The organism is Prochlorococcus marinus (genome assembly GCF_001180245.1).
In the GTDB taxonomy this organism is placed as follows: Bacteria; Cyanobacteriota; Cyanobacteriia; order PCC-6307; family Cyanobiaceae; genus Prochlorococcus_A; species Prochlorococcus_A marinus_F.
In genome coordinates this window covers 1-57,303 of sequence record NZ_CVSV01000109.1, presented here as the reverse complement: position 1 = coordinate 57,303, position 57,303 = coordinate 1, and the positions used below count along the sequence as shown (strand labels likewise).

Here is a 57,303-nt window from a genome sequence, read left to right as displayed (position 1 = left end):
TTTGTCTGGTGGAAAACTAAATACAGTGATGGCTAATTTTTTATCCTTTCTTTGCTTAACTCTTAAAGTTGACCATTTTATTGCTCTTTCAGCTATTACATCAACTCGATCTTGGAGCGTGTGCGCTTTACCTGTAGCATCATCCCGACCTGAGAGAATAATAGGTTCAATAGCACCATCAAGCTCTGGAATCGCAATCTGAAGTGCTACCTGAACAGGGTGTAGACCTAAATCACTATCTTCCCATTCTTGTGTGGTTTGGAAAACTAATGGAAGTGCAACCATATAAGGTCTGTTTAACCTTTTTAGGGCTTCAATAGCTTTAGGATGATCTTGTCTTGCTGGCCCACCAACTAGTGCAAATCCTGTTAGAGATACAACTCCATCGACTATAGGTTGATCCTTATTTATGGAATCATAATAAAATTCATTAACTGGTTTAGAAAAATCTAGACCCCCACAGAAGATAGGTAGAACTCTCGCACCTCTATATTCCAATTCTTGAATAACAGCAACATAATGAGCATCATCTCCCGTAACGATATGACTCCTTTGAAGCACTAAACCTATTGTTGGAGTTTTGTCATCTTTTGGGTTTATATCTTTTCTATTATTTTCCCAATTTTGATATTCTTTAAGACTTTCAAACATGCAAGGAGCAAGAGGATGCCAAATTCCTAAATCTGGGAATGTTTCAGGGTCTTGAATTTTGAATTCTTCTATTTGATCTTTAATGATCTCTGAAACAGCGTATTTTTCAGAAATCATTAACAAGAAGTTTTTTAAATTCTCAGTAGTCCCACCTAACCAGTACTGAAAACTCAGAATAAATGTTCTAGCATCTTGAGCTTTTTCTACTGGTAGATATTTGAGTATTGAAGGTAATGTATTTAATAACTTCAACATTGAATCTTGGAAACTTGCTCCATCAGATTCTTTTTTCTTTTTTATTAAATCTCCAATAATACTTTTAGATTGACCAAGTTGGGCCATACTAAATGAACCCAGCTTATTTAATCTCATTACCTCTGGCATGGAGGGGAAAACAATTGATGCTTTAAGTTTGTCTTTAAATGGAGATACTGCATCAACCACTTTTTGTGCAAGGTCTTCTATGAAAATTAGAGAAGCAACGAATATATCTGCATTAGCTATATCTTCTTTAAAATCTTCAAAATTACTATCATTCCTAAGTTCTTCGATAAGATAGCCGCTAAGATCTATACCTATTGGCCCATTCATCTTATTTATTGACTTTGCAGCTTCCGTTAGGGAATTTTGGTATTGTGGCTCAAGGACAACATAAACTGCTTTTATTACAACTTTGTGTTTGTTATCCTCAACAGGAGATACTCTGCGGTTTGCTGAGCGGACCTGCGTAAACATTGATTTTCTTAAGTATTTCTACCAGCCTACGAATGAAAAGACGTTATTGTGTGCAATATAAATAGCGTGTAACAACCTTTAAAAAAAAATTTTTTAAAAAAATGATTGAAAATTCTAAAAAACCCATACCAGTACTAGTATCCGGAGCTTTAGGCAGAATGGGTAGCGAGGTTGTTAATTCTGTATTAAATTCTACAGATTGTGAACTTGTTGCAGCAATCGACATAAACAAAAAGAACAATGGCTCAAATATTTCTGAATTATTAAAGGTAAAAAAATGTGATGTATTTGTTTCAAATGATTTTGAAGGAACCTTATGTTCTGTTAGTCAAAATTATAGAAATGAAAAAATCAAACCTGTGCTGGTTGATTTCACACATCCTGATTCTGTATATGAAAATACCAGATCAGCCATTGCATATGGTGTATCACCAGTAGTAGGAACAACAGGTCTAAGCCCTTCGCAAATACAAGATTTGTCTGTTTTTGCTCAGAAAGCATCAGTTGGTTGTGCAATAATTCCTAATTTTTCAGTAGGTATGGTTCTTCTTCAGCAGGCAGCATCGGTAGCTGCAAAGTTTTATGACAATATTGAATTAATAGAGATGCATCATAATCAAAAAGCTGATTCTCCTAGTGGGACGTGTATCAAAACTGCAGAAATGATTGAAGAATATCCAAAGAAATTTAATCAGAATTTAGTAAAAGAGTCTGAATCATTAAAAGGTGTAAGGGGTGGGCTCAGAGATTCAGGAATTAATATACATTCTGTACGATTACCAGGATTACTCGCTCATCAGTTAGTAATTATGGGATCTCCAGGTGAAACTTACACAATTAAGCATGACACTATTGATAGAAAAGCATATATGCCAGGAGTTTTACAGGCTATTAAAAAAATTGGTAATTATGAAACCTTAGTTTACGGACTTGAAAAATTGATTTTTTAAAATGTTAATTCCAATTAATTCAAGTCAAATTTCAAAACTTGTTCCTGCAGTTGGTACAGGAAGTCAATTTAAGTACGCGTTGGGTAATCCGAGAAAAATTCTTCAAAGAGTAATAGTTTCTTCAATTGGTGGATTTATCTCACTAATAATAAGTTCGACTGGAGATCAAACTAATAATTTCTGGTTATTCCTCTGTGTGGGTTTCTTTTTGTATATCATCTGGGGCCCAATTCTTGAATCAAGTAGGAAAAATTTGCAATTAAGAAAATATAAATTTTTTTCTATATTTGATGGCTATGTATCAGATATCTATAAAACAGAAAAGATTGAAAGTTCAAGAGAACAATCTAATAGGCAAGGTCGATTAGAAGTTATCGAAAACAAAAGGACTTGGTTAGTACTTGAATTAGAAGATGAAGATGGTTATTTAGAAAAATTAAGTTTTCCTATGGAAAATAAGCACAGCCAAATTAGAGTCGGTTCGAGTATTAGATGTTTAATAACATCTGATAACCGCAATTTTGACAGAGATTTTTATTTGACCGATGCTTGGCTTCCTGAAATTAACCTATGGGTTGGTGAGTATCCTTATTTATTAAGACCAGCATTTGAGGAAATTTGCTATATTTATTTGAATAGATAGTTGATGCTTATATAATCTCATGAAATATAAATTCAATTTTAAAATTGTTGGATCAGGTCCCACAGGTTTATTACTTTCAATTGCACTTTCAAAATTTGATTGCAATATTTTTTTAACTGATTTATTAACAAAAGATAGATTAATTGATAAAGATAAAACTTATGCAATTACTCACTCAACAAGAAAAATCTTATCTAAATTTAGACTTTGGGAAAAATTAGAACCATTTTTATTTGGCTTTGATACCCTTTCAATTTCAGATAGTGTAACTACTGCTTTTACCAATTTATCAACTTCTGACTTAGATGATGATATAAGTTCTGCTGAAAATATAGGCTGGGTAGTTAAACATTCGGATCTCATGAACGTATTTTTTCAAGAGATTGAAAATTATGAAAATATTTTTTTTATGACTCCAAAGAGATTGTTACGTAAAAAAATATTATTTGATTATCAATTCTTTTCAACAGGAGCAAAATCACTTGATAAAAAATCTTTAGATTTTGTTGATATAAAAAAATCTTATAATCAGTCTTGTTTAACTTTTAAAGTTTCTCTTAGAGGTCATTGTGAAAAGTGTGCTTATGAAATTTTTAGAAAAGAAGGCCCACTAGCATTATTACCTTTAGAAAAAAACTTATATCAAGTAATTTGGACTTCAAGTACATTAAAGGCAATTGAAAGATTAAATTCTGACAAGAATTTTATTATGGATAATTTATCAACAATCTTGCCAGATGAATTTAAGTTGGACCAAATAATTGGTGAATTTAATATATTTCCTGTTTCATTATCCTTAAATTTACCAATTTTAAATTTAAAAAAATTAGTTTTTGTAGGAGATGCATTTCATACATTTCATCCCGTTGGTGGTCAGGGTCTAAATACTTGTTGGAGAGATGTTAATACTATTTATAATCTTTTTAATAAAAATTCTGCTATCACTAAAACGCAATTGATATTATTTAAATTTAAGTATTTTTCTAACAGGATTTTAGACATTATCGTCACTATCTTTATAACTGACTCATTGATATCAATTTTTGCAAATAGAAACGTTTTTTTGTTTCCAATAAGGAAATTTTCATTTTTACTTTTAAATAAATTTCTTTTTACAAGAAAATTAATCTTAAATCAAATGACTAAATCTCTCATTTACTCAAGTATTAAATAGAATTCATGAATAATTATGTATCTAAAGAAATGATTTTATATTTATTTAATGAATTAGGTTTAGAGCCGTCTTCTATTGAACTTGGTATAAAATTATCTAAAAAAAATAACACCCCATTACCAATATTATTATGGAGTTATGGAATGCTAACTATTGATGAGCTTGATAAGTTATATTCATTTTTATTTAAAAAAATGGATTAATAATTCTGTTATAATTTCTTGTAACTCTAATAAAGAAAATTACAGTTTTAACTAGCGGAAAACAGGTATCAAGAAGATCTATAGAGAAGCTTGATTTATTATTATTAATACTAGAAACTATTGACTTAAATGGTATTCAATCTCTTTATGCCTTATCGAATAGCCTTAATTTAAATAATGTACTACCAAATAAAGTAACTATTTGGAAATTAAGGAACAATAATCCATTGAGAAAATCTTATGTTACTAACAATATTAAACTTAACGAGTTCGATGCCTTAACAAGAATTACAGTTGAAATGTCTAAATATTTATATCCTTATATCAGAGAGATACTGAAATCTAAAGAAGGTATTGAAGAGAATTCAATTATTTGGAATGATTTTAATAAGAGATTTATTGAGTTAATAAAAGAGAGATTTAATGTAGATAGTATGAGAGTGAAAAAGCTTTTAAATCAACCTGAAAATGATGAGATTATAATAAAATCTTTGCTTATTTTATCTTTTTGCATTTCAAATCAGGGTTATCAAAAGTTGAAGAATTTTTTATACGATCTTTAATATGATGCAAAATAAATTGTCATTTCATCAATCTTCAGCAAGTCTAGAAATAATCGGGTTGCCAGATTATTCCAATAATGAAAAAAAAGATCAAATATCTATAATTTCTCAGTGGAAATTAACTATAGTTGATAAACCACTTATTGAAGGCAAAGTTGAACATTTAGGTCCTATTATGGATGCTTTTTATATTTATTCAAATCTTTTAATAAAAAACGATATTCCAATATATGAGTCTAAATTAATCGATATAAAAGCCGATAATCTCCACATACATAATATTGTTCTTAAGAGCTCTAAACCAAATGTAAAGCCTTTAGTTTTAAAGATTGGTAATTCATTGCTTTCAGATACCATAAATTGTTTTGATCAGTTAAATGAGTCGCCAAAAGTAAGAATAAAAAAAACAGATATATCCACTAACATTCCTAAAAAATTAAGATTTGGTTTAAATAAAAAAGTTAAATTTTTAAATTTCTTTATTCCACCATTTATCGCAATTTGCTCTTTAATTTTATTCTCTTCTTCTTTTATTTATTTTTATAGTCCTTTTGAAAATATAGAAAAAAAAGAACAAGTAAATCCAGAATAAAGATGCATTAGCATGTTAGATACAAACACGATACTATAGGTTAATTTCTTTTCAGAGTAATTCAAACTTATACTTTGAGGTTTGATGTATGGCAGATTTAAACATCCCAAATTTGAATATTAAATCTGATAAATATATTTTTAAAAAAAAATTAAATTTAAGAAGAAAATCTAAAAAGCGATTGTTTACTGAATCTTTCTTTTTATTTATTTTGAGTTTTTTACTAATATTTATTAATTATTTAATCCCTAATAAAAATTTGCTTTTACAAAATTTACCATCGACATTAAATAAATCTTTTTTATTATTGATTGATCTATTTTCATATCTCTTTGAAATATTATTGGTGATTTTTATATTTGTATCTTCTTTTACTGCTCTTATTTTAATTTTAGGTTCCTTTAATAGGTTATTTAAAGTCTATAAGAGAAAGTCAAAACAAATAGCTTATAAATAATTTCAAATAGGTTGCATTAAACCACCACTTCCTGAATCAGAGTCGTCATCATCATTTTCTGTTTCTTCTCCAAATAATGCAAATATGCCTAGTAAAATTGATGAAAGAATAATTGATAAGGGTAAAATCGAAGTTTGGATTCCGACGTCTATATATTCACCCATAAAATAAATAAATTTTTATAAACCTAACCGAAATCAAACTGTTTCGCGGATTTTAAATAATTATTTAATAATTTATTCTCTTTTAATAAGTTCTTTATCGAAATTTTTTATTTCTCTCTCAAAAGAGCTGAACCACAAAATTAGTTGATCAATTTGATTTTGAATTTCAGTTGCACCTAAACCCCTTATAGTGATGGTAGAAAATTGTTCGCCTTCACTAAAATTAAATTTATTTTGAACACTACTTGCTAAAGAATTTTTAAGGATTTTAAAAGTAGAATTTTTTAATTTTGTTTCAATCAAGATGTTTGGCTTTTTGAGCTTGATCTTATTAAAACCACATTTTTTAGCTAGTAATTTTAGTCTCATTATCAAAATTAGGGACTCAACAGGTTTGGGTAAGTTTCCATATCTATTTACCCAGTCTGTAGCTAATTCAGTTAATTCATCATTATTTGAACATTCAGTTGCAGATTTGTAAGCCTCAAGCTTCTCTTCTCTGTTTAATATCCATGTTGCAGGTATAAATGCATTTATTGGCAGATCAATTTGAGTGTCGTTAACTTCAGGTATTTCTTGCCCGCTGATTTCTGAAATAGCCTCATGGAGCATTTCTATATATAAATCATATCCAATAGCATTAACCTTTCCACTTTGTTCTTCTCCTAGTAAAGTACCAACACCTCTTATTTCCATATCTTTCATTGCAAGTTGATATCCACTACCCAGTTCTGAAAAGTCTTTTATCGCTTTCAATCTTTGTTTTGCAGCATCATTAATTTTATTTATATTTGGATAAAATAACCAAGCATGTGCTTGTACACCGCTTCTCCCAACTCTTCCTCTAAGTTGATAAAGTTGTGAAAGGCCAAATTTGTGAGAATCTTCAATAATAATTGTATTTACTTTAGGGATGTCTAATCCACTTTCAATTATCGTTGTGCAAATCATTAGATCTACTTCTCCATTATTAAAAGCAATCATTGCATTTTCAAGATCTGTTTCATTCATTTGCCCATGAGCAACAATAAATTTTAAGCTGGGAAACATATTTTTTAATTTGTTTACAGCTTGATCTATATCAGAAATTCTTGGAAGAACATAAAAAATTTGACCTCCCCTATCAAGTTCTTGATTAATTGCAGTTCTTATAACATCCATATCTATTTCAGATAAATATGTTTTTATTGATCTTCTTGATGGTGGAGGAGTATTTAGTAAGCTCATTTGTCTTAGTCCAGATAAGCTCATGTAAAGAGTTCTTGGAATTGGAGTTGCCGAGAGAGTTAGAACGTCTATGTTGGTTTTGATTTTTTTTATTTTCTCCTTTTGCCTTACTCCAAATCTTTGTTCTTCATCAATAACTAGTAGTCCTAAGTTTTTAATTTCTATTTCTTTTCCTAAAATTTGGTGTGTTGCTACAACTAAATCAATTTTGTTATTTTTCAAACCTGCATAGATTTCCTTTCTTTCATTAACGGTTTTGAATCTATTAAGCAGTGATACTTTTATTGGGTAAGGTGAAAATCTATTATTTATTGTTCTCCAATGTTGCTGAGCTAGGATTGTTGTGGGTGCCAGTAATATTACCTGTTTGCCTGATGTAATAGCCTTAAAAATAGCCCTAACAGCTACTTCTGTTTTTCCAAACCCTACATCTCCACAAACTAACCTGTCCATTGGCTTATCGCTCTCCATATCAGATTTTATTTCTTCTACAGCAGTAATTTGGTCAGGTGTTGGTTGATAAGGGAATGATTCCTCTAATTCATCTTGCCAAGGACCATCTTCTGGGTAAATATAACCCTTTAATTGTTCTCTTTTTGCATAAAGTTTTAAAATATCAACAGCAACTTTTTTGATTTGTTTCTTATTTTTTTCTTTAATTTTTTCCCATTCTGTCCCTCCTAATTTATTTATTTTCGGCTTTATTTTTCCGTTTGATCTATATCTGTTAACACTACCAAGTTGATCAGCGGCAACACTTATCTTCCCATCTTGATACTGAATGACTAAGTAATCTCTTGAATCTCCAGTTATATTTATTTTTTCTATTTTTAAAAATTTTCCTATTCCATGATTTTTATGAACTATAAAATCACCGGGACTAATCTTATTTACATTTATATTTGAATTGACACTTCTTTTTTTTCTTCTTATGAATACATTATTAAAAAGAGATTGTTGTGAATATAATTCTTTATCTGTTATCAGGACAACTTTCCATATCGGAAGATAAAAGCCCTCGATTTCATAATTGTTCTTATTTTTTAAAATTAAAGGAGTTGAATTATTAATTGACTCAAATGCTTTATCAATATCATTAGGATTGTTTAAGAAGTTTGTATTACATTCGTGCTCAAAAAGTAAAGTCCTTGTTCTCAATGGTTGTGCTGATAATATCCATACTTTTTCATTATTTTTTATATTTTTATTTATATCATTTGATAGCTTTCCTATATTTTTAGAGTATGAATTTAATCTTTTATCGTTTAACAAAAACCTATTATTAATATTGACTTTAGATTCAAATTCATAAAATTTTATTAAATTAAAATTTCCTAGTGAATTTAATATTTCGTCAAACTTTAAATGCAAATTAGGTTTTGCTTCTAAATAAATGTCATTATTTTTGAGGTTTTCATTTAATTCATACGCACAATTATCAAAATTGCTTTCTGAATCTAGATACCAATTATTAGCAAATTTTTTACAATCTTCTAATTCATCAATAACTAGAATTGTTTCCCTATTTATAAAATCTATTATGTTTGAGGGCGCTCTTTCAATTATTCCTAAATAACGATCAAGATTATTTTTATTTGTATCTTCTGAATTAAAAATACCGCGTTTAGATAAATTATTTAACTTATCTTTTATTAGCAAATCAAATCCAGCCTGTATTATTTCAATATTATTGATACTTTCTAATGTTTTCTGTGTTTGGGGATCATACTCTCTTATTTTCTCAATTACATTATCAAAAAATTCTAATCTTATAGGAAACTCATTATTAACTGGATAAATATCTATTATTTCTCCTCTCCTACTCCAGAATCCTTCTGTTGAAGTTACATTATCCTTCGTATAGCCCAGCAAAGTAAGTTTATTTGCTAATTCTTGAATCTCGATTTGAATCCCTTTTTGCAAATCTAACTTGTTTTCAATTAATAGGTTTTTATTTATTAGATGAGGTTGTAGTGATCTCTCAGTTGATATAACAATATTAAGTTCATTTTTCTCTTTTTTTATTAATTTAGATAAAACAGTAAGCTGACTAAATTCAATCTCTTTGGATTTATTAATTGATGAGTATGGTAGATGTTCTGTTGGAGGATAATATAAAACTGCTTTATCGTTTATACTTTCAAAATAACCAATCCATTTGTAGGCAATTTCTACATTAGGACAAATTAATAATATATTTTTTTCCTCTTTTTTTGCGATGCTATCTAATATTATTGATTTTGCATATCTACTTGAACCAACAATATTTAATTCATTATTTTTTGAAATTCTTTTTATTAATTCATAAGTGATTTGTGAGTTCGAAATATAATCAATTAAAGTATTTAAACTCATTTATAGCTTTCAATCTTGATTACAAATATCGGGTATATTATATTAGATTTTATACTGATTGTGAATAATATTTGATGGATTCAGCCGCAATAAATTCTTTTATACCCACACTAGATCAGGTAGACAGTTGGTACGAAATCTTTACACTTTTACCAATATTAATTGCTCTAGAATTATTATTATCGGCAGATAATGCTGTAGCACTAGCTTCTCTTACTAAATCCCTCGATAGTTCAGAATTAAGGTCAAGAGCGTTAAATATTGGTATAACAATATCTTTATTATTTAGAATTATTCTAATCATATTATCTAATGTTCTTCTAAAATTTATTCTCATTAGAGTTTTTGCTGGTTTTTATTTAATATATTTATTCTTCTCGAATGTTTTTTTAAATTCAGATATAGAAAACGCGGAGAATGGAACAGATAATAAAAAAAATAATTTTAAGTTTTTAAGAGTTGTAGCCCTTCTTTCTATTACTGATTTTGCTTTTTCCATAGATAGTATCACTACTGCAGTAGCTATAAGTGATCAATACATATTAATTATGTTTGGAGCAGTGATTGGAGTATTAGCTTTAAGATTTACATCGGGGATTTTTCTAAAACTTCTGGATATATTTTCTAGATTAGAAACAGCCGGTTACGTAGCAATTTTAATAGTTGGGATTAAACTTTTACTTAATACCTTAATTAAAGAATCTATTCTTCCAGACTATTATTTTTATTTTTTGATTCTTTTTGCTTTCATTTGGGGATTCTCTAAAAAAGAATCTAAAACTTAATCTGAGAGATATTCTCCTGCTGATGGCTTTAACTGTTGAATCAATTGCTTTTTGCTAGAAATATTTTTGCCTTCAAGTTTTGCTTCTAACAAAATAATCGGATCAGTTTTAGTTGAAATTATAATTCCTTCATTTTCTATTACAGCAAGAATAATACCTGGTCTTGAATAATTACTCTTGAAAAGGTATTTTTCATTTTTAATTTTATCACTAGTCAAAACTTTGATTTTAAGTATTTTAAGGTTCTTACCTCTAAAAGTTGTATTTGCCCGTGGGTATAATGCTTTTATTTTTTGAGAAATTTTAATTGCCTCATTACCCCAATCAACTTTAAAATCTGATTTTTCAATCATTCTTGCGTATGTAATTTCTCTTCCAAGGGTATTTTGTTTTGTTAATTGAGAAATAGTATTTTTATTAATATTTTCTTCTAGTAGTGATGTGGCATTTAAAAATAATTTTGCAGATAAAGTACTAAGTTTTTCCGAAAGTGTATTTAAATTATCGTCATTATCGATTTTAATTTTTTCTTCCAATAATAAGTCACCAGTATCTAGTCCCTCATTCATTTTCATAATTCCTACACCAGTGAATTCATCGCCTTTTATTAGGGACCATTGGATTGGGGCAGCACCACGCCATCTTGGAAGTAATGAAGCATGTGCGTTCCAACAACCAAATTTTGGGATTTCCAATATCTCTTTGGGTAATATCTTCCCGTAAGCTATAACAATAAATAAATCACAAGATAATGATTTAAGTTCATTTATAAAATGTATATTGTCCCTAATTTTTGCTGGAGTATAAATTTTTATAGATTCTTGCTCGGCAAAGCTTTTTACAGGTGAGGATATTAATTTATTCCCCCTAGATCTTTTCTTATCTGGTTGGCTAACTACTGCAATTACCTCGTGCTTAGATTTAATAAAAATATCAAGGCTCGCAATTGAATATTCAGGTGTTCCCCAGAATATAATTCTCACTCGTCACCAGTTATTGATAATTCATCTACCCATATATGTGGAGAAATCCCACTTGTTGTTACCTCCTGTTTTGATTCAATATTTACTATATTTTTCAAAAGATATTTGATATCCCCAGCTACAGTGGCAGATTCTATTGAGATTTTTTTACCGTTTTTATAGAGCCATCCATCAAATGGAAGTGAGAATGAACCTTGACTTGCTCTGACACCTGCATGGATTGCATTTAGTTCTTCAATATAAACAAATTCTCCCTCATAAGTAGAGTGATCTAATGATGTTTTTAGATCAGAGTTTTCCTTTGATTTCTCTACTACTATCCAATCGGGAGATACTGAGACTTTTGATCCTAGTCCAGCGTGGCCTGTGGGAATTGTTTTAAATATTCTTGCAGTTGATTCAGAATGTATAAAATTTTCAATTCTCCCTTTGTTTATTAAACATAATCTTTTGGTAGGAGTTCCCTCTCCATCAAATGGTGATGAAGAAATATTCTTTTCGTGAAGACCATCATCATAAATATTAAGTGCTTCTGTAGATAGCTTCTCTCCAATAGAGTTTTTATTAGATAAGCTTACTCCATCTAAAATGCTTCTAGCATTAAACATTGAGCTAAAGGCATTAATGATTGTCAAAAAAGACTCTGGGGAAAAACATATTAAATATTTATCAGTTTTAATAGACGAATAATTTAAATGAGAAATTGTTTTATTTGCAGCATCTTTAATACACGACTCTATATCTATATCTTCAATTCCATATCCAAGTTTTACAGAACCTGAGCTACGAGGCTTCTTATTTTTCTCTTCTGCTCTTGCATATAAATAAAGTGCAGCTTGACTTTTGGTATAACTGCGAAAGGCACCATCACTATTTGCATAAACTCTCTCATAAAAACTCTCAGATAAACCATTATATGGAACAGATTTTATGGATTCATGGCTTTTTAATAATTTAACTTCTGCTTCTCTTAAAAGTGTAAGTAATTTTTTAATTCCAACAGGATTTCTTTTTTTTGTATCCTTAACTTCAATAGGATCCTTCGCAAGTGGTGAGAATTCTGGTCTTTCATTCTTGTTGCCAAAATCAGATGCAATATTTGCTTGATTTAGAGCTTTTTTAATGCCAGATTCACTGATATCACTAGTTGTTGTAATACCCACTAAATTAGATTCGTTCCAAACTCTTAAAGTTAAAATTTGCTTTTGTGTTGCCTTTAGTTGTTTAGCTTCACCTTTATCTACTTGCACAGAATAATCATTAGAAAAGCTTGCACCATAATCCCATTTTTTAAGATTTAGTAAATCTGCGGCTTTGGAGATTTTAGTTGTAATTTCTCTTGAATTCATATCCTATCTTCCGCCAACAGTAATTGAATCAACTTTAATGTGAGGTTGGCCAACAGTTACATTGACACTTCCACTAATGGATCCACAGAATCCAGGAGCCAATTCTAGGTCATTACCGCACATTGATATTTTTGGCATAACTTCTTTTGCCTCACCAATCAAAGTTGCTCCCTTTACTGGATTAGTTAATTTTCCGTTTTTAATAAGATATCCTTCTTCTACTGCAAAATTAAATTGTCCTGTAGCACCTACACTGCCTCCGCCCATTGATTTGCAGTAAAGTCCATCGCTAATACTATTGATTAAATCCTCTTTCGAGTGTTCACCTTTAGCTATATAAGTATTTCTCATTCTTGAAGCTGCAGCAAAGGAATAATTTTGTCTTCTTCCACTCCCTGTCCTTTTATGGCCAGTTCTTAATTCACCAGCTCTATCTGATATGAATTTTTTTAAAATTCCATTTTTTATAAGAACTGATTTTTCTGGTTCCATACCTTCATCATCTACTGATAATGAACCAAAGGATCCTTCTGATATCCCTTCATCAATTGCTGTTACAGATTCATGTGCAATTTTTTCGTTCAATTTATTCTCAAATGGTGTTGTTCCTCTTTCTATTTGAGTAGTTTCAAGTAAATGACCGCAGGCTTCGTGGAATATAACGCCACCAAATTTATTAGCTAATACAACAGGCATTTGTCCAGCATCAACATAATCTGCGTACAACATATTCATTGAACTTTCAAACACCTCATTAGCTGCTTTTTCGTGATCCCATAATCTGAATTCATTAGGCATTCCTGACGATCCAAATCTTCTACTTCCACTAGATCTATATTGGGCATCACTAGCAATTACATTGAGTCCAACTGTTTGATGCAACCTGATATCTGTGACATAGGTTCCATCGCTAGAAGCTATAATTACTTCTTGTAAATTTCTTGAATAACTTCCTTTTCTAGTTATTATTTTATTGTTCTTTTTTAGAGACTTTGTGCTGACTAGTAGTTTTTCACTTATCTCATGAATTGATGGGACTTCATTAATCCATTTTTTTTTAAATAAACTATAGTCCCTGTGTTCATTTAAACCGTTAAATGCGTCTCCTTTTTTGTTATTTGTTATGTCTAACATCTCAATAGCCTGAGATACCGATCTCATCAAGCCATGCTTTGTTAAATCATTTGTACTTACGAATCCATCCTTTTTTCCTTTAAAGATCCTAATACCAGCACCCCTTCCAAATGATGGACTTACACTTGTAATAAAATCTTCTTCAGCTAAAACACTTGAGTTATCGGTATTTTCTATAAATATTTCCACAAAATCGGCCCCCAGTCCAATCCCATAGAAAATTATTTCTTCTAATAAATCTTTATTGCAACTACCAAAAACAATTTCATTTGATTTGATTTGTGACGAAAGCATTTGAGTCTATAATTCTTCTCTGAATAAAGATTATCTAATCGAAGGTTGGAAATCTTTGCTATCAAGAGGTTTTAATAAGTATAGTCTCAATAACTGGTAACCGTTTGATAAATATTTAGGTAATTTTTTAAAAGTTTTAGATAATGTATTTTCCTCACTGTTTGCAATATCGGAAAGAACCTTATTATTTTCTACTATTTTATCTAATCTTCCGTAAAAAGATTTATCATAAACGTCCAATACTACAGGAAAAACTCTAGCAGAAGTTTCATTAGTTTTATTAATAACATACTGGTCGTAATCTTTAGCATCTAATCCTAGAGAAGCATAGAAATTCTTTTTGATCCCCAGATCCCTTGCATACATAGTTGCAAATACAGCAAGTAAGAAAAACCTAGACCATAATTTGGATGTTAATGGAAGATTGTTCAAAAAGTATCTAAATCTATGGAAATAGTCAAATAGTGGATGTGTAAAGGTAGAGCCACCTATAGTAATTTTTTGGCTTAATGATTTAACGGTGCGTGGTTGTGCTTTCATTAATGCGTCAAAAAAGTCACCATGCCTATTTTCATCTTGACACCAGTTCTCAAAGTAATTAAAAAGTGGAAAAATCTTGCTATTTGGATTTTTTTCTAGATGCCTATAAATTGCGATATATCTCCAATAGCCTATTTTTTCGGATAAATAAGTAGCGTAAAAAATACTTCTTGGTGGGAAATAAGTGTAATCTTTATTGGCTGTTAAAAAACCTAAATCTAACTGAAGTCCAAAGTCACTCATTGATTTATTTAAAAAACCTGCATGTCTAGCTTCATCTCTGGCCATATGAGCAAAACACTCAGCAAGTAGAGGGTTTTTGACTTTAATTCTCTTACTAAGTTCCTTATATAGTAAAAAACCTGAAAATTCTGAAGTACAACTTCCCTCGAGAAAATCAACAAAAAGCTCTCTTGTCTCAGGATCTAATTTTTCTGCAGCGCCTTCAAATTCACTATTTCTTACAAAATGATGTCTATTGTAATCTTTCCTAAATTCCTCACATATAGCTTCCAATTCCTCCTCGTTTATTGATAAATCCATATTTTCCATAGCTTCAAAGTCTGTTGTATAGAATCTAGGGGACAAAATTGTTTCTTTTGCTGGTATCTTTCCATTATTAATATCTTTTTTATTTTTTGATTCAACAGTTGATTGAGCCATTTTTTATTCGTTTATTAATACTATTATTTACTATTATTTGTATTTTCGAGGAAAAAGTTAACTTGGTGTTATTCTTTTTCTAATTAACTCCTATTAACTTTTGCCCATTCAATCTTTGAAGGACTCTTGAAATAATTAGTTTTAGGGTTATTCTTTTTTCGTCAATAAGAAAAGATTCAATAATACTTGGTTTTTGATTAGGTTTTGATAAAGAAATACTTTTTAATGAACTAATGTCATCCTTCTCAAAGGATAACCAAAAGTTACATGTATCTTTAATTTCACAATTTATTACCCAACATTTATCTCCAGCAATAGGTCTATTTGTGTTAGTGAGGTTAATATTGTTTATTTCGAATCCTCTTTGATTAATTTCCTCAGTAAGTGAAGGGATTAGGTGCAAGTTAATAAATTCTTGGAAAGGCTTTTTCTCTACTGGGAGTTCTTTTTTGGGTTTTGTTATAGGTTTTTCGGAAGTATTAATTTCATTTTTTATAACAACTTTAGAAGCAGAATCACCATTATTTACATCCATATTGATATCTTTATCTGATTTAGGCTCTTTTATTTCCTCAGAGTTTGATTTAGTAGTGTTGTCAAATATTTCTTTATTTACTCCATTATTTTTGTCTAAATTTTCTTCCATAAAAAAAACTATTTGTTCTATTATAAATTAAAAAAACATTTTTTAATTAATTTATTTTTCTACCAATCATTAGCAGCATTATCCCAGTCATCTTTAATATCTTGATTTGAATAACTTTGATCTTTTTTAAAATTATTATCATTCATATTTTTGATTACTCTGTAATTAACAGAAATTGTTGGTTGAGTTTCTCTAATATCTCTTTGTGGCGGCATCTCAACGTTTGGTTCTATTTCTTCCTCATTACTTTTAGATACAAAATCATCCTCCACATTTTCGAAAGTATTTTTTCTGAAACTAGTACTATTAATTGTTGTATTCAATAAAGTGCTTACAAATAAACCAGAAAAAAACGAAATACTGATTAACTTACCTATACTTACTTCTTGGAGGGTCCATATAAAGTATCTAAATGAAGTCTTCTGATTATTATTTGTATATAATAAAATTTGAAAGATAATTATTAAAAAAAGAGTTAAAAGTAAATATTTTTTCTTAAACATAATTATAAAAAGTTATCATAAATTTTTTTTGGTTAATATTTCCATAATATATTTTGTGAAAATTTATTTATGTTAATTCTAAGTCAATTTGATATTTAAGAATATCGACTTTTATTATTTTTACTTCTATTGCATCTCCAACTTTATATGATTTTTTTGATTTTCTTCCAATCAATAAATTTTGCCTTGACCTGTATTCATACCAATCATTATTAAGAGTGCTTACGTGTACTAAACCCTCTACATTTAGTTCTGATATCTCAACAAAGAAACCATATGTTTGCACTGATAAAATAAACCCACTATAAATATTACCTAGTAATTTTTCTGCTTTTCTAACTTTTTTTATATTTATCATATTAGATCTATATTGGTTAACTTTGTACTTGAATTCATTAAGTTTATCCATAACAAACTTGTTAAATAATATTTCTAAATTTTTTGAAATTGATGAATTAAATATATCCCAATTTACTAATTCTAATGAATTACTCTCAGATATATTAATTTCTTTTATATTATTTTTCTTAGATTTCTTGCCATTTATTATCATATTAAAAATACTGTACTGGTTTATAAGATTTGTGAAGTCAAATCCAGGAATTGTCCATGGAGTAATAAATAATTTTTCTGATTCATCATTATCAGGATCTTTAGATATCAACCTTATTTCATTGTCCTTAAATTCATTAATTAGAAGTTTATGTAAGATTCTTTTTTTATTATCGTCGTCAATTAATTTAATTACTTGACTAAATGTCAAATTGCCATCTTCATTAAGCTCTACATCATTATCAATAAATTCTGAATATTTGATAATTTCATTAGCATTAACGTAATCTATTCCATTTGAAATGTATCCTGCACTTTTTAAGCCATATTGATTTGAATGTTTGAACCATATTAAATTAGCTTCATATAGTATTGGTGAAAGGTAAGTTTGGCAATCTTTTTTATTTAATGATTCAAAATATCCTTTTGAATAATCAGCTGGATTGTGAATAAAAAATTCTTCTAGTGCTTCAATATTATTAAGTGGCGCAGGAATTTCAACCTTACCCTTCAATAGATGTTTTTGTCTTAATGAACATGATATTTCAAGTATTTTATCTAAATCGTCGATATATTCCTTTATAGGTTTTAACACCCGAGAGGTTATCCTTGATTTACTTTTTCTAGATAGAAGCGCGTCAGTATGATCACTTCCAACAATAAGAGTGCATTTTACTAAAGTAAGATGAAATGACCAATCAATTATTTCATTAGCACTATTTAAATTCACACAGAGGCTTATTGCTTCATTATTTTCACCAATTTTAAATTCAGAATCATTTCTTATGGCTTCACCAAGGTAGTTTTGCCAATCATTTAATAAGGGTAATGATTCAAAGCCTTTGAATAATATTTCTAGAGATTTTTTACTATTTAGATCTACTCTTTCTGCAAGATTATTTGTATGTATCCATAATTTAGTATTTTTATTTTTTCCATGCTCTATTTGAATCATTGGGAGCATTGGAGAATTATTAGAATTCCAACTTTTGAATAAATAAGAGTTTTTATCTGTAAGATCTATCCTTTCTCTTTGTTCTGTTTTTTTTGATTCAATACGATGTAAATCGTATGATTTAACGATATTGCTTTTAGATAAAACAAAGTCCGTATCATAGTCCTCATTATTGTTTAGTTTTAGTTCTTGTATCACATGACCTAGTCCTTCTTCTTGACCAATGGGGAACCTATCAATCTCAACTTTTACTATATTCTTATTGTCTGGATTGAAAGTGTATTTTTTATTCTCTTTAGGAAGTTTAATTTTGGAAAGGATCCTATCGTCTATTGAGATTGCATATACGTCATTGTTTATTACTTCTACTTTAGAAAGAAGTATTTGATTTGATCTTTCAAGAATACAATCAACTATTCCTTCAGGTGATCTTCTTCTATATCCCTCTTTTATTATTCTTACTAAAACTTTATCTCCATTCCATGCATAGTTAAGTAGATTTTCTTTAATGTAGATATCTTCTTTGTCTTTTCCCCTTACAGCAAAGCAATAGCCTTTGCTACTACATCTTATTTTGGCTACAAGATGATCATTATCCTTTATGCAAGTATATTCATCATTTTCATTTTTATTAATTATTTCAAGTTTTTCTAGAGCTGTTAAAGCAATATCTAATTTATCCTTATCAGATTTCTTTGTTATTTTTAATAATCTGCATAATTTTTTATATTCTAACCCTTCTGATTGATTAAGATTATCAATTATTGAAGATGATGTGAACATGATCTAAATGAAATTATAAATTAATTTAGGGATATATACTTCATTATTACACCTTATTATCCAAGCTTAAAACTAATTATTTTCTTTCTCTTCTTTTTATTCTTTTTCGATTGTGAAAGAGTTGATTAAAAGCCTTATACCAATGATGAAAAATGTAATGGACGCTATTAACTTTAGAACTACTTCTGGTAAAAAACTTGAAATAGAACCACCTGTTAAAGCTCCAAGTAAACTTGCAAAAACAAGTGCTGAAGAAGATCCTAGAAAAACTGCCAATGGTTTATTTGAAGTGCCACTTATAGTTAAAGTAGCTAGTTGAGTTTTGTCACCTAATTCAGCTATGAAAACGGTTAGAAATGTTGATAGTAATAAACTTAAAACCATTTATAAATAATTTTTGAATGTTTCATAAGCTAAAAATATACTTATCAATATCATTAAAGTACCAGTAGATAAAGCAAATTTGCTAGGAGATATTTTTTTTGATACCCATTTACCAATAAGAACTCCTACTATGCTAGAGCTTATTAATGCTAGAGAACTTCCAAGAAAAACAATTATTGGCCTTCCCGATTCAGCAGAAAGCATTAATGTGGCTATCTGAGTTTTATCGCCAAGTTCAGCGATAAAAATTGTTGTAAAAGTCGTTATAAATATTGAAAAAAAACTTTTTTCTAGATTGTTTTCTTTTTTTTCTAATTTACTATTCATTTTCCTGAAACAGCAATTTTAAAAGTTTTCATCTCTTCACTTTGGTATCCATAATTTGATGAAATATGTTGTTTGCAGCAATCTATTAAAAATTTATCACCAGATTTCAAATATCCTTTAAATGAAGTTGAAAATTCACTTACCCGGCAAAAATGAGGTCTTGTTTCATAAATTAAGCATTTTTTATTTTCTCTGTCCAGGTTTTTACACCAACCGTCTTTAGCCGTCATCGAATTTATCAAAGCTATATCTTCTTTGTTAAGTTTGTTAGCCAAATCACTTCTTTCGTTCAAGTCAAATTTACAACAAGCTCCACAATTTTCTATACATGTCCATGATTTCATAATTTAATTCAATCTTGTTACGTATCAGTACAGTTGCGTCATTTATTTGTAAAAATAGTATCACAAAACATATTCATTAATCATGGCAACACTTATTCCATTAGCTGTAGTTGCGTTGGCAGGGCCAGCAATAATTGCTCTTGTTTTTTATCGTAAATAAAAAAATTCTTTTTGGTGACGTATCTCGAGGGCGTTTATTGGGATTTAGATGGTACAATCGCAAATACTGAATTAGAGGCTCATTTACCTGCTTTTAATAATGCTTTCAATGACCTCGGTATTAATTGGAATTGGGACACTAATAAATATATAAAACTTCTGAAGATAAATGGGGGCAAAAATAGGATTGCTTATTATGCTAAATCGAATAATGATGATTTCCCAGAAGATTTAATTCTCAAAATTCATGAAACTAAGCAGTTTCATTATTTAGAAATTATAAAAAAAAATGTCGTTAGTTTAAAAACTGGTGTTTTTAGATTAATAAATGAATTACATAAAAAAAAAGTAAGACAATTTATTGTCACTTCAAGTTCAAGAAGCCAAGTCAATCTACTTGTTGAATTTCTTTTTAATGGCTTCAACCCTTTTGAGTTCATTATTTCAAGCGAAGACGTTGAATTAAAAAAACCAAATCCATTACCATATTTAAAGGCAATCCAATTAAGTGGTATAAATACAAACAACTCAATTGTTTTTGAAGACTCCAATCCAGGATTGAAATCTTCCCTGGCAGCAAACTTGCCTACAATTTTTGTTCCTTCAAATATTCCTATTGTTCTTGAGGAAAATATTAAATTAGATTGTATTTTAGATAGTCTTGGTGATGAGAATAATATGGCAAATGTAATTAAAGGACCTAAACTAAAAAAATCATATGTCGACTATAGCTTTCTAAGTGATTATTTAGTGTCTTTTAGTAATGCAAAAAACTAATTTTTCAAAAATTACCTACCAGTTAAATAATTTATTTTTTGGTTTTATAAGTGATACTTGGAGGACAAAATCTATTGGTCTAATTTCTGTTTTGACAGGTTATTTTTTGTTCGCAAATTTTCTTACAAAATTTATCTCTGAAGGTAAAAATGAGTTGATTATGGTACCAATAATAATTGTTTTTATTGAAATCATCATAAGAATCAAACCTGCCGCAAGTTCAAAATTTTATTATCTATGGACCGTAGTTGATAAATTAAGAATTGGTGCAATTTATGCCGTTATACTTGAGGCATTTAAATTAGGATCTTAAAAGCTATTCTTCTTCTTCTTCTTCAATAGGATAAACAAATCCTTGAGCTTTCCCAGTTAAGACTGATTTACCTAAAGATATAGCTTTTTGAGCTGCTATTGCTGCTTTCCCTTTCCAGACAGCGTGCCTTTGGTTCCTTTTGCTCTTTGATTTTTTCTTCTTTGGTACAGCCATTCTGTTTCTTTATTTCCATATAATAATATAACCTTTAACTGGTTATCTCCAAAACTTTTGAGTATATTTTGTTTATATACGTCAATTTTTTAAATAAGCATATATGCTTTATTAATCACTTGTAAAGATTAGTGTTTAGATCAAAATTCTCCTATTCAGATTCTAAATCAAGTTATTCGGATCTTCTAGAAGACATAGAGGCGGGGAAAATAGAATCAATATTTTTCTATCCAAGGCAGAGAGAAATTGATGTTCTGTATAAAAATGGCGATAAATTTAAAATACCTATCCTTTACAACGATCAATTAATCCTTGAAAAGGCTACTGAAAATAAGGTAGATCTAACTATTAATAATAGTAGAAAAGAAGCCTCAGCTGCTAATTCATTTGCTTCAATAAGTCTTTTCCTGATTTTCATATTAGCTATAGTCTTAATATTGAGGAGTACATCAAAATTGGCTTCCAGAGCTTTTGGTTTTACAAAAAATCAAGCTAAATTTATAACTATAGATGATGTAGAAACGAGATTCGATGATGTAGCTGGCGTCCCTGAAGCTGCTGAGGAATTAAAAGAGGTAATAACTTTTTTGAAGGAACCGAAGAAATTTGAAAATCTTGGAGCAAAAGTTCCTAAGGGAGTTCTTCTAATAGGCCCACCAGGAACAGGTAAAACATTATTAGCTAAAGCAATTGCTGGTGAATCAGGAGTGCCTTTTCTGTCAATATCGGCATCAGAGTTTGTAGAACTTTTTGTTGGTGTTGGAGCAAGCCGAGTTCGTGATCTATTCTCTAAGGCTAAGGAAAAATCTCCTTGTATTATTTTCATTGATGAAATTGATTCCATTGGTAGGCAAAGAGGGTCTGGGATCGGAGGTGGAAATGATGAAAGAGAACAAACTCTTAATCAGCTTCTAACTGAATTAGATGGTTTTGCTGATAATTCCGGGATTATTGTTTTAGCAGCAACAAATAGACCAGATATTTTAGATGCAGCATTATTAAGACCAGGTAGATTTGATAGAAAAATTGAAGTAATGCTTCCGGATTTAGATGGAAGAAAAAAAATTCTTTCAGTTCACTCACTTTCGAAACCACTCTCAAGCGAAGTTGACTTAGGATATTGGGCTTCTAGAACAGTTGGATTTTCGGGAGCAGATCTTGCAAATTTAATGAATGAGAGTGCTATTCACTGTGCTAGAGATGAATCTAAATTAATCAGTGATCTTCATATAGAAAATGCTCTTGATAAAATTACCATCGGCCTTAGAAGTTCATTAATAACATCTCCAAATATGAAAAAAATTATTGCTTATAACGAGGTAGGCAGAGCGATTGTATCAGCTGTGAGAAATGGAATTGAATCAGTTGATAAGATTACGATCTTACCTAGATCTGGTTCTATTGGAGGTTATACAAAAATATGCCCTGACGAAGATGTAATTTCTAGTGGATTGATTTCAAAAAAATTATTATTTTCAAAAATTGAAATTGCTCTAGCTGGAAGAGCGGCAGAAACAATAGTTTTTGGTGAAGGTGAAATTACACAATGCTCCATGAATGATATCTCTTATGCGACAAATATCGTAAGGGAAATGGTTACAAAATATGGATTTTCAATTATTGGTCCAATTTCAATGGATTCTGATAATAATGAAATGTATTTAGGAGATGGATTATTTAGAAGAAAGCCTCTTATAGCAGAAAATACCAGTTCTAGAATAGATAATGAAATCATAAATATTTCTAAAATTTCATTAAATAATTCAATAAATATATTGAAAAAAAATAGAATATTACTAGATAAATTAGTTGATATACTTTTAAATCAAGAAACTATAGATAAAAAAGTTTTTGAATTAACAACTTCTAAATTGTTGAAAGTTTGATTTAATTGTTTTAAATTAAAAAAAATATTTTCTTGATAATAAAAAACAACACAACGAAGTTAATATTTACACTTTCATTTTTAATTATTCTTCCATTTGTACAAAAACAATGGTTTAATTTGTATTCACTTAATATTAATGATATTTCCTTTTATTCAATCCTTTACTATTTGAGCGGTGCAATATGTCCATCTTTAGTGTGTTTAAACTCTTTAAAAAACTATACATACTATAATTTTAATAAAGAAAAAATCTATAGTATAAAAGTAATTAAAGGAAAAAGACTATTATTCATAGTAGCAATAAATTTAATATTTCTTTCTTACTTAATAGTTGATTATACATATATAAATTTTGATCTTATATTTAATTTATTCTTTGAAGGAATTAATATACCAAAACCGGATATTCCACAGTTAAGTTTTCTCATATTTTTAATTTCTATCTTATTAATTATTAAGAAATCTAGGTTTCTGTTAAAAAAAATAATATTGATAAATTTTATTTTGATTTCTCTATATCTTTGGCATCTTCAAATTAATAATATTAGTGTTGATGATCAGTTTCATATTTATAGATATTTTGGTTTAGATGACTTAAATTTAATTAATCTTTTAATCCTAGTAGCCATAGAAATTTCTTTTTATACGTGGTCTTTCATATCATATAAAACTAATTTAAGCGATTGGATCGTGCCCAAACCTCAAAAAGGGGATGTTATCCCCTTTTTTAATATATTTATTTTTTATTTTTTTATAATTATTTACTACTCAATACTAACTTAAATGTTTCTAATCCTTCTATAGGGCAGAAAAATATTCTTTACTACCTTTGGGGTCCTCTAACATTGTTTTCTCCCCGGGGGTCCAGTTTGCTGGACATACTTCATCTGGGTTTGCAGCAACGTATTGATAACCTTGAAGAATCCTTAGCGTTTCATCAACATTTCTACCTACAGGAGCCTTGTTAACAGTCGTATGCATAACTACTCCTTCGGGATTGATAAGAAATAAACCTCTATCAGCCTCCCCATCATCATTTAGAACATTGTATGCCTGGCAAATTTCTCTTTTTAAGTCAGAAACTAAAGGATAGTTAATATCACCTATACCACCTTCATTTCTTGGGGTTTGTATCCAAGCCAAATGACAGTGTTTGCTATCAACTGATACCCCAAGTATTTCCGTATTAAGTGCCGAGAAATCCTGGTATCTATCACTAAATGCAGTGATTTCAGTTGGACATACAAATGTAAAATCTAGTGGGTAAAAGAATAGAACAACCCATTTACCTCTTAGACCTGAAAGTGTAATCTCCTTAAACTCTTGATCATATACTGCTGTAGCACTAAAGTCTGGTGCTTCTTGGCCAACTCTTAAGCTCATGAAAAAATTTTTCCTTTATTTTAATATGTATGGTCTTAATGACCGTAATAAGTATTATAATTTTTTTAACAATGAATTAGCAAGTTTTTTTTTAATTCAATGAAATGGCACTATTCCTTTACTAAGAAATTTACAATTTTGAATCACAATAAACTTTTAAAAAATCTCAAAAAGGAGTTAATTAAATATCCTATTAACAGGCTTAACAATAAAAATTCGAATTAAAAGAAATTTTATTTTATTTAAGATTCCTTAAAATTTAACTCTCTATAATTAAAAATATAATTTTTAGTATTTTTAATAATGGCTAAATATATTGAAAGACTAAAGGAAAAAGTTAAAATAAAAAAAATTGATTCTAATCAGCCAATTGGAGCTTGGATTTTCGTTGTAATTTTGAATATAGTTGGATTTGCAGGTTATTTTTACTTAAAGGTAAATCATATACAATTAGGTAGTTAAAAACTTATCTTATTTCCTTCTTAATTGAGCGACAAAAATTTTTTAGTCTTTCATTCCTCGTTAAGTCAGGTAAAGTCCAAATTGATTCTGTCTCAGGTAATGGTTCTTTGTGCCATTCTTTAAATTCTTCCATTATCGAAGCATTGTTTAATTTTGATGTATACTTTTTTCGTTTTTTTAAATATTTTCTTATTACTGTAAGATTTGCCTCAATATATTCCCTCATAATAAATACTAACTCTTATATTAATTTATCATCAAGCAAGTTCTACTTTAAAGAAAAGATTAATTAGACATTTTGAACTGCTTGAAAAAGTCCAAAAGAATAACCTCCTATTAGAATCCAGCCAAGTACGCTTGATATTATTGTAGATCTTCTATTATGTCTCCTTAAAGCTGATTCAATCATTTCATTAACTTCCTCTCTACTAAGGTATTCTTTATTGGAATTTTTTTTCATTTTTTTTTCTTTTTACAATAAACGAATTTATAAGAAAATGAGCTTAATAAATTTTCTTATAGGTAAGAGTTTAATTTTTAATGATTTTATAAATGTCTTTTCCATTTTCATAAAATAAATATTGAAATTTTAAGAGAAATTTTTAAAATTAAAAATAAAGTATTTGAATTGAAGGATCAAAGTTTTTTGTATAAACAATGAATATTAATGATAAATCTGTTTTAGAAATGCTTAATAAACTTATTGTTATTAATAGACTAGATAAAAGTCAAATTCTTCAAATGGTGAATTTAGTTTCAATATCAAATGATATCAATGATTTAAAGGATAACTTGAAATGGGAAAGTTCTAAATCATTCCATCAAAATATTTTAAATAAATAAACTCATTGTTTGATAATAGTTAGTTTTTGGAAATTTATATAAGAGATACTTAATAGTCAATTGATTTAATTAAGAGTTTTATAAAAAAATTTATATAAGCTATTTAAATAAATTTTTGATAGTAATTTAACTTGTAATAAACTTGCTCTTGATTACTATAATTAAGTGTTGTTTTCTTATCCTTGCTAAATGATTTAATTAATATTGTAGAAGTGATTATTATTATTAGTATTATTAGTAAATCTCCAACAGTAATCCCTCTCTCCTTTAAATTCATGATAAAACCTATATTTTGTTTAAATATAGCCTTTATTATTTAATAAACTAATATTTTTTACAAACGTGCTAATAACTCATATGAAAGAATATAAAAAGAATATAAAAATATTGATACTGTAACCTTTTAATTCATATAAAAAAAATAGAAGAGCTCATGGTATGGAAGTCAAAAAAAAAATTAGTAACTCTAACACTCCTTATTTTTTCTCTAAAGAAATGATTATCACAAAAAAATCACTTAACGAAAATCAACTTAAATTTACTTATCAAAAACAGTTGATCTCAGATCTAGACAATAAGCACAAGGAATGGTCAAAATCGATTAACAGTAAATTTTAAAAGCTTTCGTTGATTATATTTAAAAGTTTATTTCTTTTAATTGTATTTTTTTCTTCCCAATTAAGTGTTACTTCATCATTAATAATAGGTTTTGCTTCATAAGCTAGATACCAAAGAATAAAGCCGACAGGAATTAATAAAATATGCATAGCAAAATTAGTTGACTTAAATCAAATATAGTGCAACACTTATAATATGCAAGTGTGACACTAATTTTTAAATTATGCCCTCTCCGAGGAAAAGAATTGGTTTTTTGCCAAGTCAAAAAGTGCATGAAATTATTGAAAAATTGTGTACAGCTAATGAGTTTAGTCAGTCAAAAGTTACAGGTTTATTGGTTGAGGAAGCGTTGAGGTCTCGAGGTGTTTTAAATGAATCTAATGGTCAAAATCAAAATAATAAAAGGGATTTTATAAAATTTTCTTTTGATAACGAAACATTTTCTGAAAATAATAAATCTCTACTTAATGAGGACGAATATGCAGTTAATAAAAAAGTATTATCTGATGATATCAAAATGATGCATGAATTTATTGAGTTTAAGTATTTTAAGAAAGTTATGAAGAGAAATAACAACATTATTGAATAAGTAGTGTCACACTATTAATGTTTATATTAGAATGCTTTTCAATGGAATTTAGAAATTAAGCAAAGATAAATATTTTTGAATATTTCTAATTAACTTCTTAAAGAGGGATCCAAAATAAATTGAATCTTTAAAAATTCAGCGGACTAAATCCTCGTGGAGATATGAACCTTAGCCCGCCTTAAAAAAATAGCAATAAAAAAATTAAAATACAATAAGAATGTAAATTTACTTTTGATTTAAAATCGGAATATTCAAGCTCTAAATATAAATGGTAGTAAGTGAATTTAATGAAGATACCCAGTATCAAATATGTGATCTTCTTGAAAATCTTCAGCAAATAGAGAAACTTAAAAATAAAGATATAAGGATTTTGCTTGATAAGATAGTTAAAAAATATGGAGGAAAAGTAGTAAATAAATGAAACGCCTATTAGTACCACTTTTAGTTTTGCTTACTTTACCAAGTGTTGTACATAGCTCCCACATAAATTATAAGAGAGAACTTGTAGTCACCTCAGAAAGCACAAGGGAATCTATCGAGTTGGCAAAATACCTTAAAGATAATGGTGTAGTTAAATATTCAGCATATTGGTGTCCTAATTGCCTTAATCAAAGTGAATTATTTGGTAAACAAGCTTATAGAGAACTTAATGTAGTTGAATGTGCAAGAGATGGCATAAAAAGCCAAACTCAATTATGCATTGAAAAAAAAATTAAAGGGTTTCCCACATGGGAAATAAATGGAAAACTAATTTTAGGTGTACTTTCACTAAAAGAGTTATCAAAGTTGACTGGATTTAAGAATTAAGGAAAATGTAAAATGATTAATTGCTAGATATTAAAGGTTATTTCTTGAGTACTTTTCATACATCCTCCAGCTGGATAGTTAATTACTTTTTTGATATTAATCCAATACTTATAGCAACTATTGCAATACAAAAATAAGTTCTTGATCTTTTGCTTGAGATGAGATCCTTCATTGGGTATTTATGAATATATAGTGAAAAATTTTATATTGTAACGAAGATTTTTTTGTTAAAAAAAAATCACAAGTAACGCCAAACGTAAAATTTTTAAAATAAGTTTTTGATATTAGATATCTTGAAAATCCTTAATCAATAAATGCTTATATATCTTTTTTCAGTATTTTAAGTTTGTATTTGACAGTCTTTTTATAATTAAAATAAGACTTTTATTTTTTTTAATGAAAAATAAAGAATTTAATGTGACTCAAGGAATGGCTTTATTACTTTTGAAGCCATTAAATTTACCCGCTAACTACGTTCTAAATCTCATAATTTATATAACTAATCCTAGTAACAATATTGGATACTAATAGTCTTCCCAAACTGGTTTGGTTCTCCTCCAACCTTGAGAGATTAACTTTCTCCATTCATTTCTAGCTTTATCAACTTTAAGTTCTTCTCTGGTTGTCATAAGAGGTGGTTCTTTTCCTAAAACACCAAGAATTCTTCCAGAGTCAATAAACATATATTCAAAAAATTTATCTTTATTTTGATTATTCTTTGAAAACCTTTTAACCCTTGAACGATTCGAATTTATAAGCCAAAAATATTCTGTCAATCTTACTTATTTTATGTTTTCTCAATTGGAGCCATTGTTAATCCTTTGCTGATTAGTTGCTCATGATATAGCTCTGCCTGTTCAAGATTACCTCTCCACACCTCTGCAGATCCTGTCTTGTCAACTTTGATGGTTAGATCCCATGCTCTTTGTTCACTAATGCTTGGTATTATTGTTAGAAGACAATTTGCGACATGCTGAAAAGTATTAAAATTGTCATCAAGAACTATAACTCTTGCTTCTGGATATTTTGCTTTAGATTTTTTTGGATCTAAGACTGTGCCGAGTGAATTAAACATTATTTCTTTAAAAGTTTAATTAAATTAAAATTTCACCTATGATCTTCAATTGAAAAGTATTGAAAATGTCTCGAGCGTGACTTGAACACGCGACCTGCGGGCTATGAATCCGCCGCTCTAACCAGCTGAGCTACCGAGACATGGGAATATTGTAAGGCATTGGTTGTACTTAATTACCATTTTGAAAATTTATTTGTTTGTGGGCCTCATATATACCAATTCCACATGCTACAGAAAGATTAAGACTTCTAACACCTTTTTGATCATTGTTTCCAGTCTGTATATTCGGCATAAATATTGATATTAAAAAATCGCTTTTATCAATTATGGAATCGGGTAATCCTGAATCTTCTCTCCCAAATAGCAAAATATCATCTTGCTTAAATTTAAAATCCTTCAAATATAATCCATTTTTTTTACTAAAAGAAATTATTCTTTTTGTTGATTTTGACGCTAAAAATTTTTCAAAATTCTCATACTGATTAACAGTAACTAGAGGCCAATAGTCTAATCCTGCTCTTTTTAAATATTTATCTTCTATCTTAAAACCCAAGGGCTCTATAAGATTTAAAGGTATATTAAATGCAGCACATGATCTGGCAATATTACCAGTATTTTGTGGGATTCTAGGTTCAAAAAGAGCGACTTCCAATTTTAAGTAGGTATTTCAATACTTATTTCATCTATTTTGATTGCTTTGCCGTTTATGGCCAGCCAATTATCTTTCGATATTTTGGTTATTCTCTTTTGAAGTTCGCCGATTCTTTCAATATATGTATTACCAATTTTATATTCAGAGACCAAACTCCAACCTACTTGCTCTCCAACAATAATTGTTATGCATTTTCTTTTCATTAAGAGACTTATAAGTGAATTCATTTTTGTTGCCCATTCATTTTGTTCCTTGTCAATACTTTTCATAACGAATCCGCCAATAGAATCTATTAATAATGGACCTTCTTCTTCCCTTAATGTATTTAATAGATCTGTCGTTTCTATTAATTTCCAATCTTTTGGCCTTCTTTTTCGATGTAAATTAATTTTATCTTGCCATTCTTTATCATCCAAATTGTTTTCAGATAAGGCAACATATGACAATTTTCTTACCTCCTTTGCAAGATGCTCCGCGAATTCACTTTTACCACTCTTTGTCCCCCCTGTAATAAAGACTATATAAGATGAATATTCACTAATGCTTAAATTCTTGGCATTCATAAATTCTCTATTATTTAGAGAAATACCACCATGTTGCTAAAGGAATAATTGTGGCAGCAATTAACAAACCTATAACTATATAAGTAGCAGTTGAACTCTCAGTATCTTTTGATCTCATAGTGTTAAAATTTGGATCCACTACAGGGTTGTCGATAGATGAGGGCTGACTTTTTTCGTAATTAATAACAGTCTTCTGTTGAGTAATACCAAAATATTTATTTATACTATTAATTTCATTTGCGTATGTAGTCAAAGGGGTAAGAATAAAAATAAAGCCAGTAAAGATAAGGGAAAGTATATATTTATTGATGTTTAGGTTCATTTTGAAAGGTTTTGGTTAATTATATATTAAAAACCATATGTTTGAGTAATTCTAAATGTACTAAACAATATAAAATTTGCATAATTTAATTAGAAATAAAATATTTAAAATATGGGATTCAATGGGAAATCACTAATATCAGTCGGTGTAATACTCTTTATTTTTCAGATAGCAAATTTCATTTCAATAGAAACAATCACTCCTGAGCTTGAAAGAGCACAAGTGTTAGCTGCAATAGCTTCGTTAATTATTATTTTGATAGGTTTTTTATTTAAACAATTCCAATCCATAGCTGGTGAGAAAGCTCTTTTAAAAGGAGAAAATAAGTTTCTCTTCGATAGAAACATGCCGGATGAAGTTATTGAAGAACTTGCATGGGGTTCTGAAGCGATATTAACTTCTACAGCAGCAGCAGCAATACTTATCCACAATGATGGCGTTAATATTTTGAAGAGGGGTATTACTTCAAGTAATGATTTTAAACCTGGGGATACTTGTCTGAGATCTATTAAAGATATGAAATTAATATCATTGGCAAACACTAAATTTTATCCTGGAAGAGATGAATTTTATAATTTTTGTGCTGAAATTCCATCTATTTTAGTTGTACCTATAAATAATAAGGCTTTCATATTGATTGGAGGCTGGAGTACTAAGTGTTTTACGAAGTCTGATGAAAAATGGATTAATAACTGGTCCAAAAAAATTAATAATATTTTCTCAAAAAATAAAATTTAAAAATATATTATTGATTTAACTCTTTTATCTTTTGCTTCAAAGCTTACTGATTCAGTATTTAAATTATAGAAAGCATTTTCTGAGTTTATTTCATATTTATTTTCCTTATTTTCATCTTTAATTATATATTTTACTGGATTGAAAAATTCAATTATGTTATCTGAACCCAATATGGCTTTTCCTGAATTTAAGATGATATTTTGATTCTCAAATCTTATATTTCCCTCTAATAGATAGTTAGTATTTTCTATATTCCAAATAAAATTATCAGCATTTAAAATATCCTCATTCTTTTTTAATGTTTTTAATTTAACATTCCCTTTCAATTTCAAGAGTTTATTGTTGTCTGATAATGTAGATTCTTCTGAACTAATAATATATTTAGTTTCTTTACCATTAAGAATATTAATAATAGGTTTTTTTAATTCAAATTTTAATTCAATATTGTCATAACTTGAATTTGGACTGGTAATAGAATATATTTTATCTCCACTTTTAGAGAAGATAGTCATATCTAAATTGTCTATTTTTTGTATAACTTTATTTTTATCAATTACATTTGGGGCGCAACCAAGCACAAATAATGGAAGGAAAATTATTAATCTATAATTTGTGCTCATACTCGAGTTTATTTATGATTGGAGTGGGTTTAGGAAGACTTGAGTTGCTAACTAATAATCCCCAAATTAATTGATTTTTCCACGGAATTTCCTCTCTGTATGAAGAGCCAAGTTGTTCATTAATTTTTGTAGATAATTCGGGCAATAAAGGTAGTAATAATAATCCTATTATTCGGGTACTTTCTAAAACGTTATAAATAATTGTTTTAACTAGAGGTAGATTATCTTTCTCTTTTATTAGCAGCCATGGCTGATTATTATTCAAATACAAATTTGTATTAATTGCTAGGTTAAGTACTTCATTAGCTGCTAAATCTAATTTGTAGTTATCAAAGTTATAAATATAGTTTTCAACTGCGATTTTGGCAAAATTCTCTAATTTATTTTCACTTAAAATTTTTTCATTATTTGGAACTTTATTATCAAACCATTTTCTAGACATGGATGATGTTCTATTTAATAAATTTCCAATTGTATTAGCTAAGTCATTATTGATGATGTCAACAAATCTTTTATCTTGAAAATCTCCATCATTTCCTAGCGATATGTCTTTAATGAGGTACCACCTTACAGGATCATTTCCATATTTCGTAAGCAACAAATCAGGGTCGAGTACATTTCCTAAGCTTTTACCCATTTTTTGCCCCTCTCTTGTAAGAAATCCGTGCCCAAAAACCTTTTTAGGAACTTTCATTTTGGCAGAAATGAGCATTGCAGGCCAATATACAGCATGGAATCTAAGAATATCCTTACCAATTAAATGAACATCAGCTGGCCATCCTCCATTAATTGATTGTTCCAATGAATGTTCTGCCGCATCAAAACTAATGGCACTTACATATCCAAGTAAAGCATCAAACCAGACATAAAATGTATGGTTATCGTAACCAGGGACTGGAATTCCCCATGTAACATTTGTTCTTGAAATTGAAAAATCCTTTAAACCTCTAGAAACAAAATTTATAATTTCATTCTTTCTTTCTATTGGCTCTATAAAAGAAGGTTCGTTGATTATTTTCTCGATTTCTTTTTGATATTTTGAAAGCCTAAAAAAGAGATTCTCTTCATTTTTCCATTCTAGATTTTTTTGATGTATTGGACACTTGTATGTTGATGAGTTTTCTGGATTATCTTTAAATTCTTCACAACCTACACAATACCAACCTTTTTGAACTCCCATGTAGATATCATCTGATGCTTTTACTCTTTCATAGAATTCATTAACAACAAATTCATGATTTTTTGAGCTTGTTCTTATAAATTTGTCAAAGGATATATTCCAATCTTTCCAATTATTATTAAAGACTTCTGAGATTTCATTACAATGTGATTCTGGTTCAATACCTTTTTCATTAGCTGTTCTTTGTATTTTCAAGCCATGTTCATCAACACCTGTGATGAAAATAACATCTTCACCTGCAAGCCTTTTATACCTAGCTATTGAGTCACAAATTATTGTTGTATATACACTTCCTAGATGAGGTTTATCATTAACATAGTATAAAGGTGTAGTAATGACAAAAGTCATAAAGCTTTTTTTTTAATACTAACAGATATTTTTTAAACTAATAACAACCCATTGTATTTATTATCTTATTAATAAATAAATTCTAAAAGATTATTATCACTTATAATATATTTAACTTTATATATTTTATTACTATATATTTCTATTGATACAAAAAGAGTTATAAGTATTTCTAGTGAATAATCAGGAAAATAAACCAAAGCAATATTTTTTTTATGATTAATCCACTTAACGAATATTATTTTATAAAAAGGTTTCTTTTCATTTTTAAAAAATAATTTTAAATATTTAAATTTATCATTTTTAAATATATTGTTATTCTCTGATTGTCTATTTTTTGAATAATCAATAATCTTAGAGACTGAATCTTTACTTAGAATTTCGTAATTATTAATTTTATTATAGACTTGCCTTTGTATAATTAAATCAAGATATCTCCTTAATGGTGATGTACATTGTACATACATTTTTAGGCCTAGTGATTCATGGAATCCTGGCTTAGTAGTTATGTAACTTCTTCCCATATATTGTTTTAATATTATATATTTAATATCACTATCATTGTATCTATTGAGTATTTCAGATGGATTGCAGTTTATTTTTTGAATCCTAAATGCAGCCGCTAAATCATATTTATCTATAAATAAACTTGTTACATAACCCATTAATATCATTGATTCTGCAACTATAATTTGTGATATTGTTTTCTCTAATTTAATTAATAAAATCTTATCTTCATATAATTTAATTTTATTATTAGGACTTTCAAAAATAATTGCTCCTTGTTTCTTTCTGAATGTAATACTTTTTTCTACTAATTTTTTAATTTCAATTAATTCTATTTCTTCTTTGGGTTCTATTTCTAATATTTCATTTGCATCTTCATATGTTAATTGATATTTTGGTTTTATTATTGCTTCAGTTATTTCATATTTATTTATTGATCCATCGTCATTGAATTCTATTGCTGCACTAATAGTTTCTGAAACTTTATTTTGAGCTAGATTTGCCTTTTCAAGAATATCCTTAGGAAGCATTGGGACATATTGATCAATTAAATATAAACTGCTATTTCTCTTTCTTGCATTTAAATCAACATTAGAGTCATGCAAAAAGAGTTTGCATGGATTACTAATATGTATCCATAATTTTTTTTTATTTCCTTCTTTTATTTCTAATGAAATAGCGTCATCTACCTCGTGTGGATCATCAGAGTCAATAATATATGTTTTTAAATCAGTTAAATCTTTCAAATATTTGAGATATTAATTATAGTGCCAACTATATTCAATATGAAATTATCCTTCAGGATTTACGAAGGGTAAAAGAGCTACAATTCTGGCTCTCTTAACAGCTAATGTGAGATCTCTTTGTTGCTTAGAGGTTAAACCTGTCATTCTTCTTGGTAGGATTTTGCCCCTCTCAGTTATGAACTTTTTTAGTAGTTCTACATCCTTGTAGTCAATAGGATCTCCCGGTTTGATAGGTGATAATTGTTTTTTAAAAATTGAATTAGGCATGATTTAATTTGATTTGATTACTTAATTTCTTTGTGAATTGTCATTCTGTTTAAATGCGGATTAAACTTTTTTAGTTCTAATCTTTCAGTTGTATTTCTACGATTCTTTTCAGTAGTATATCTTGAGACACCATTTGATCTCTTGGGATCTGTGCTTGTCCTAGCTTCAGTACATTCCAGGGTCACCACAACTCTTGTCCCTTTTTTTGCCATTTTAATTAATACTTTATTGTATAATTTTCTATTGTACATCTTCAACAAACTTTTTTGAAGATATACTCATTTCTTTTATCATCATTGATTAAAAAATATATATGAAAGTTTCTCAAAATTGGTTGAAAAATTTAGTAGAAATTACTTCTACTCCTGAAGATCTCTCTGAGAAATTGTCTATTGGTGGATTTGAAGTTGAATCATTAGAAGATTGTTCAAAAAATGTAAATGGTGTTGTTTTAGGTAAGGTATTATCTGTTTTAAAACATGAAGGATCTGACAAACTTTCAATTTGCCAAGTCGACATTGGTAATTCAAAGAATTTACAAATTATCTGTGGTGCGCAAAATATTAAACCAAATATTTATGTTTATGTTGCTACTGTCGGCGCGAAATTAAATGCAGTTGATTTAACTATTAAAAGAAGTGAAATTAGAGGTGTTATGAGTGAGGGAATGATATGTTCACTGCAGGAAATGGGATTAGAGGACTCCAGCGAAGGGATAGAGATCATTGATGAAGATTTGGCCCAAAAACATGAATTGGGCACAGCAGGGTCTGACTTGCTTCAATTAAATGACTTTATATATGATTTAGCCATTACAGCTAATAGACCCGATGGAATGTCTGTTATTGGGATAGCCCGTGAAATTTCTGCCCTTTTAGAATCCACCTTAAATTTTCCAGAATTAAACCACAAATACAATATTCATTTACTTAAGGGAATTAAACTTTGTCCAGAGGCTATAGAATCTAATTGTATTTATACAATTAGCTGCATTGATGGAGTAAATGGAGATAAATTATCCCCAAATTGGCTAAAAGATCGTATAGAAAAATCTGGTATAAAATCTATTAATCTTCTAGTTGATTTGACAAATTATATTCTTTTAGAACAAGGTCAACCTTTGCATGCGTTTGATAAAGATAAACTGTCAAACTTAATTGGTAAGGAAGTTTCTCCAGAGGATTTCTCTGTAAGAAAAGGCAAGGATAACGAAAGTCTTATTTGCTTAGATGGTAAAGAATATGACTTAAATCACAATATCACAGTTATTACTTGTTGTGATAAACCGGTTGCTATTGCAGGGGTTATAGGCGGTTTAGAGACTTCTGTAAGTAATACTACCTCATCTATTTACCTTGAAGGTGCTGTTTTTAATCCAGTTACTATAAGAAAATCTTCCAAGGCGGTTGGAATAAGAACAGAATCTAGCAGCAGGTATGAAAAAGGGATTTCATCAAAAAATACAATAAGTGCTGTAACAAGAGCAATTAATCTTTTAGAAGAATATTTTTCTATTAATTCACCAATCATCAATACTTCTAATTTAATTAGTAATGAGGATATATTTATTAAACTACGGAGAAATAGAATACATAAAATTCTTGGTCCATTAATTAATAATGACCAATTTGAAAAAAGAAATTTATCTGATAATGAAATAGTTGATAAATTAACACTCATAGGTTGTACTTTAAAGAATAAAGAATATGGCTGGGATGTAGCAGTAATTCCAAATAGATCACATGATTTAACAAGAGAAATAGATTTAATTGAAGAAATAGCTAGATTAATAGGGTATGACAGATTCGACTTAAAACTTCCTAATCCAATTAAGCCTGGAAAATTGTCTTCAGAACAGTTGGCATTGAGAAAAGTAAAAAATGGTTTTATAGAAAATGGTTTTAACGAGGTACTAAGCTACTCTCTTGTTCCTGAAGATGATGAAAAACTTATAAAGATTTCTAATCCTTTGTTATTAGAAACAAGCTGTCTTAGAGATAATATCTGGAAAGAACATTTGGAAATAGTGAACCGTAATATAAAAGCTGGACAAGCAAGTTGTTATATATTTGAAATTGGAAATGTTTTTCAAAAGAAAGCTGAGTTCATTCAAGAAGAAGTTCTAAATGGTGCGATTTATGGAAATAAAAAATTTGGAAAATGGATTAATTCGGGTAAGGATAATGATCTTAATTATTTCCAGGCCAGAGGAAAATTAAAGGAGGCATTATTGTCTTTGAACATAAAAATTGATGATAAGCCTATTGATTCAATTGATTTTCTTCATCCAGGAAGAACAGCAAAATTAGTCATTGAAGGAAAAGATGCAGGTTATTTTGGTGAAATACATCCCAAACTAATATTAGAAAAGAAGTCATTAAAAAAAGTTTATTTATTTAACATAAATGTTTCTAACCTCTTGGGAGCTAGTACAAGAAAAAATAAATGGATTCCAATATATAAGCAATACCCAATTGTTCCGAAAATGGAAAGGGATATAAATTTTGTTTTCAGTAAGAAATTTTTAATTAGCGAAATAACATCACAAATAAGAAAAACAGGAAAAAATCTCTTAGAGGATGTAAATTTAATTGATGTTTTTGAAGATACTAAATTTGGAGAAGATCATATAAGTTATACATTTAGATTATCTTATAGAGATAAAGATAAAACATTACTGGACTCGGACATTACCTCAACACATTCAAACATCATTTCTAATGTTGAAAAATGCTTTAATACAAAATTGAGGAATTAATCGTATTGTTAATCTCATATGAGACTATAAAATAGTCTATAAGTAATTCTCATATAAGATAAATAATAATCCTATAAAAGTAATTAATGTTGTAGGATAAAATTCATGATTAATCTTCTATCTCTACTTCTATCTTCAGTACTTTGGGTACAAGTACCTCAGTGGTCAGATGATTGGTCAAAATGTGCTGTCGACATACCAGATGCATCTTGTCACTGGTATATAACTGCACCAGATAATACTTTTGGCGAAGGATTTGATTGGGCTAGCGCCCCTTGGTTTGATGCTAATGGATTAAGTGATGTACCTAGTATCGACAGACAAACTGCCATTGAAAAGCTCCAGTCTAAGTAGTACTGTCTTTAAGGCAGTACGGCAAGAGGGAAAAAGTAGTTATATCAATGCTTTTTAGGCTTTATTAATTTCTTGGACATTGAAAGGACATAATTTATTGATTTTTTTTATTAAATTTTTAATTTTGGCTATTTATTAAGGAGTTTGGCTCTGATTTATTTAAGTTGATAAATTACTTTTCTTTATTATCTAGTTTAAGACTCTAAACAAGACTTAAAGTAAGTCTCATATAAGAAGTACTATACAATGTAATATTTGTTTTTTAAAAGTAAATTTTTGGTTTAAATTTCATTTATACGTAATTATTATTTCCATAAATTTAAATAGAAATAATTGATGAAAACCAGAAATTTTTATTTTTTCGGCTCTCTTATATGAGACTATCAGTTAGACTTATATATAGTCTTATTTGAGAATTAGTATACTAATTTCTATATAGATTTTTTAGCAATTGATACGCTTCATTTAATTTTCTCATTTGATCTGTTGATCCTCCAGCATCCGGATGCGTCTCTAAGGCTATTGATTTATAGGCCTCCCTAATTTTACGGAACGTATGTGCTGATCCTGGGGATGTTGATAAATTCAATAATTTAAGTGCTACATGTACTGTCATTGTTGAGTCCAAAGTTTCAAACGAGTTTGATCTGTTATTTCGCTTAAATCTACTTACAAACCTTCTTACAAGAGTTGGTATCCTATTAATTAAATCTGATGTAGCAAATGGGTCTTCTAAAACGCCAATCATTAACAACACAATTTCAAGGGATGGATTTTTCTTTATCCAAAATGGACATAATTCAGACATTAATTTATTGGCTGCACTCCACGTAAAGGGTAGATTTTCAGTTCCATCGAGATTTGGCCATATATCCCTTCCAAACCAATCCATCGAAGCTTCTAATACATGATCATTAGGAACTGAACCATATAAGTTTTTCCAATGACTAATTAACTCAATTCGACAATTTATTAATTCAGTTTCTTTAATTGTATTAATTTGAATATCATTAATATTCTCCTTTAATTTTTCACTATTAATACTTCTTCTTAAATTCTTTACTTTTTTTTCAACAAAATTTGGAAGGCTTATGTTTGAGTTGGCTTTTTCTTTATATTTATTGTTATTTGAAACTGTTTTATTCAAAGATATCTCATTAACTTCTTTATTTACCTCTGATTTAACTAATACCAGTGCAGTATCTTCATCAATATTTAATTTTTCATTATTATTATTCTCGTTAAAGTCTATTTCTTGCTGTTGGTTCTTAGGAAGTAAATCATCTTCTTGAAGAAGTTCTTTAAGTATCTTTTCTATTACAGGTCCTCTTGCTCGAAATCCCCACTCTTTTCGTAATTGATCAAACCTAGAAATTAGTTCCTCAGGTAAATCAATTGAAATTCTTTTTGTATTTGAATTTTCTGGAATATTCAATAATATTTTCTTGAATAGTAAGGAATTTATTTAATTTTATTCAAAAAAAAATTAAAGTCCATACGGAATATTGTTTTTAAATTAAAACCAATTTATTTTCATGTCACAAGTCAATTAAGTATCTTTTTATAATAAAAATAAAAATGATCAACTGTTATCTCAAATCATCTAAAGAAAAAAGGAGTTTTTATCAACATAAGAAATTAGAAATGCTCAATTATATTAAGGATTCACTTGAACGTAAAATTGCCTCAGTAACAGCATCTATAGAAGTTCTAGAAAGCCAAATAAGCAGGGATAAGGAAGTTGAAGTAACTAACTAGTATTCAAACAAAACTTTCAAGAAGTTTTTCAGGGCCAAATTTCTTTAAATAATTAATATTTGAATTTTCAGTTACTAATAGATATCCTGCAAACCCTAAACCGTTGATACTGAAACCATGAATATGATCATTTTTTCTTTTTATAATAGCGATCCATTTATTAGTTATTAAAATATTGTAAGGATATATCGGTTTCTTATCACTAACAGGGTCCCCAAGTCCTAATTTCTTGCATAATTCTAAGTAAATTTCAAAAAGACATGATGGATTTTCTAAAAAATTAAATTTGGATAAAATAATATTTTTTTTAAGCTTACTATCTAGATCTTGAGATGAGTTCATCTCTAAAAACCACTTTTCTCTAGGGCATGATACCTCACCTTTAGATCTACGCAGAAGTTGAAAATGCCTGTGTGGTTGACTTGCTCCCGCAATTGGAGAACTATTGAAAAACCATAATCCACTAGTATCTTTATTAACTTGTTGGATCGCTCTCCAATCTTTAATGTCTAACCATCCATTTTGAGGTTTCCATTCATTTGTAATAAGTAAAATATGACCTTTTTGTACAGGGTACTTATTTAATATTAGTTGATGATTATCACCAATTTTATCAATTTCTAGTATCTTTTCCCAAGGACAAAATGGATTTTGCTTAGGACCATAAATTTTTTTTTTATTAAATTTTGAAGTATCGAGTTTCCTAATTATGAAGTCGTCTTTTTCATATAAATCTCTTGTAATAATATCAGTTTTGAGAGGATATAATGATTCACCATCAATTGATAATCGAGTTTGTACTAGTGCTTTTTTCCAATATATTTCTAAACTCATTTAAAAAAATTTATCATTATCATTTTAAAAAAAAAAATAAACTTGTAATTACTTTTTATTAAATTGATATTCTTTCAATTTTTCCAGAGGTACTGATTCCAAGACTACAATATTCGTTGATTCTAATATGACTTTTGGTGCAAGACCGTCTAATAATGCTTGCTTCCACCTATCAAGACAAATACACCAATGATCACCATCCTTTAGTCCTGTGAAGGAATAAATAGGCATAGGAGTTATTAAATCATTACCTTGTGATTTACTATATTTCAGGAAATTATCATCCATTACACAACATATGGAATGATTTCCTCCATCATTTTTGTCATAGTTGCAAAATCCATCCCTGAACCACCCTGTCATAGGTGCGCAACTACAAATCTCAATTTCTTCTCCAAGGACATTTAACTGATTTTGATTATTTGTGGTCATAGTTTTTTTTATTAATAATAAAACACCAACATTTCTTTAAAAAAGGTTGACGAGTATGGGGGGTAAGGAGGTAATAATTCTAATAAGGTTTTTTTCATTATGGATTGGGACTTTACTGAAAACATTGCATTTAAAGCTCTTTATGAAGCTTTTAAAGATAGTGATGAAACTTCCGCTTTAGAATTCTTATCTAGTGATGGTGCTTCATATTATCTTGAGTTAACACAGGATGCCGCGGGTGAGGGACTTGATCTGGGCGATAATGAAACGATGGAAGAACTACAGGAAGAAATTATTGAATATTTAGAAAACAATTAAAAATTTAGCTTAAGCACTGAAATATTTAGCTTTTGAGTGTAGTGAAATGATAGCTGTAGTACTTTGTTCTGGATGAAGTTGTTCAGATTCATCCATGGTCAGGTTTATTCTTTTTGCATCCAATAATGATAATTGTATTGTTGAATCAGATACTTTTGGACATGCAGGATAACCAAAAGAATATCTAGCTCCTCTATATTTTTGAGCAAGTATTTCTCTATTTTTGTCTGGTTCTTCAGACCTAAAACCACATTCAATACGAATTAATGCATGGACATACTCAGCTAGAGCTTCTGCTAATTGCACTGTAAGTCCATGGAATAACAAATAATCGCTATATTTATCTTCTTTAAATAATTTTTGAGAATATTCACTAGCAATATCGCCCATGGTTACTGCCTGCATAGGAAATATATCTATCGGTTTATCATTTTTCAAATCACAATAAAAATCAGCTATGCATAAATTATTCCCAGATTTTTGTCGTGGAAAATCAAATTGGGAAATTTTATTTAATGATTTTTCATCAAATAAGAGAATACTATTATCTTTTCTCCCGCATCTGAAATATCCATAAACTGCTTTGGGTGATATAAGTTTTTTATCTATAATTATCTCTAACCATTTATCTAACAATGGTTTAGCATATGAATCCAAATAGTTATTGTATTCATCTACGCTTTGGTTTTTTCCTTTTTTTATTTGCCATTGCCCGCTAAATAGAGCTTTTCTATCTAAATAAAATATTAACTTATTTAAATCTATATCAATATCGTTCAATACTTTCGTTCCAAAGAAAGGGGCTTGGATTGGATCTTCTTCATTTATAAATTTAGATCTTTTAAAATTTTCTTTTAAATTTAATTTGGAAGTCTCGGTATGTATGGATATTGATTTTTTAACAGCTTGAGAGTTGGATTTTGATGAGGCTAAATTAATATTTATACCATCATTATTAATGAAACCCTCTGTATTTGACCAATTACCCTTTTTCTTATTATCCATATATTCATTCATAAATTTAAGATCAGTGAACGCATCTTTTCCGTACAATATTTTCCCTTTATATATTTTGCTGCAGTCCTCATTTACAAATTTCGGGGTTAAAGCTGCGCCTCCTAATATTACTGGTACACTAATATCTTCATTGTTAAAAGCCTCTAAATTATCTTTCATAAAAGCAGTAGATTTAACAAGTAATCCGCTCATAGCGATGCAATCTGCATTGTGCTTTTTTTGTGCATCTATAATTGCTGAAACATCTTGCTTTATTCCTAGATTTATTACGTCATAACCATTATTTGTAAGTATTATATCTACCAAATTTTTACCAATATCATGTACGTCGCCTTTGACAGTTGCGATTAAGAGTTTTCCATTTGATATGTTTTCATCTACAGTTTCCATATATGGTTCTAAAATTGAAACAGCAAATTTCATTGTTTCAGCGGATTGGAGTACAAATGGCAATTGCATTTGACCTGAGCCAAATAAATCTCCTACAACTTTCATCCCATCTAGTAAAAAGGTATTAATTATTTCAAGAGGTTTATATTTTTTTAACGCTTTTTTTAATTGGTCCTCTAATCCTATTTTTTCTCCATCAATAATATGATTTTTCAGACTTTCTTCAAGAGTTAGGTTTTTATTTTCTGAAGATGCTTTTTTGAAATCTTGAATAGATAAATCTTGAAAAGCCTTTGTTAATTCTACTAATGGATCATAAATGCAAATATCATCTTCAAATTTTCTTTTATCATAAATCAAATCTAAGCAAAGCTTTTTAGTTTCTTCAGAAATTTTTGATAATGGCAAAATTTTATTTGGTGCGATAATAGCAGAATCTAATCCTGCTTTAATGCATTCATCTAAAAATATTGAATTTAGATTAATTCTTGATAATGGTGAAAGACCAAAACTAATGTTTGATATCCCAAGTATGATATGAATATTTGGGAAATTTTCACGAATTTTTAATATAGCACTAATGGTTTCTTTAGCGTTTAATCTATCTTCTTCTATCCCTGTAGATATTGGCAGAGCTAATGGATCAAAAAATAGCTCATAATCTGACAAACCACATTCCCTTGTTCTATTAATCGCTCGTTTGACAATCTTATATTTTTTTTCTGAATTCCTTGCCATTCCATCTTCATCAATTGTTCCGATAACAAGGCCTGAACCATACCCTAAGGCTAAATTTAGAACTTGATCAAACCTTTCATTGCCATCTTCGTAATTTGTTGAATTTATAATACATTTACCACCAGCTGACTTTAATCCACTTTCCATTTTGTCAGCATCTGTAGAGTCAATCATTAATGGTAAATTTATATTGGTAACTAGTCTTGAAGTTATTTCTTTCATATCTTTCACTCCGTCTCTGCCTACATAATCCACATTTACATCAAGAACGTGAGCATTTTCTTTTTGTTGTTGCTTGGCAATTGCAACTAATCCGTCCCAATCGTCGTTATTTAATAACTCCCTTACCTTCTTAGATCCACTTGCATTTAATCTTTCTCCTACTATCAAAATTGAATTGTCTTGTTTATATGGCACAGAGTTATATATTGATGAGGCAGATGGAATAAAACCGCTTGAATTTTTCTTACTATTGTTATTAGTCCTTTCATTACCAATAATTTCATCGATTATTGAAGACAAGTATTTTATATGTTCAGGTGTTGTCCCACAACATCCACCTATTAATTGAACATTAAAGTCATATATAAAATTCATTAACTGCATCTTTAATTCTATTGGCTTTAATCTATAGTGAGCTATACCACCAATATTTTCAGGAAGACCTGCATTGGGAATACAGCTTATAGCAAATGGAGAATTTTCAGACAAATATTTAATATGTTCCTTCATTTGCTCAGGACCAGTTGCACAATTAAGTCCAAGGATATCTAAATTAAATGGCTCTAATATTGTTAATGCAGAAGCAATATCAGATCCAACTAGCATAGTACCTGTTGTTTCCATTGTTATAGATACCATTAAAGGTATATCAATATTTTTACTTTCAAGAATTTCTTTTGATGCTAATAAGGCAGATTTAATTTGTAAAACATCCTGACAAGTTTCAATCAAGAGAAGATCAACTCCTCCATCTATAAGACCATAAATTTGTTCTTTATATGATTGCTTTAATTCATCAAAATCTATATGTCCTAAGGTGGGTAATTTAGTTGTTGGCCCAATTGAACCTGCAACAAACCTTGGTTTATCAACTGATGAGTATTTGGCAGCTGCTTTTTTTGCTATAAATGCCGCATTTTTATTTATCTCATAAGCCTTATCAGCAATATCATATTCATCAAGAACTATTGATGAGGCTCCAAATGTATTAGTTTCTATAACATGACAACCTGCTTCTAAAAATGAATTATGAACCTTCTCAACTACCTCTGGCGATGATAAAACAAGGTTTTCATTACATCCCTCTAATTCTTTTCCTCCAAAGTCATCTGCAGTAAGATTTAAGTTCTGAAATGATGTTCCAGTACCTCCGTCAAAAATAATTAATGGTTTTTCATCTCTATTTAGGTAGGTTCTGAAAGATTCCATTTTTAGGTAAAAATTAATTTATTTTAGTGAAATTCTTGTTACCCAATTATCATAGTCTTGAGAACGACCTTCTGTTATTTCTATAAGCTTACTTTTTAATTTATTCATTAATGGTCTTTCAACATTTAATTCAGTTGATTCAATTTTTTTAACTGGTGTAATTTTTGCTGCTGTACCAGTTAGAAAAACTTCATCTGCTATTAATAATTCTGTTTTATCAACAGGCCTCTCAATAACATTTATTCCAAATGATTTTGCTAATTCAATTACACTAGCTCTAGTAATCCCCTCAAGGATATCTTGATCAACACCAGGAGTGATTAAGTCTCCATTCCTTACAATAAATAAATTCATACCACTAGCTTCGCTTACCTTACCACTTGAATTTAATAGCAGGGCTTCATCAAAACCCGATAAACTAGCTTCTGTTTTGGCTAATGAACTAGTAATATATGCTCCACTTATTTTTCCTCTTAAGGGGAGAGATCTATCTTCTTGTCTTGTCCAACTGCTCATTCTACAAGAAACACCATCTGGGGATAGATAATCTCCTAGTTCAATACAATAAATAAAGAAATCTGTTTCAATATTGTGTAACCTTGGCGCTATACCTAAATCGCTTGTATATACAAATGGTCTTATATAAATAGGTTTTTCTGGCTTGTTTCTTTTTATAACTTCTTCTAAGGCTTTAAAAATATATTCTTCAGAAATTTCAGTTAAGAGTAATTTTGCACTTTGAGATAATCTTTTTATATGTTTATCAGTTCTAAACAAAAGGAATTCTTCTTTGTTTGTTGGGTTAGGTATCGCTCGCATTCCTCCAAATGCAGCAGTACCGTAATGTAGTGCATGAGTAGCTATTGATATTTTTGCTTCTTTAAATGGAATACATTTACCTTCGAACCAGGCGTATGGAAGAAATTCATGCATATTTAATTTATTTAATTAAGGTAAAATTGTTTTATCCTACTTACGTATTCTAAACCTTATTTATATATAAAAATGCATAGGATATTAAATATAGCAGGAAATGAAAAGAATAAGGATGATTTAATTGAGCAACCAGCTGCAGATTTTATTTTTATAACAAGTGTCAAGGCTGATTTAAATCTTGTATCAAACTTATTGTTAGAAAAAGAATTTGCTTCATTAAAAAATAATATAAGAGCTTTAGAAATTTCTAATTTAAATTCATCAGCTAAAATAGATAATTATTTATTAAAAACAATAAATTATGCAAAAGTAGTCGTAGTTAGAATATTTGGAGATAAAGGTACATGGAATTATGGAATTGAACAACTTTTAAATTGGCAAGCAGTTAATAAAAAAAGGAAGTTAGTAATCCTATCAGGTACCATTGATCAGGAAATTTCCTTATGTGAGATAAGTAATATAGATAAAAATATTGCATTAAATATATCTAGATTACTAAGATCTGGAGGAATGGATAATTATAGAAAGTTTCTTAATTGTTTAAATTATTTAGTTGTAGATGAAAAATTAATTCCTGATGATTTTTTGAATATTACTTTTTATGCAGATCCCTATTTATATGATTGGAAAAATGAAAAAGGCGAAAAGATAGGAATAATATCCTATAAATCACTTTTTTTGGCTAATGAAATTGAAGTAAACGAAAAACTTAACTTGCAATTAAGAAAACACGGATTATCTCCTAAAACATTTTTTATTTCAACACTAAAAGATCATATTATTCAGAAGAAATTAATAGACATTTTTAAAAAAGAAGATATTAAACTAATAATTACCACAACTTCATTTTCTTCATCTCAAATCAAAAATAACGATTTAATTGAAAATTCAACGAATATTTTTACTTCTCTTAAAATTCCAATTTTACAACTTCTTTCTTCTAATAGATCAAGAAAAAAGTGGTTAAATTCTTCTGTTGGAATGAATTCATCTGATTTATTAATGCAAATAATTATTCCCGAATTTGATGGAAGAATTACCACCTGTCCTTCAGCATTTAAAGAAATAATTTCTAGGAAAAATACACTCTACAGTGAAATAACTAGTTACAAAGCTGATCAAGTAGGTATCAAATGGATTTCAAAATTTGCAACAAATTATGTGAAACTTCAGAAACTTAATAATTTTGATAAGAGAATTTGTTTAGTAATAAGTAATTATCCAGTAAAGAATGGAAGAATCGGTAATGGCGTTGGTCTAAATACACCATCTTCAATAATAAATATTCTTAATTGGTTAAAAGAAGAAGGTTATGACCTTGGATCTTGTGATTATCCTCAAGATTCTTCGGAATTAATGTCAATGCTTATAAAAACTAGAACTAATGATATTGAATCTCAAAATAATAAGCCATTAGATTACTTACCACTTAGTGAATATTTAAAATATTGGAATTATTTAGAACTTGATCCCAAAAATATTATTGTTAGTCGTTGGGGTAAACCATCTGATGCGATCGATCTAGATAATAAAGGCTTCTCAATAAATGGTATTAGATTTGGAAAAATAACATTGTTGATTCAACCTCAAAGAGGTTATGACGCTTTCACTGATAGAGATATTCATTCTCCCGATCTTCCACCTCCCCATAGATATTTAGCACAATATTTTTGGATTGAAAAAGTTTTTAATGCAAATGCTATGTGCCATATTGGAAAACATGGGACTGTTGAATGGTTACCTGGTAAATCTATAGGTCTCAGCAATAAATGTTTTCCAAATATTATTTGTCCAGCAATACCAAACATATATCCCTTTATCGTAAATGATCCTGGAGAAGGATCCCAAGCTAAAAGAAGAACTGCTGCAACAATTATTGATCATTTAACCCCTCCTTTGGATAGGTCTGAATTATATGGAAAATATTCAATATTAGAAAATTATTTAGACGAATATTTTGAAGCAAAATTATTAAATTCTTATCGTATTGCAATAATAGAAAAATCCATTTTTGAATTAATTAAAAAAGATTTTCGCGAAATTACTTTAAAGAATAAAAATAATCAATTAGAAGAAATTGATTCCTTTCTTTGCAAAATTAAAGAATCTCAAATTAGGACAGGTTTGCATATTTTTGGTAAAAGGCAGAATGAGATAAATGAAATAAATTTATTCTTGTGTATTGCTAGAGTACCAAATTCCAACCGAATTGGTGTTATTCAATATATAGCAAAACATTTAAAACTAGATTTGAATCCTTGGACAAATCAATATGATCAAATGTTAAGTGAAAAGGATAAAAAAATATTATTTACTTTTTCCAAGAAAAACATTTTAAACTTTAGAATGGCTATTGATTTTTTGGAACAACAAGCAAAGTATTTAATATATTTGTTTTTTTACAAAAAGAATACCAATATAAAAAATCTAGAAAAATATAAAAATCAAAAAATAATAGACTATTTCTTTAATGAAAAAAAACATAATAAGTATTTTTTATTATTAAAAAAAGAGATTCTATATCCAATCATTAATTCTTCATATAATGAGAAATTATCATTTATTAATTCATTAAATGGACAATATGTAAAAAGTGGTCCATCTGGAGCCCCTACTAGAGGTAAAACTGAAACTTTACCCACTGGTAAAAATTTCTTTTCAGTTGATTCGAGAGGACTTCCAACTGAATCAGCATGGAGTGTTGGTTGTCAGTCCGCATTACAAATACTTGATTTATACAAACAAGATAATGGAGAAGATTTAAAAAATATAGCAATATCTGTATGGGCTACATCCACAATGAGAAATGGTGGTGAAGACATTTGTCAAATACTATATTTATTAGGAGTACAGCCTATTTGGGATGGGCCTTCAAGAAGAGTAGTTGATCTAGAAATCATTCCTTTATCTGTTCTCGAAAGACCAAGGGTTGATGTTACTTTAAGGATTTCGGGAATGTTTAGAGATGCGTTTCCACAGTTAGTAAAATTAACTTCTAAAGCAATAAATCTTGTTTCTGTTCTTAATGAGGATGATAAATTTAACCCTCTTGCTGGGGCAGCAAGGGATGGGGATTCAATTAATCGTATATTTGGGTCAGCTCCAGGTTCATATGGAGCTGGTCTGCAAGAACTAATTTCTAATTCTAATTGGGAAAATATTGATGATTTTGGAGAATCTTTTCTTAATTGGAGTAAGTGGATTTACAATGATAATCTTGAGCCTATAGAGGATAAAAAATCATTAGAAAATGCTCTTAAAAATGTGCAGTTAGTTGTTCATAACCAAGATAATAAGGAACATGATATTTTAGATTCTGATGATTATTATCAGTTTCAGGGTGGATTATCTTCAGCAGTAAAAAAATTGAGCGGTAAATTTCCTCAAATGTATCATGGTGATTTATCAAAATTTGGATTATCCAAAATTTCGAAATTACAAGATGAAATTAATAAAGTTGTAATATCAAGAATACTTAACCCTAAATGGATAAATGGAATGAAGGATAATGGTTATAAAGGAGCGTTTGAATTTTCAGCTACACTAGATTACTTATATGCTTTTGATGCTTCTACTGAAGTAGTCTCAGATTGGTGTTATGAGGAAGTTTATAAATCATGGTTATGTGATCTGGATCTTAGGAATTTCTTTCTAGAGAATAATCCATGGGCTTTAAGAGATATTGCACAAAGATTTCTTGAAATTGTCAATAGAAAAATGTGGAATAATTGTTCATCAGATGTCATTGAAAATTTAAAGAACATAATTATTAATACTGATTCAATAATTGAAAAAAACGAATTCTGAATTATCTACCTAATAGAGAAAGTCCATGACTATCTGTTCCGCATGTTTTTAGCATTGAGTATTTATCTGCTAATTTATCTATTTCTGAACATACAAATAAACTAGGATTCCATACTTCATTAAGTTCATAATCGTACCAAACCTCTATTCCATCAATACCTTGTATTTTGGCCTCTGGAATTAATTTATAAAAGGGAATCCTGTATCTCGCTGGATGTGCAAGAAATGATAAACCACCGGCTAAATTTATTGCTTTTATAACTGATTTAATATTTAAATCATTACCTATTGGAGACTCTCCAAGGATGTAGGGATGTAGGTATTTACTTTTTATATCTATGCCCAATCCAATTACATGTACTAAACATCCTAAAATCAAACAATTAATTTCTATTCCCGAAATTAATGTAAAAGAATCTTTAGGATAATTTTTGAGTATATTATTTTTTTTTATATGTTCATGAGCTTTAATTGTATGATGATCGGTTATTGATAAAAATTTTAAGTTATTTTTATAAGCTTGTTCTAAAAGTTCATATGGTTCTAAACTTCCATCACTAAATGTTGTATGACAATGAAAATTAATATTTTTAGGACAACTATTTTTATTAATATTGGAAGTTAATTTTACTAAGTCTTCCCTATTCATTACTTAATGAATTCTCATTTTTCTTTCTAATCTTTGCATATAATTGTATTGAAGCCAACATGAAAATAATTAGTCCAACTATGCTCCATGTAGCAACACTAGTTGGAAAATTATTTTTAAAAATAACTAAAAGTACAATTATAAATAATAATAAAGTAGGCAATTCATTTAATAATCTAAGGTTTTTTGCTGAAATGGTTGAAGTACCATTTTGTAATGAATACATAATTTTATAACAATAAGAATGATAAATTACTAATCCCAAAACAAAAGAAATTTTAATTTGCAACCACTTCTCACTTAACCAACTTGGTTGCATAATAACCATGCAAATAGCCATACTTAAAGCTAATATCATGCCAGGTGTTGTGATTATATTCGCCAGCCTTTTTTCCATCAATGTGTATTGTTTATTAAAGGCAATTTTTAATTCATTATCCATATTTTTAGATTCTTCATGATATATAAAAAGTCTTACTAAATAAAAAAGTCCCGCAAACCAAACGATTACACCAATAATGTGAAGTGATTTAAACCAGAGGTATGCTTCAGCTGCCAAATTACTAGATTAATTTAAAAATATATATTTTTAATATAGTTATATTTAACAATATCAAGAAATCTATTTTTCAAAAATTAATTAATATTTATAACTCGTTAAAATATTCATATATATCATTTACTGAATTTTTTCCAAGTCCTTTAACTTTTGATAAATCCTCTTTACTAGCTATTCTTATCGCGTCTATAGATTTAAAATGCTCAAGCAATTCTCTTATTCTTGATGGTCCTAATCCACTGATTTGGGACAATTGAGATCTATTCATTCTTTTAGATCTCTTGTCTCTATGAAAAGATAATGCAAATCTATGTGCTTCATCTCTTACCCTTCTTAATAGAAGAACCCCTTTTTGATTTTCATAAGTATCAAGAGACTTAGTAAATCCTGGAATAAATATTTCTTCATTTTTTTTTGCCAATGAACATATAGTTACTTCTTCCTCAAGATTTAATTCTTTTAATGCTTTAATAGCTGCATTTAACTGTCCTTTTCCTCCATCAATCATTATTAAATCAGGCCAATCTGATAGAAGTTCATTGTCTAATTTACTATTGGTTTTATCATTTAATATTGAAAAATCACCTCCGTTTTTTTTAAATCTTGACCATTTTTTAAACCTTCTATGTATTACTTCATATATCGAAGCAAAATCATCACTATGTCCTATAAAAACGTTTGGATCTTTAATTTTATATTTCCTATAATGCTGTTTAGAAGGAATCCCATCAATAAAAACGACTTGTGATGCTACAGGGTCACTACCTTGAATATGGCTTATATCATAACCTTCAATTCTTTTAGGTTGTTCGCTTAATTCAAGTATTTGGGCAAGATCCTCAATTGATGATTCATTATCTTGTATCCCGTTTATTATTCTATCTAATTCCAATTTTGCATTTTTTAAAACCATTTCTACAGTTTCATGTTTTTTATTTCTTTTTGGGATTAGGATTTTTACTTTCTTTTTTCTTAGTTCCGTTAACCAATCCTCTATGGTTGCTTGTTTTGGAAGGTTATATTGAATAAGAATTTCTGATGGTATTTCTACAGGTTCAACATTCATATAATGCTCTTCTAATATCTTTTGTAAAATTAGATTTTCATCTTCATTATTTAATTTTTGACTATAGCCAATTCTCCCAATGAGCTTACCAGATCTCATTTGGAAAATTTGTATACTAGCTACATTTTTTTCTGAAACTATTCCAAAGATATCTCTATTAATTGAAGAATCTGGTATTGATATTTTTTGTGATTCAGTTAATAATTTTAAACCTGAAATTTGGTCCCTTATTTTTGCTGCATTCTCATAATCTAAATCATTTGAGAATTGCAGCATTTTTTTTTGTAAAAATATTTCTAAGTCATCATTTCTTCCCTGAAATATCATAGATACTTGTTTCATTATTTTTTTATAATCGTCAGATGATATAACTTCTTGGCATACACCTGGACATCTTCCTATTGAATAATTCAAACAAGTTCTATCTTTATAGACTGGCCTTGGTCTTTGTCTAAGTGGAAATATTTTTTTTATCGTAAATAATGTTCTCCTTAATAATCCGACATCAACATAAGGTCCATAATATCTATCTAAATTATTTCTATTTCTTCTTCTTCTTGTAATAAATATTCGAGGATATTTTTCACTCCAAGTTATACAAAGATATGGATATTTCTTATCATCCTTTAAAAGAATATTAAAATATGGTTTGTTTGCTTTAATTAAATTTGACTCTAAATTTAATGCTTCATATTCGCTATCTGTGACTATTATTTCTATTTCAGTTATTTGACGAACCATCAAACTTAATCGGGGAGTTAAATCTGAATAATTATTGAAATAACTACTTACTCTACTGCGTAGTTTTTTAGATTTACCGATATAAAGTAAGTTATTATCAATATCTTTAAAAAGATAACAACCAGATGACTTTGGAATTTCGGATAATCTTGATTTTAATAATTCCTTATTATTAATTAATTTATATTCAATTTTAAAATTATATTTGTTATTTATTTTTTCGATAGAGGGATTACTCATTTATAATGATTAACCTCCATAATTCCAGCCAGTTGAAGATAAATTTAGTGAGTCAACATCATTATTCAGATAAGCAGATTGAACCTCTCCTACAAAAACGGTATGGTCTCCATGCATAACACTTCCAACGACATTACATTCAACACCACCAACACTATCAACTAAAATAGGCAATCCAAGCTCACCTAAATTAAATTCAACAGATTCAAATCTACCTCCTAATGCTTTTTGAGGTTTAAAGAAAACAGCTGCTAGATCCTTTTGATCACTTTTGAGCACATTTAATGAGAACTTATTGGTTGACTTTATTATTTCATGACTAGAACCCTCTGCTCTAACAGCCATTACAACTAATGGTGGGGTGAAAGAACCTTGAGTCACCCAACTTGCAGTAAATCCATTCACTTCATTTTTATCCTCGTCTCTAACGCCACAAATAAATAATCCGTGAGGTATTTTTCTTAATAAGACTTTTTTTGCTTCTAGATTTAATGTCATAATTGATTTAACTAATAATCTTATTTTAACTAAATTTCTTATTCGATCATAATAAATTCATGAAAATTCTTTATCCAGGTACATTTGATCCTTTAACAAATGGGCATCTTGATTTAATAGAAAGGACTGAAAAAATATTTGGCAATTTAGTAGTTGCTGTTTTAGAAAATACCTCTAAAACACCAACATTTAATCTTGAAAGAAGAATAATACAAATAAAAAATTCTCTTTCTCATTTACCTAATATTGAAGTTATTTCTTATTCTGGCCTAACTGTTGATTGTGCAAATGATCTAAAAGCTAATCTTATTCTTAGAGGCTTAAGAGCAATGAGTGATTTTGAGTATGAACTTCAGATTGCTCATACAAATAAATCTCTTAATAATGATATTGAAACTATATTTTTATCGACAAATACAAATTATAGTTTTCTTAGTAGTTCTTTAGTAAAAGAAGTTGCAAAATTTGGTGGAGAAATTAATCACATGGTACCCCCCTCTGTTGAGAGGGATTTAAAAGAATATTTTAAATAATATTTTTTTTTAACAGGATTTCAAGTAATAAAGATCAACTAATAATTTAAAAGCTTTTTCTTTATCAATTTTATTAGAATTTTGGATAATGCTTATAATTATTGCCTTGTCATTTTTATATAAATAGCCAGATAATGCAAAGACATTTGAAAGAGTCCCAGTTTTGCCAAAAAACTTTCCAGACAATTCACTATTTACAAATCTTTTAGCTAACGTTCCCCTCACTCCCGTAATTGAAAGTGTAGATTGATAAGCTTTAAAATCATTAAAATATCTCATTTTATCTAAAAACGATACAACTAACTTTGTTGTAATTTTATTATTTCGAGACAATCCACTAGCATCTGCAAAGTATGCATTAGTTGCTGGGAGACCTTTATTTTCAAGCCATCTTTTCAATTTTATATAGTTATTATCGTTCCATGTATTTGAGGCATTTTTAAAAAGAGATTCAGCCGTAAAATTGTGGCTTTCAGAATTTGTTAGAGTTAATAATGAAAGAATTGGAGTTGAATATACTTTATTTATCTCTTTAATATTTTTTAAATAAAAAGTTTTTTCTGAATCAAAAAAATCTATATTAATTTTTGAATTTGGAAATTTATTTTTTAAATAATTTTTAATAAAATTTTTTAATGCATAAATATCATCATATTTATTGTGATTACTTTCTATTGCAAGAGATGTAATTGGAGATCCATATTCGTAAAGTTTATCAGTATTTGTCCAACCATTAGGCCAATATAATTTTGAATCAATTTCTACAATATTAAAGTTAATAATTTTATTTTCTTTAACATTTGAAATTAGTTCGATTATATGTTCATAATTAAGATCTGGATCACCTTGACCATGTAAATAATAATCGTTTTTATTTTTAAATAAGGAAGTTTTTAAATTATTATTTAATTTATATTTACTTAAAACATAAGCTGATGAGAATAATTTTTGGTTAGATGCTGGTAACCTTGGAACATCCTCATTGTAGGAACTTATTATTTCCCCTTTATTATTAATAATTGATACACTAAATGAATCATCAAGCGTTTGATTCAATAAAGCATCATAAGTAGGACATATTTTGTTTTTAGTGATTATTCCCGGGAAATTAAAATAAATACTATTTAAAATAGTTATTTTCTGTTTTGCTAGTAAATATCTTATTAAGAAAGGAGATGTTACTAATACAAGAACAATAAAAAAAAATGAATATATTTTTTTTATCACATTCAATCTATAAATTTACAAAAATAGATTCATTGTCGGGTTTAATTTCAAATTCTTTTTTAAAAAAATATCTTTTATTTTCTTCTTTGAAAAGCAACCAGTTATTTGGATAAATATGCATAAGAGCAGCTTTATTTAAAGGCTGCAGAAAATAAATATTTTTCCATGTTTTGACAAAGTTTTTACGTCGCTCTCTAATAACACTTCCTATACCAATATTGGCATCTTCAAATTTTGGATTTAATGAATAATGCGTACCTTGATAATTATCAGACATTGGTTCAAATAAATCGAAATCATATGGCTGAGGTAGTATCGATATCATTGCACTATCAATATTATTTATATTATTAGATTCATTAAATGATTTAAAAGTAAAGATTTTATCTTTGATATCTGGATAGTCTCTTTGAGCCAAAGCCACAGCACCTTGATCAGCAAATGTTATGAATACATTATTATTTTTAGACAATATCTTGTAGATAGTTATTCCAATTCTGTTAAACTTCAACCCTTCAAAATTAAATTCTATAGTAAATCTTTTATTTGAATCTAATAAACTTGGAATAATTGCATCCTCCATATTCTTAAGAGATTCATTTAAATCTTTAGGTAGTCTGTAATTGGTTTCCATTAAAATTTGTCAATACATATTTGAATAAGTTCTAAAAATTTATCTATTTCTGACTTATTGTTTATTGAACCTAAAGTAACACGAATATTTGAATATAGTTCATCATCTTTTAAACCAATATTTTTAAGTGTTGAGCTAGGTTTCCCAGATGAGCTTGAACAAGCACTTCCACTACTTATGGCTATTTTATTTTCTGACATGAAATTAACAATCTTATAAGCCCTTATAGGGTTAAATCGTTTGTTTAATAGTAGAAAAGAAATATGACTTGGAAGTCTATGGTTAATACTACCCGTAATCTTTATATGATTATTATCTTTAATTTTTTGAAAAAAATAATTTTTAAGTTTATTAATATTATTAGAAGGGAATTCAGTTATGTAATCATGTAATTTAATTTTTCCTTCAATATTCTTTAATGATTCATACATTCCAGCGATTAATGGCAAAGCTTGTGTACCTTGTCTAATTGAAAATTCCTGAGTAAGTGATATGTCAGTATTTTTTAAAATTTGTCTAGACTTTTCTTTTGTTAAAAGAATACCGATCCCTTTTGGACCTCCAAATTTATGAGCAGATAAACTTAAAAAATCACATTTAAGATCTTTCCAACTGAATATTCCATTACTTAATATTTGAGTACCATCTAAATGAAACATTATATTTAATTCTTCACATTTGGAACCAATAAATTGGACAGGTTGTATTGTCCCTATTTCACTTTGTCCCCAAATAATTGATACAAGCTTAGTATTATTGCTTAAAATGTTTTCGATATTAGAAATATTTAAAATTCCATCATTATTTACCATCCATTCGTAAATATCCCAATTTTGTTTTCTTAGTTTATTAGCACAAATAGTTGTAGCTTGATGTTCCACATTTGAAATAACAGCCCTACCATTTTTAAAGTTCTCATAAATATTATTAAATACTATATTTGTCGATTCCGAAGAACCAGATGTAAAAATTATATCCTCCGGATCTGCTTCAAATTTATAAGCAATTTTTGATCTAATTTTTTCAAGATATGTAGAGCATTTTATCCCTAGCTCATATGTAGATGAAGGGTTATGCCAATAATTCCTATAAGTTGAATTAATTATATTTAAAACATTCTCAGATAATGGAGTTGTGGATGCATTATCTAAATAGATAAAATTATTTTCCATTAATTTACTAACATTGATCCTGAAAAAACCTTTTTAGCATTACCTGTCATCATTACTTCACAATCGTCTTTTGACCAATCAATTTTAAGATTACCTCCTGGTAAGGTTACAATGGTTTGTGAATTACAAAGGCCTAATTTATAAGCTGCCACATGGATAGCACAGGCACCGGTTCCACAAGCTAAGGTTGGTCCTGCACCCCTTTCCCATACTTTTACTTTGAT

The 57,303-nt window shown here is 28.6% G+C and carries 64 protein-coding genes, 1 tRNA gene and 1 pseudogene (1 of these 66 only partly in view); 24 read left to right on the top strand and 42 right to left on the bottom strand.

Annotated features, from left to right (window positions below; all coding sequences use genetic code 11):
- Window positions 1–1,386, bottom strand: partial view of a magnesium chelatase subunit H gene (locus tag AMO19_RS03840; protein WP_075507402.1) — the beginning only. 2,625 nt of this gene lie to the left of the window's left edge; 1,386 of the gene's 4,011 nt are visible here — the first part of the coding sequence; it begins with the start codon at window positions 1,384–1,386; its stop codon lies off the left edge, out of view.
- 101 nt (window positions 1,387–1,487) lie between these two features.
- Between AMO19_RS03840 and dapB the strand changes: the two genes are divergently transcribed.
- The 6 genes from dapB to AMO19_RS03810 are packed head-to-tail and all read left to right on the top strand — an operon-like array spanning window position 1,488 to window position 5,511.
- Window positions 1,488–2,336: a 4-hydroxy-tetrahydrodipicolinate reductase gene (gene dapB / locus AMO19_RS03835; RefSeq protein WP_075507401.1), complete on the top strand. Its 849-nt coding sequence runs from the start codon at window positions 1,488–1,490 to the stop codon at window positions 2,334–2,336.
- 1 nt (window position 2,337) lies between these two features.
- Entirely contained in the window at window positions 2,338–2,979 is a 642-nt protein-coding gene (locus AMO19_RS03830) for a hypothetical protein (protein ID WP_075507400.1), read from the top strand.
- A gap of 19 nt (window positions 2,980–2,998) precedes the next feature.
- On the top strand, window positions 2,999–4,153 hold the full coding sequence (locus AMO19_RS03825; protein ID WP_075507399.1) for an FAD-dependent monooxygenase: 1,155 nt from the start codon (window positions 2,999–3,001) through the stop codon (window positions 4,151–4,153).
- A 5-nt stretch (window positions 4,154–4,158) separates the two neighbouring features.
- Window positions 4,159–4,356, top strand: coding sequence for a DUF2949 domain-containing protein (locus AMO19_RS03820; protein ID WP_075507398.1), 198 nt, complete (start codon window positions 4,159–4,161; stop codon window positions 4,354–4,356).
- A 29-nt stretch (window positions 4,357–4,385) separates the two neighbouring features.
- The gene (locus tag AMO19_RS03815; protein ID WP_306452418.1) at window positions 4,386–4,919 is read left to right on the top strand and encodes a DUF3038 domain-containing protein; all 534 of its coding nucleotides are present in this window, start codon (window positions 4,386–4,388) and stop codon (window positions 4,917–4,919) included.
- 1 nt (window position 4,920) lies between these two features.
- Complete coding sequence (locus AMO19_RS03810) at window positions 4,921–5,511, top strand: DUF4335 domain-containing protein (RefSeq protein WP_179850505.1); 591 nt, start codon at window positions 4,921–4,923, stop codon at window positions 5,509–5,511.
- Between the two features lie 459 nt (window positions 5,512–5,970).
- Here the strand turns inward: AMO19_RS03810 and AMO19_RS08515 are convergent, their stop codons facing one another.
- Window positions 5,971–6,132 carry a hypothetical protein gene (locus tag AMO19_RS08515; RefSeq protein ID WP_179850504.1) on the bottom strand — a complete coding sequence of 54 codons (162 nt, stop codon included), beginning with the start codon at window positions 6,130–6,132 and terminating at the stop codon, window positions 5,971–5,973.
- 72 nt (window positions 6,133–6,204) lie between these two features.
- The gene (gene mfd / locus AMO19_RS03800; RefSeq protein ID WP_075507395.1) at window positions 6,205–9,714 is read right to left on the bottom strand and encodes a transcription-repair coupling factor; all 3,510 of its coding nucleotides are present in this window, start codon (window positions 9,712–9,714) and stop codon (window positions 6,205–6,207) included.
- A gap of 74 nt (window positions 9,715–9,788) precedes the next feature.
- On the opposite strand from mfd, the gene AMO19_RS03795 reads away from it, so the two are divergent.
- Window positions 9,789–10,499 carry a TerC family protein gene (locus AMO19_RS03795; RefSeq protein WP_075507394.1) on the top strand — a complete coding sequence of 237 codons (711 nt, stop codon included), beginning with the start codon at window positions 9,789–9,791 and terminating at the stop codon, window positions 10,497–10,499.
- Here the strand turns inward: AMO19_RS03795 and fmt are convergent.
- From fmt to AMO19_RS03745, 10 genes are all read right to left on the bottom strand, one after another.
- Window positions 10,496–11,482, bottom strand: a complete 987-nt coding sequence (gene fmt, locus AMO19_RS03790; RefSeq protein WP_075507393.1) for a methionyl-tRNA formyltransferase — start codon at window positions 11,480–11,482, stop codon at window positions 10,496–10,498. The genes AMO19_RS03795 and fmt overlap by 4 nt on opposite strands.
- Window positions 11,479–12,831 carry a TldD/PmbA family protein gene (locus tag AMO19_RS03785; RefSeq protein ID WP_075507392.1) on the bottom strand — a complete coding sequence of 451 codons (1,353 nt, stop codon included), beginning with the start codon at window positions 12,829–12,831 and terminating at the stop codon, window positions 11,479–11,481. Before AMO19_RS03785 ends, fmt begins: the two co-directional genes overlap by 4 nt.
- 3 nt (window positions 12,832–12,834) lie before the next feature.
- On the bottom strand, window positions 12,835–14,259 hold the full coding sequence (locus AMO19_RS03780) for a TldD/PmbA family protein (protein WP_075507391.1): 1,425 nt from the start codon (window positions 14,257–14,259) through the stop codon (window positions 12,835–12,837).
- A 30-nt stretch (window positions 14,260–14,289) separates the two neighbouring features.
- A complete protein-coding gene (gene acsF / locus AMO19_RS03775) occupies window positions 14,290–15,462 on the bottom strand; it encodes a magnesium-protoporphyrin IX monomethyl ester (oxidative) cyclase (protein WP_075507390.1) in 1,173 nt (390 codons plus the stop codon).
- A 79-nt stretch (window positions 15,463–15,541) separates the two neighbouring features.
- Window positions 15,542–16,108 carry a DUF2996 domain-containing protein gene (locus AMO19_RS03770; protein WP_075507389.1) on the bottom strand — a complete coding sequence of 189 codons (567 nt, stop codon included), beginning with the start codon at window positions 16,106–16,108 and terminating at the stop codon, window positions 15,542–15,544.
- A gap of 59 nt (window positions 16,109–16,167) precedes the next feature.
- Window positions 16,168–16,611, bottom strand: a complete 444-nt coding sequence (locus tag AMO19_RS03765; RefSeq protein WP_075507388.1) for a LapA family protein — start codon at window positions 16,609–16,611, stop codon at window positions 16,168–16,170.
- A 67-nt stretch (window positions 16,612–16,678) separates the two neighbouring features.
- Window positions 16,679–18,901 carry an RNB domain-containing ribonuclease gene (locus tag AMO19_RS03760; protein ID WP_075507387.1) on the bottom strand — a complete coding sequence of 741 codons (2,223 nt, stop codon included), beginning with the start codon at window positions 18,899–18,901 and terminating at the stop codon, window positions 16,679–16,681.
- A gap of 96 nt (window positions 18,902–18,997) precedes the next feature.
- Entirely contained in the window at window positions 18,998–19,285 is a 288-nt protein-coding gene (locus AMO19_RS03755) for a TMEM165/GDT1 family protein (RefSeq protein WP_075507386.1), read from the bottom strand.
- A complete protein-coding gene (locus AMO19_RS03750) occupies window positions 19,286–19,612 on the bottom strand; it encodes a TMEM165/GDT1 family protein (protein WP_025938398.1) in 327 nt (108 codons plus the stop codon).
- Window positions 19,609–19,956, bottom strand: a complete 348-nt coding sequence (locus AMO19_RS03745; protein WP_075507385.1) for a YkgJ family cysteine cluster protein — start codon at window positions 19,954–19,956, stop codon at window positions 19,609–19,611. Before AMO19_RS03745 ends, AMO19_RS03750 begins: the two co-directional genes overlap by 4 nt.
- A gap of 82 nt (window positions 19,957–20,038) precedes the next feature.
- On the opposite strand from AMO19_RS03745, the gene psb30 reads away from it, so the two are divergent.
- From psb30 to AMO19_RS03735, 3 genes are read left to right on the top strand one after another with little or no spacing between them, the layout of a single operon-like run.
- A complete protein-coding gene (psb30, locus tag AMO19_RS08855) occupies window positions 20,039–20,116 on the top strand; it encodes a photosystem II reaction center protein Ycf12/Psb30 (protein ID WP_144010216.1) in 78 nt (25 codons plus the stop codon).
- Between the two features lie 14 nt (window positions 20,117–20,130).
- Window positions 20,131–20,892: an HAD-IA family hydrolase gene (locus AMO19_RS03740; RefSeq protein WP_075507384.1), complete on the top strand. Its 762-nt coding sequence runs from the start codon at window positions 20,131–20,133 to the stop codon at window positions 20,890–20,892.
- Window positions 20,879–21,205, top strand: a complete 327-nt coding sequence (locus AMO19_RS03735; RefSeq protein WP_075507383.1) for a DUF565 domain-containing protein — start codon at window positions 20,879–20,881, stop codon at window positions 21,203–21,205. Before AMO19_RS03740 ends, AMO19_RS03735 begins: the two co-directional genes overlap by 14 nt.
- A gap of 3 nt (window positions 21,206–21,208) precedes the next feature.
- Here AMO19_RS03735 and rpmF read toward each other — a convergent pair whose 3' ends face one another.
- Complete coding sequence (gene rpmF / locus AMO19_RS03730) at window positions 21,209–21,379, bottom strand: 50S ribosomal protein L32 (protein ID WP_002805281.1); 171 nt, start codon at window positions 21,377–21,379, stop codon at window positions 21,209–21,211.
- Window positions 21,380–21,510: 131 nt separating this feature from the next.
- Here rpmF and ftsH point away from each other — a divergent pair, with 131 nt between their 5' ends.
- The gene (gene ftsH, locus AMO19_RS03725; protein WP_075507382.1) at window positions 21,511–23,265 is read left to right on the top strand and encodes an ATP-dependent zinc metalloprotease FtsH; all 1,755 of its coding nucleotides are present in this window, start codon (window positions 21,511–21,513) and stop codon (window positions 23,263–23,265) included.
- Between the two features lie 800 nt (window positions 23,266–24,065).
- Here ftsH and AMO19_RS03715 read toward each other — a convergent pair.
- Window positions 24,066–24,650: a peroxiredoxin gene (locus AMO19_RS03715; protein ID WP_025881525.1), complete on the bottom strand. Its 585-nt coding sequence runs from the start codon at window positions 24,648–24,650 to the stop codon at window positions 24,066–24,068.
- Window positions 24,651–24,953: 303 nt separating this feature from the next.
- Here AMO19_RS03715 and AMO19_RS08510 point away from each other — a divergent pair, with 303 nt between their 5' ends.
- Window positions 24,954–25,112: a hypothetical protein gene (locus AMO19_RS08510; protein ID WP_179850503.1), complete on the top strand. Its 159-nt coding sequence runs from the start codon at window positions 24,954–24,956 to the stop codon at window positions 25,110–25,112.
- Between the two features lie 4 nt (window positions 25,113–25,116).
- On the opposite strand, the gene AMO19_RS03710 is transcribed toward AMO19_RS08510, so the two are convergent.
- Window positions 25,117–25,338: a hypothetical protein gene (locus AMO19_RS03710; RefSeq protein ID WP_075507380.1), complete on the bottom strand. Its 222-nt coding sequence runs from the start codon at window positions 25,336–25,338 to the stop codon at window positions 25,117–25,119.
- Between the two features lie 63 nt (window positions 25,339–25,401).
- On the bottom strand, window positions 25,402–25,572 hold the full coding sequence (locus AMO19_RS08505) for a hypothetical protein (protein WP_179850502.1): 171 nt from the start codon (window positions 25,570–25,572) through the stop codon (window positions 25,402–25,404).
- 197 nt (window positions 25,573–25,769) lie between these two features.
- Between AMO19_RS08505 and AMO19_RS03705 the strand changes: the two genes are divergently transcribed.
- Window positions 25,770–25,955, top strand: a complete 186-nt coding sequence (locus AMO19_RS03705) for a hypothetical protein (protein ID WP_075507379.1) — start codon at window positions 25,770–25,772, stop codon at window positions 25,953–25,955.
- Window positions 25,956–26,569: 614 nt separating this feature from the next.
- On the opposite strand, the gene AMO19_RS08500 is transcribed toward AMO19_RS03705, so the two are convergent.
- Window positions 26,570–26,722 (bottom strand): hypothetical protein, encoded by a 153-nt coding sequence (locus tag AMO19_RS08500; RefSeq protein ID WP_179850501.1) that lies wholly within the window; start codon window positions 26,720–26,722, stop codon window positions 26,570–26,572.
- Window positions 26,723–26,796: 74 nt separating this feature from the next.
- Here AMO19_RS08500 and AMO19_RS03695 point away from each other — a divergent pair, with 74 nt between their 5' ends.
- The 4 genes from AMO19_RS03695 to AMO19_RS08760 all read left to right on the top strand — a co-directional run bounded on the left by AMO19_RS03695 (window position 26,797) and on the right by AMO19_RS08760 (window position 28,497).
- On the top strand, window positions 26,797–27,162 hold the full coding sequence (locus AMO19_RS03695; protein ID WP_075507377.1) for a hypothetical protein: 366 nt from the start codon (window positions 26,797–26,799) through the stop codon (window positions 27,160–27,162).
- A gap of 268 nt (window positions 27,163–27,430) precedes the next feature.
- Complete coding sequence (locus AMO19_RS08495; RefSeq protein ID WP_179850500.1) at window positions 27,431–27,583, top strand: hypothetical protein; 153 nt, start codon at window positions 27,431–27,433, stop codon at window positions 27,581–27,583.
- Entirely contained in the window at window positions 27,580–27,969 is a 390-nt protein-coding gene (locus AMO19_RS03690) for a hypothetical protein (RefSeq protein ID WP_075507376.1), read from the top strand. Before AMO19_RS08495 ends, AMO19_RS03690 begins: the two co-directional genes overlap by 4 nt.
- Window positions 27,970–28,365: 396 nt before the next feature.
- The gene (locus tag AMO19_RS08760; protein ID WP_257008952.1) at window positions 28,366–28,497 is read left to right on the top strand and encodes a hypothetical protein; all 132 of its coding nucleotides are present in this window, start codon (window positions 28,366–28,368) and stop codon (window positions 28,495–28,497) included.
- Here AMO19_RS08760 and AMO19_RS03685 read toward each other — a convergent pair.
- The 6 genes from AMO19_RS03685 to AMO19_RS03660 form a co-directional block, all read right to left on the bottom strand.
- Window positions 28,494–28,745 (bottom strand): DUF1651 domain-containing protein, encoded by a 252-nt coding sequence (locus tag AMO19_RS03685; RefSeq protein WP_075507375.1) that lies wholly within the window; start codon window positions 28,743–28,745, stop codon window positions 28,494–28,496. The genes AMO19_RS08760 and AMO19_RS03685 overlap by 4 nt on opposite strands.
- Before the next feature lie 11 nt (window positions 28,746–28,756).
- On the bottom strand, window positions 28,757–29,044 hold the full coding sequence (clpS, locus tag AMO19_RS03680; RefSeq protein WP_075507374.1) for an ATP-dependent Clp protease adapter ClpS: 288 nt from the start codon (window positions 29,042–29,044) through the stop codon (window positions 28,757–28,759).
- Between the two features lie 66 nt (window positions 29,045–29,110).
- A tRNA-Met gene (locus tag AMO19_RS03675) sits at window positions 29,111–29,184 on the bottom strand.
- 29 nt (window positions 29,185–29,213) lie between these two features.
- On the bottom strand, window positions 29,214–29,696 hold the full coding sequence (locus AMO19_RS03670) for a tRNA (cytidine(34)-2'-O)-methyltransferase (protein WP_075507373.1): 483 nt from the start codon (window positions 29,694–29,696) through the stop codon (window positions 29,214–29,216).
- 2 nt (window positions 29,697–29,698) lie between these two features.
- Window positions 29,699–30,259: a bifunctional adenosylcobinamide kinase/adenosylcobinamide-phosphate guanylyltransferase gene (locus tag AMO19_RS03665; protein WP_075507372.1), complete on the bottom strand. Its 561-nt coding sequence runs from the start codon at window positions 30,257–30,259 to the stop codon at window positions 29,699–29,701.
- Window positions 30,260–30,269: 10 nt separating this feature from the next.
- Window positions 30,270–30,581, bottom strand: a complete 312-nt coding sequence (locus AMO19_RS03660) for a fusion glycoprotein F0 (protein ID WP_075507371.1) — start codon at window positions 30,579–30,581, stop codon at window positions 30,270–30,272.
- Between the two features lie 111 nt (window positions 30,582–30,692).
- On the opposite strand from AMO19_RS03660, the gene AMO19_RS03655 reads away from it, so the two are divergent.
- On the top strand, window positions 30,693–31,319 hold the full coding sequence (locus tag AMO19_RS03655; protein ID WP_075507370.1) for a cofactor assembly of complex C subunit B: 627 nt from the start codon (window positions 30,693–30,695) through the stop codon (window positions 31,317–31,319).
- Here AMO19_RS03655 and lptC read toward each other — a convergent pair.
- From lptC to rpmG, 5 genes are all read right to left on the bottom strand, one after another.
- Window positions 31,316–31,939, bottom strand: coding sequence for an LPS export ABC transporter periplasmic protein LptC (gene lptC, locus AMO19_RS03650; protein ID WP_257008951.1), 624 nt, complete (start codon window positions 31,937–31,939; stop codon window positions 31,316–31,318). The genes AMO19_RS03655 and lptC overlap by 4 nt on opposite strands.
- Window positions 31,923–33,467, bottom strand: coding sequence for a methionine--tRNA ligase (gene metG / locus AMO19_RS03645; protein WP_075507369.1), 1,545 nt, complete (start codon window positions 33,465–33,467; stop codon window positions 31,923–31,925). Before metG ends, lptC begins: the two co-directional genes overlap by 17 nt.
- A gap of 68 nt (window positions 33,468–33,535) precedes the next feature.
- Entirely contained in the window at window positions 33,536–34,720 is a 1,185-nt protein-coding gene (locus AMO19_RS03640; RefSeq protein ID WP_075507368.1) for a ribonuclease catalytic domain-containing protein, read from the bottom strand.
- 45 nt (window positions 34,721–34,765) lie between these two features.
- The gene (gene rpsR / locus AMO19_RS03635) at window positions 34,766–34,987 is read right to left on the bottom strand and encodes a 30S ribosomal protein S18 (RefSeq protein ID WP_002806014.1); all 222 of its coding nucleotides are present in this window, start codon (window positions 34,985–34,987) and stop codon (window positions 34,766–34,768) included.
- A gap of 17 nt (window positions 34,988–35,004) precedes the next feature.
- On the bottom strand, window positions 35,005–35,199 hold the full coding sequence (rpmG, locus tag AMO19_RS03630; protein ID WP_002805540.1) for a 50S ribosomal protein L33: 195 nt from the start codon (window positions 35,197–35,199) through the stop codon (window positions 35,005–35,007).
- Window positions 35,200–35,300: 101 nt separating this feature from the next.
- Between rpmG and pheT the strand changes: the two genes are divergently transcribed.
- Complete coding sequence (gene pheT / locus AMO19_RS03625; protein ID WP_075507367.1) at window positions 35,301–37,745, top strand: phenylalanine--tRNA ligase subunit beta; 2,445 nt, start codon at window positions 35,301–35,303, stop codon at window positions 37,743–37,745.
- Window positions 37,746–37,850: 105 nt separating this feature from the next.
- A complete protein-coding gene (locus AMO19_RS03620) occupies window positions 37,851–38,099 on the top strand; it encodes a hypothetical protein (RefSeq protein ID WP_025894526.1) in 249 nt (82 codons plus the stop codon).
- Window positions 38,100–38,523: 424 nt separating this feature from the next.
- On the opposite strand, the gene AMO19_RS03615 is transcribed toward AMO19_RS03620, so the two are convergent.
- Window positions 38,524–39,534: a molecular chaperone DnaJ gene (locus tag AMO19_RS03615; protein WP_075507366.1), complete on the bottom strand. Its 1,011-nt coding sequence runs from the start codon at window positions 39,532–39,534 to the stop codon at window positions 38,524–38,526.
- A gap of 143 nt (window positions 39,535–39,677) precedes the next feature.
- Here AMO19_RS03615 and AMO19_RS03610 point away from each other — a divergent pair, with 143 nt between their 5' ends.
- Complete coding sequence (locus AMO19_RS03610) at window positions 39,678–39,857, top strand: hypothetical protein (RefSeq protein WP_075507365.1); 180 nt, start codon at window positions 39,678–39,680, stop codon at window positions 39,855–39,857.
- Between the two features lie 3 nt (window positions 39,858–39,860).
- Here the strand turns inward: AMO19_RS03610 and AMO19_RS03605 are convergent, their stop codons facing one another.
- Entirely contained in the window at window positions 39,861–40,691 is an 831-nt protein-coding gene (locus AMO19_RS03605) for a DUF4922 domain-containing protein (RefSeq protein WP_075507364.1), read from the bottom strand.
- Between the two features lie 48 nt (window positions 40,692–40,739).
- Window positions 40,740–41,123 carry a DUF2237 family protein gene (locus AMO19_RS03600; RefSeq protein WP_075507363.1) on the bottom strand — a complete coding sequence of 128 codons (384 nt, stop codon included), beginning with the start codon at window positions 41,121–41,123 and terminating at the stop codon, window positions 40,740–40,742.
- Between the two features lie 99 nt (window positions 41,124–41,222).
- Here AMO19_RS03600 and AMO19_RS03595 point away from each other — a divergent pair, with 99 nt between their 5' ends.
- A complete protein-coding gene (locus AMO19_RS03595; RefSeq protein WP_025888346.1) occupies window positions 41,223–41,441 on the top strand; it encodes a hypothetical protein in 219 nt (72 codons plus the stop codon).
- A gap of 9 nt (window positions 41,442–41,450) precedes the next feature.
- On the opposite strand, the gene metH is transcribed toward AMO19_RS03595, so the two are convergent.
- Both metH and AMO19_RS03585 read right to left on the bottom strand, forming a co-directional pair.
- Complete coding sequence (gene metH / locus AMO19_RS03590; RefSeq protein ID WP_075507362.1) at window positions 41,451–45,017, bottom strand: methionine synthase; 3,567 nt, start codon at window positions 45,015–45,017, stop codon at window positions 41,451–41,453.
- Window positions 45,018–45,035: 18 nt separating this feature from the next.
- On the bottom strand, window positions 45,036–45,950 hold the full coding sequence (locus tag AMO19_RS03585) for a branched-chain amino acid transaminase (RefSeq protein ID WP_075507361.1): 915 nt from the start codon (window positions 45,948–45,950) through the stop codon (window positions 45,036–45,038).
- A 72-nt stretch (window positions 45,951–46,022) separates the two neighbouring features.
- Here AMO19_RS03585 and cobN point away from each other — a divergent pair, with 72 nt between their 5' ends.
- Entirely contained in the window at window positions 46,023–49,760 is a 3,738-nt protein-coding gene (gene cobN, locus AMO19_RS03580) for a cobaltochelatase subunit CobN (protein WP_075507360.1), read from the top strand.
- 1 nt (window position 49,761) lies between these two features.
- On the opposite strand, the gene AMO19_RS03575 is transcribed toward cobN, so the two are convergent.
- The 4 genes from AMO19_RS03575 to AMO19_RS03560 form a co-directional block, all read right to left on the bottom strand.
- Window positions 49,762–50,409 (bottom strand): PHP domain-containing protein, encoded by a 648-nt coding sequence (locus AMO19_RS03575; RefSeq protein ID WP_075507359.1) that lies wholly within the window; start codon window positions 50,407–50,409, stop codon window positions 49,762–49,764.
- Window positions 50,402–50,968 (bottom strand): protoporphyrinogen oxidase HemJ, encoded by a 567-nt coding sequence (gene hemJ, locus AMO19_RS03570; protein ID WP_075507358.1) that lies wholly within the window; start codon window positions 50,966–50,968, stop codon window positions 50,402–50,404. Before hemJ ends, AMO19_RS03575 begins: the two co-directional genes overlap by 8 nt.
- An 88-nt stretch (window positions 50,969–51,056) precedes the next feature.
- A complete protein-coding gene (uvrC, locus tag AMO19_RS03565) occupies window positions 51,057–53,015 on the bottom strand; it encodes an excinuclease ABC subunit UvrC (RefSeq protein WP_075507357.1) in 1,959 nt (652 codons plus the stop codon).
- Between the two features lie 9 nt (window positions 53,016–53,024).
- Complete coding sequence (locus tag AMO19_RS03560; RefSeq protein WP_075507356.1) at window positions 53,025–53,513, bottom strand: flavin reductase family protein; 489 nt, start codon at window positions 53,511–53,513, stop codon at window positions 53,025–53,027.
- Between the two features lie 59 nt (window positions 53,514–53,572).
- On the opposite strand from AMO19_RS03560, the gene coaD reads away from it, so the two are divergent.
- A complete protein-coding gene (gene coaD / locus AMO19_RS03555; RefSeq protein ID WP_075507355.1) occupies window positions 53,573–54,046 on the top strand; it encodes a pantetheine-phosphate adenylyltransferase in 474 nt (157 codons plus the stop codon).
- Window positions 54,047–54,055: 9 nt separating this feature from the next.
- Here the strand turns inward: coaD and AMO19_RS03550 are convergent, their stop codons facing one another.
- The 4 genes and pseudogenes from AMO19_RS03550 to AMO19_RS03535 form a co-directional block, all read right to left on the bottom strand.
- On the bottom strand, window positions 54,056–55,273 hold the full coding sequence (locus tag AMO19_RS03550; protein ID WP_075507445.1) for a D-alanyl-D-alanine carboxypeptidase: 1,218 nt from the start codon (window positions 55,271–55,273) through the stop codon (window positions 54,056–54,058).
- Window positions 55,274–55,280: 7 nt separating this feature from the next.
- Window positions 55,281–55,907 carry a DUF1995 family protein gene (locus AMO19_RS03545; protein WP_075507354.1) on the bottom strand — a complete coding sequence of 209 codons (627 nt, stop codon included), beginning with the start codon at window positions 55,905–55,907 and terminating at the stop codon, window positions 55,281–55,283.
- The gene (locus AMO19_RS03540) at window positions 55,907–57,079 is read right to left on the bottom strand and encodes a cysteine desulfurase family protein (protein ID WP_075507353.1); all 1,173 of its coding nucleotides are present in this window, start codon (window positions 57,077–57,079) and stop codon (window positions 55,907–55,909) included. The genes AMO19_RS03545 and AMO19_RS03540 overlap by 1 nt, the downstream gene beginning before the upstream one ends.
- Window positions 57,079–57,303 (bottom strand): annotated as a pseudogene (locus tag AMO19_RS03535) (diaminopimelate epimerase); the annotation flags it as partial. The pseudogene AMO19_RS03535 and the gene AMO19_RS03540, both read right to left, overlap by 1 nt.

What these genes read in the sequence shown, in the direction of transcription:
- coaD (WP_075507355.1), top strand. Translation starts at nt 53,573, where the DNA reads ATGAAAATTCTTTATCCAGGTACATTTGATCCTTTAACAAATGGGCAT.
- AMO19_RS08505 (WP_179850502.1), bottom strand. Translation starts at nt 25,572, where the DNA reads ATGAAAAAAAATTCCAATAAAGAATACCTTAGTAGAGAGGAAGTTAAT.
- AMO19_RS08510 (WP_179850503.1), top strand. Translation starts at nt 24,954, where the DNA reads ATGGCTAAATATATTGAAAGACTAAAGGAAAAAGTTAAAATAAAAAAA.
- AMO19_RS08500 (WP_179850501.1), bottom strand. Translation starts at nt 26,722, where the DNA reads ATGCATATTTTATTAATTCCTGTCGGCTTTATTCTTTGGTATCTAGCT.
- AMO19_RS03715 (WP_025881525.1), bottom strand. Translation starts at nt 24,650, where the DNA reads ATGAGCTTAAGAGTTGGCCAAGAAGCACCAGACTTTAGTGCTACAGCA.
- AMO19_RS03780 (WP_075507391.1), bottom strand. Translation starts at nt 14,259, where the DNA reads ATGCTTTCGTCACAAATCAAATCAAATGAAATTGTTTTTGGTAGTTGC.
- AMO19_RS03600 (WP_075507363.1), bottom strand. Translation starts at nt 41,123, where the DNA reads ATGACCACAAATAATCAAAATCAGTTAAATGTCCTTGGAGAAGAAATT.
- AMO19_RS03690 (WP_075507376.1), top strand. Translation starts at nt 27,580, where the DNA reads ATGAAACGCCTATTAGTACCACTTTTAGTTTTGCTTACTTTACCAAGT.
- uvrC (WP_075507357.1), bottom strand. Translation starts at nt 53,015, where the DNA reads ATGAGTAATCCCTCTATCGAAAAAATAAATAACAAATATAATTTTAAA.
- clpS (WP_075507374.1), bottom strand. Translation starts at nt 29,044, where the DNA reads ATGTTTAATTCACTCGGCACAGTCTTAGATCCAAAAAAATCTAAAGCA.
- AMO19_RS03750 (WP_025938398.1), bottom strand. Translation starts at nt 19,612, where the DNA reads ATGAATAGTAAATTAGAAAAAAAAGAAAACAATCTAGAAAAAAGTTTT.
- AMO19_RS03795 (WP_075507394.1), top strand. Translation starts at nt 9,789, where the DNA reads ATGGATTCAGCCGCAATAAATTCTTTTATACCCACACTAGATCAGGTA.
- AMO19_RS03595 (WP_025888346.1), top strand. Translation starts at nt 41,223, where the DNA reads ATGGATTGGGACTTTACTGAAAACATTGCATTTAAAGCTCTTTATGAA.
- acsF (WP_075507390.1), bottom strand. Translation starts at nt 15,462, where the DNA reads ATGGCTCAATCAACTGTTGAATCAAAAAATAAAAAAGATATTAATAAT.
- AMO19_RS03755 (WP_075507386.1), bottom strand. Translation starts at nt 19,285, where the DNA reads ATGGTTTTAAGTTTATTACTATCAACATTTCTAACCGTTTTCATAGCT.
- AMO19_RS03810 (WP_179850505.1), top strand. Translation starts at nt 4,921, where the DNA reads ATGATGCAAAATAAATTGTCATTTCATCAATCTTCAGCAAGTCTAGAA.
- AMO19_RS03825 (WP_075507399.1), top strand. Translation starts at nt 2,999, where the DNA reads ATGAAATATAAATTCAATTTTAAAATTGTTGGATCAGGTCCCACAGGT.
- pheT (WP_075507367.1), top strand. Translation starts at nt 35,301, where the DNA reads ATGAAAGTTTCTCAAAATTGGTTGAAAAATTTAGTAGAAATTACTTCT.
- AMO19_RS08760 (WP_257008952.1), top strand. Translation starts at nt 28,366, where the DNA reads ATGAAAAATAAAGAATTTAATGTGACTCAAGGAATGGCTTTATTACTT.
- AMO19_RS03560 (WP_075507356.1), bottom strand. Translation starts at nt 53,513, where the DNA reads ATGACATTAAATCTAGAAGCAAAAAAAGTCTTATTAAGAAAAATACCT.
- AMO19_RS03605 (WP_075507364.1), bottom strand. Translation starts at nt 40,691, where the DNA reads ATGAGTTTAGAAATATATTGGAAAAAAGCACTAGTACAAACTCGATTA.
- lptC (WP_257008951.1), bottom strand. Translation starts at nt 31,939, where the DNA reads ATGAGCACAAATTATAGATTAATAATTTTCCTTCCATTATTTGTGCTT.
- AMO19_RS03610 (WP_075507365.1), top strand. Translation starts at nt 39,678, where the DNA reads ATGATCAACTGTTATCTCAAATCATCTAAAGAAAAAAGGAGTTTTTAT.
- AMO19_RS03705 (WP_075507379.1), top strand. Translation starts at nt 25,770, where the DNA reads ATGAATATTAATGATAAATCTGTTTTAGAAATGCTTAATAAACTTATT.
- AMO19_RS03785 (WP_075507392.1), bottom strand. Translation starts at nt 12,831, where the DNA reads ATGAATTCAAGAGAAATTACAACTAAAATCTCCAAAGCCGCAGATTTA.
- AMO19_RS03665 (WP_075507372.1), bottom strand. Translation starts at nt 30,259, where the DNA reads ATGAATGCCAAGAATTTAAGCATTAGTGAATATTCATCTTATATAGTC.
- AMO19_RS08495 (WP_179850500.1), top strand. Translation starts at nt 27,431, where the DNA reads ATGGTAGTAAGTGAATTTAATGAAGATACCCAGTATCAAATATGTGAT.
- AMO19_RS03820 (WP_075507398.1), top strand. Translation starts at nt 4,159, where the DNA reads ATGAATAATTATGTATCTAAAGAAATGATTTTATATTTATTTAATGAA.
- dapB (WP_075507401.1), top strand. Translation starts at nt 1,488, where the DNA reads ATGATTGAAAATTCTAAAAAACCCATACCAGTACTAGTATCCGGAGCT.
- AMO19_RS03765 (WP_075507388.1), bottom strand. Translation starts at nt 16,611, where the DNA reads ATGTTTAAGAAAAAATATTTACTTTTAACTCTTTTTTTAATAATTATC.
- rpmF (WP_002805281.1), bottom strand. Translation starts at nt 21,379, where the DNA reads ATGGCTGTACCAAAGAAGAAAAAATCAAAGAGCAAAAGGAACCAAAGG.
- AMO19_RS03575 (WP_075507359.1), bottom strand. Translation starts at nt 50,409, where the DNA reads ATGAATAGGGAAGACTTAGTAAAATTAACTTCCAATATTAATAAAAAT.
- rpsR (WP_002806014.1), bottom strand. Translation starts at nt 34,987, where the DNA reads ATGCCTAATTCAATTTTTAAAAAACAATTATCACCTATCAAACCGGGA.
- AMO19_RS03585 (WP_075507361.1), bottom strand. Translation starts at nt 45,950, where the DNA reads ATGCATGAATTTCTTCCATACGCCTGGTTCGAAGGTAAATGTATTCCA.
- rpmG (WP_002805540.1), bottom strand. Translation starts at nt 35,199, where the DNA reads ATGGCAAAAAAAGGGACAAGAGTTGTGGTGACCCTGGAATGTACTGAA.
- AMO19_RS03545 (WP_075507354.1), bottom strand. Translation starts at nt 55,907, where the DNA reads ATGGAAACCAATTACAGACTACCTAAAGATTTAAATGAATCTCTTAAG.
- AMO19_RS03760 (WP_075507387.1), bottom strand. Translation starts at nt 18,901, where the DNA reads ATGTTCACATCATCTTCAATAATTGATAATCTTAATCAATCAGAAGGG.
- AMO19_RS03540 (WP_075507353.1), bottom strand. Translation starts at nt 57,079, where the DNA reads ATGGAAAATAATTTTATCTATTTAGATAATGCATCCACAACTCCATTA.
- AMO19_RS03710 (WP_075507380.1), bottom strand. Translation starts at nt 25,338, where the DNA reads ATGAGGGAATATATTGAGGCAAATCTTACAGTAATAAGAAAATATTTA.
- AMO19_RS03830 (WP_075507400.1), top strand. Translation starts at nt 2,338, where the DNA reads ATGTTAATTCCAATTAATTCAAGTCAAATTTCAAAACTTGTTCCTGCA.
- AMO19_RS03655 (WP_075507370.1), top strand. Translation starts at nt 30,693, where the DNA reads ATGGGATTCAATGGGAAATCACTAATATCAGTCGGTGTAATACTCTTT.
- AMO19_RS03770 (WP_075507389.1), bottom strand. Translation starts at nt 16,108, where the DNA reads ATGGAAGAAAATTTAGACAAAAATAATGGAGTAAATAAAGAAATATTT.
- AMO19_RS03620 (WP_025894526.1), top strand. Translation starts at nt 37,851, where the DNA reads ATGATTAATCTTCTATCTCTACTTCTATCTTCAGTACTTTGGGTACAA.
- mfd (WP_075507395.1), bottom strand. Translation starts at nt 9,714, where the DNA reads ATGAGTTTAAATACTTTAATTGATTATATTTCGAACTCACAAATCACT.
- cobN (WP_075507360.1), top strand. Translation starts at nt 46,023, where the DNA reads ATGCATAGGATATTAAATATAGCAGGAAATGAAAAGAATAAGGATGAT.
- AMO19_RS03695 (WP_075507377.1), top strand. Translation starts at nt 26,797, where the DNA reads ATGCCCTCTCCGAGGAAAAGAATTGGTTTTTTGCCAAGTCAAAAAGTG.
- AMO19_RS08515 (WP_179850504.1), bottom strand. Translation starts at nt 6,132, where the DNA reads ATGGGTGAATATATAGACGTCGGAATCCAAACTTCGATTTTACCCTTA.
- AMO19_RS03735 (WP_075507383.1), top strand. Translation starts at nt 20,879, where the DNA reads ATGCAAAAAACTAATTTTTCAAAAATTACCTACCAGTTAAATAATTTA.
- psb30 (WP_144010216.1), top strand. Translation starts at nt 20,039, where the DNA reads ATGGCAACACTTATTCCATTAGCTGTAGTTGCGTTGGCAGGGCCAGCA.
- metG (WP_075507369.1), bottom strand. Translation starts at nt 33,467, where the DNA reads ATGACTTTTGTCATTACTACACCTTTATACTATGTTAATGATAAACCT.
- AMO19_RS03745 (WP_075507385.1), bottom strand. Translation starts at nt 19,956, where the DNA reads ATGAAATCATGGACATGTATAGAAAATTGTGGAGCTTGTTGTAAATTT.
- metH (WP_075507362.1), bottom strand. Translation starts at nt 45,017, where the DNA reads ATGGAATCTTTCAGAACCTACCTAAATAGAGATGAAAAACCATTAATT.
- AMO19_RS03660 (WP_075507371.1), bottom strand. Translation starts at nt 30,581, where the DNA reads ATGAACCTAAACATCAATAAATATATACTTTCCCTTATCTTTACTGGC.